This window comes from Arthrobacter sp. AL12 (genome assembly GCF_029960645.1).
Taxonomy (GTDB): Bacteria; Actinomycetota; Actinomycetes; order Actinomycetales; family Micrococcaceae; genus Arthrobacter.
Window position 1 is genome coordinate 1 of the sequence record NZ_JASBQY010000004.1, and the last position, 55,839, is coordinate 55,839.

At 67.0% G+C, this 55,839-nt stretch carries 54 protein-coding genes, 2 tRNA genes, 2 pseudogenes and 1 riboswitch (1 of these 59 only partly in view); of the genes and pseudogenes, 13 read left to right on the forward strand and 45 right to left on the reverse strand.

Going from position 1 to position 55,839, the window contains the following annotated elements; genetic code table 11:
- Nucleotides 1–366, forward strand: a pseudogene (locus tag QK291_RS05960) (hypothetical protein); the annotation flags it as partial.
- Between the two features lie 12 nt (nt 367–378).
- Here the strand turns inward: QK291_RS05960 and QK291_RS05965 are convergent.
- The 4 genes from QK291_RS05965 to QK291_RS05980 form a co-directional block, all read right to left on the reverse strand.
- Nucleotides 379–1,023: a DNA alkylation repair protein gene (locus tag QK291_RS05965; RefSeq protein WP_282380482.1), complete on the reverse strand. Its 645-nt coding sequence runs from the start codon at nt 1,021–1,023 to the stop codon at nt 379–381.
- A 152-nt stretch (nt 1,024–1,175) separates the two neighbouring features.
- Nucleotides 1,176–1,673, reverse strand: a complete 498-nt coding sequence (locus tag QK291_RS05970; RefSeq protein ID WP_282380018.1) for a GNAT family N-acetyltransferase — start codon at nt 1,671–1,673, stop codon at nt 1,176–1,178.
- A gap of 165 nt (nt 1,674–1,838) precedes the next feature.
- The gene (locus tag QK291_RS19050) at nt 1,839–2,063 is read right to left on the reverse strand and encodes a hypothetical protein (protein WP_348994560.1); all 225 of its coding nucleotides are present in this window, start codon (nt 2,061–2,063) and stop codon (nt 1,839–1,841) included.
- 171 nt (nt 2,064–2,234) lie between these two features.
- Nucleotides 2,235–3,425 (reverse strand): glutamate--cysteine ligase, encoded by a 1,191-nt coding sequence (locus QK291_RS05980; protein WP_282380022.1) that lies wholly within the window; start codon nt 3,423–3,425, stop codon nt 2,235–2,237.
- A 199-nt stretch (nt 3,426–3,624) separates the two neighbouring features.
- Here QK291_RS05980 and QK291_RS05985 point away from each other — a divergent pair, with 199 nt between their 5' ends.
- The 4 genes from QK291_RS05985 to QK291_RS06000 all read left to right on the forward strand — a co-directional run bounded on the left by QK291_RS05985 (nt 3,625) and on the right by QK291_RS06000 (nt 6,014).
- On the forward strand, nt 3,625–4,107 hold the full coding sequence (locus QK291_RS05985; protein ID WP_282380024.1) for an ATP-binding protein: 483 nt from the start codon (nt 3,625–3,627) through the stop codon (nt 4,105–4,107).
- A 60-nt stretch (nt 4,108–4,167) separates the two neighbouring features.
- On the forward strand, nt 4,168–4,605 hold the full coding sequence (locus QK291_RS05990) for a PhzF family phenazine biosynthesis protein (RefSeq protein WP_282380026.1): 438 nt from the start codon (nt 4,168–4,170) through the stop codon (nt 4,603–4,605).
- Nucleotides 4,602–4,868, forward strand: coding sequence for a PhzF family phenazine biosynthesis protein (locus tag QK291_RS05995; RefSeq protein WP_282380027.1), 267 nt, complete (start codon nt 4,602–4,604; stop codon nt 4,866–4,868). The genes QK291_RS05990 and QK291_RS05995 overlap by 4 nt, the downstream gene beginning before the upstream one ends.
- Before the next feature lie 279 nt (nt 4,869–5,147).
- Nucleotides 5,148–6,014, forward strand: coding sequence for an SDR family oxidoreductase (locus QK291_RS06000; RefSeq protein WP_282380029.1), 867 nt, complete (start codon nt 5,148–5,150; stop codon nt 6,012–6,014).
- Nucleotides 6,015–6,098: 84 nt separating this feature from the next.
- Here the strand turns inward: QK291_RS06000 and QK291_RS06005 are convergent, their stop codons facing one another.
- A complete protein-coding gene (locus QK291_RS06005; protein WP_282380483.1) occupies nt 6,099–6,356 on the reverse strand; it encodes a TspO/MBR family protein in 258 nt (85 codons plus the stop codon).
- Nucleotides 6,357–6,735: 379 nt separating this feature from the next.
- Here QK291_RS06005 and QK291_RS06010 point away from each other — a divergent pair, with 379 nt between their 5' ends.
- Nucleotides 6,736–7,761, forward strand: a complete 1,026-nt coding sequence (locus tag QK291_RS06010; RefSeq protein ID WP_282380031.1) for a DUF808 domain-containing protein — start codon at nt 6,736–6,738, stop codon at nt 7,759–7,761.
- 217 nt (nt 7,762–7,978) lie between these two features.
- On the opposite strand, the gene QK291_RS06015 is transcribed toward QK291_RS06010, so the two are convergent.
- On the reverse strand, nt 7,979–8,584 hold the full coding sequence (locus QK291_RS06015) for a cysteine hydrolase (RefSeq protein ID WP_282380033.1): 606 nt from the start codon (nt 8,582–8,584) through the stop codon (nt 7,979–7,981).
- A gap of 319 nt (nt 8,585–8,903) precedes the next feature.
- On the opposite strand from QK291_RS06015, the gene QK291_RS06020 reads away from it, so the two are divergent.
- Together QK291_RS06020 and QK291_RS06025 are read left to right on the forward strand one after the other, a co-directional pair.
- Nucleotides 8,904–9,782, forward strand: a complete 879-nt coding sequence (locus QK291_RS06020; protein ID WP_282380035.1) for a PhzF family phenazine biosynthesis isomerase — start codon at nt 8,904–8,906, stop codon at nt 9,780–9,782.
- A 10-nt stretch (nt 9,783–9,792) separates the two neighbouring features.
- Nucleotides 9,793–10,317, forward strand: a complete 525-nt coding sequence (locus tag QK291_RS06025) for a DUF2087 domain-containing protein (RefSeq protein ID WP_282380036.1) — start codon at nt 9,793–9,795, stop codon at nt 10,315–10,317.
- 65 nt (nt 10,318–10,382) lie between these two features.
- On the opposite strand, the gene QK291_RS06030 is transcribed toward QK291_RS06025, so the two are convergent.
- The 3 genes and pseudogenes from QK291_RS06030 to QK291_RS06040 form a co-directional block, all read right to left on the reverse strand.
- Complete coding sequence (locus QK291_RS06030; RefSeq protein WP_282380037.1) at nt 10,383–10,688, reverse strand: hypothetical protein; 306 nt, start codon at nt 10,686–10,688, stop codon at nt 10,383–10,385.
- A 195-nt stretch (nt 10,689–10,883) separates the two neighbouring features.
- A pseudogene (locus QK291_RS19055) lies at nt 10,884–11,675 on the reverse strand (GMC family oxidoreductase).
- Between the two features lie 615 nt (nt 11,676–12,290).
- On the reverse strand, nt 12,291–12,491 hold the full coding sequence (locus QK291_RS06040) for a DUF1326 domain-containing protein (RefSeq protein ID WP_282380040.1): 201 nt from the start codon (nt 12,489–12,491) through the stop codon (nt 12,291–12,293).
- 513 nt (nt 12,492–13,004) lie between these two features.
- On the opposite strand from QK291_RS06040, the gene QK291_RS06045 reads away from it, so the two are divergent.
- Nucleotides 13,005–14,081 (forward strand): hypothetical protein, encoded by a 1,077-nt coding sequence (locus QK291_RS06045; protein ID WP_282380042.1) that lies wholly within the window; start codon nt 13,005–13,007, stop codon nt 14,079–14,081.
- Nucleotides 14,082–14,310: 229 nt separating this feature from the next.
- On the opposite strand, the gene QK291_RS06050 is transcribed toward QK291_RS06045, so the two are convergent.
- The 10 genes from QK291_RS06050 to QK291_RS06095 all read right to left on the reverse strand — a co-directional run bounded on the left by QK291_RS06050 (nt 14,311) and on the right by QK291_RS06095 (nt 25,316).
- Nucleotides 14,311–14,982, reverse strand: a complete 672-nt coding sequence (locus QK291_RS06050; protein ID WP_282380044.1) for an endonuclease/exonuclease/phosphatase family protein — start codon at nt 14,980–14,982, stop codon at nt 14,311–14,313.
- A 356-nt stretch (nt 14,983–15,338) separates the two neighbouring features.
- On the reverse strand, nt 15,339–16,313 hold the full coding sequence (gene nrdF / locus QK291_RS06055) for a class 1b ribonucleoside-diphosphate reductase subunit beta (protein ID WP_282380046.1): 975 nt from the start codon (nt 16,311–16,313) through the stop codon (nt 15,339–15,341).
- Between the two features lie 126 nt (nt 16,314–16,439).
- Nucleotides 16,440–17,072, reverse strand: a complete 633-nt coding sequence (locus QK291_RS06060; RefSeq protein WP_282380048.1) for an NUMOD3 domain-containing DNA-binding protein — start codon at nt 17,070–17,072, stop codon at nt 16,440–16,442.
- Between the two features lie 35 nt (nt 17,073–17,107).
- Nucleotides 17,108–19,228, reverse strand: coding sequence for a class 1b ribonucleoside-diphosphate reductase subunit alpha (gene nrdE, locus QK291_RS06065; RefSeq protein WP_282380485.1), 2,121 nt, complete (start codon nt 19,226–19,228; stop codon nt 17,108–17,110).
- A gap of 38 nt (nt 19,229–19,266) precedes the next feature.
- Nucleotides 19,267–19,788 carry a class Ib ribonucleoside-diphosphate reductase assembly flavoprotein NrdI gene (nrdI, locus tag QK291_RS06070; RefSeq protein WP_282380050.1) on the reverse strand — a complete coding sequence of 174 codons (522 nt, stop codon included), beginning with the start codon at nt 19,786–19,788 and terminating at the stop codon, nt 19,267–19,269.
- 42 nt (nt 19,789–19,830) lie between these two features.
- Complete coding sequence (gene nrdH, locus QK291_RS06075; RefSeq protein WP_282380052.1) at nt 19,831–20,076, reverse strand: glutaredoxin-like protein NrdH; 246 nt, start codon at nt 20,074–20,076, stop codon at nt 19,831–19,833.
- Between the two features lie 521 nt (nt 20,077–20,597).
- Complete coding sequence (locus tag QK291_RS06080) at nt 20,598–21,836, reverse strand: cyclopropane-fatty-acyl-phospholipid synthase family protein (RefSeq protein WP_282380054.1); 1,239 nt, start codon at nt 21,834–21,836, stop codon at nt 20,598–20,600.
- Complete coding sequence (locus QK291_RS06085; RefSeq protein ID WP_282380056.1) at nt 21,833–23,206, reverse strand: class I SAM-dependent methyltransferase; 1,374 nt, start codon at nt 23,204–23,206, stop codon at nt 21,833–21,835. The genes QK291_RS06080 and QK291_RS06085 overlap by 4 nt, the downstream gene beginning before the upstream one ends.
- Nucleotides 23,203–23,934, reverse strand: a complete 732-nt coding sequence (locus tag QK291_RS06090) for a DUF1365 domain-containing protein (RefSeq protein WP_282380057.1) — start codon at nt 23,932–23,934, stop codon at nt 23,203–23,205. Before QK291_RS06090 ends, QK291_RS06085 begins: the two co-directional genes overlap by 4 nt.
- A complete protein-coding gene (locus tag QK291_RS06095) occupies nt 23,931–25,316 on the reverse strand; it encodes an FAD-dependent oxidoreductase (RefSeq protein WP_282380059.1) in 1,386 nt (461 codons plus the stop codon). The genes QK291_RS06090 and QK291_RS06095 overlap by 4 nt, the downstream gene beginning before the upstream one ends.
- 184 nt (nt 25,317–25,500) lie before the next feature.
- Here QK291_RS06095 and QK291_RS06100 point away from each other — a divergent pair, with 184 nt between their 5' ends.
- A complete protein-coding gene (locus QK291_RS06100; protein ID WP_282380061.1) occupies nt 25,501–26,433 on the forward strand; it encodes a LysR family transcriptional regulator in 933 nt (310 codons plus the stop codon).
- 21 nt (nt 26,434–26,454) lie between these two features.
- On the opposite strand, the gene QK291_RS06105 is transcribed toward QK291_RS06100, so the two are convergent.
- A complete protein-coding gene (locus tag QK291_RS06105; RefSeq protein WP_282380062.1) occupies nt 26,455–27,861 on the reverse strand; it encodes an aldehyde dehydrogenase family protein in 1,407 nt (468 codons plus the stop codon).
- Between the two features lie 98 nt (nt 27,862–27,959).
- Between QK291_RS06105 and QK291_RS06110 the strand changes: the two genes are divergently transcribed.
- The gene (locus tag QK291_RS06110; RefSeq protein ID WP_282380064.1) at nt 27,960–28,466 is read left to right on the forward strand and encodes a DUF2004 domain-containing protein; all 507 of its coding nucleotides are present in this window, start codon (nt 27,960–27,962) and stop codon (nt 28,464–28,466) included.
- A 163-nt stretch (nt 28,467–28,629) separates the two neighbouring features.
- Here the strand turns inward: QK291_RS06110 and metE are convergent, their stop codons facing one another.
- The 8 genes from metE to QK291_RS06150 form a co-directional block, all read right to left on the reverse strand.
- Nucleotides 28,630–30,993, reverse strand: coding sequence for a 5-methyltetrahydropteroyltriglutamate--homocysteine S-methyltransferase (gene metE, locus QK291_RS06115; RefSeq protein ID WP_282380066.1), 2,364 nt, complete (start codon nt 30,991–30,993; stop codon nt 28,630–28,632).
- Between the two features lie 30 nt (nt 30,994–31,023).
- Nucleotides 31,024–32,013: a methylenetetrahydrofolate reductase gene (locus tag QK291_RS06120; RefSeq protein WP_282380068.1), complete on the reverse strand. Its 990-nt coding sequence runs from the start codon at nt 32,011–32,013 to the stop codon at nt 31,024–31,026.
- Between the two features lie 340 nt (nt 32,014–32,353).
- On the reverse strand, nt 32,354–33,199 hold the full coding sequence (locus tag QK291_RS06125; RefSeq protein WP_282380071.1) for a hypothetical protein: 846 nt from the start codon (nt 33,197–33,199) through the stop codon (nt 32,354–32,356).
- A complete protein-coding gene (locus tag QK291_RS06130) occupies nt 33,196–34,299 on the reverse strand; it encodes a VWA domain-containing protein (protein WP_282380072.1) in 1,104 nt (367 codons plus the stop codon). The genes QK291_RS06125 and QK291_RS06130 overlap by 4 nt, the downstream gene beginning before the upstream one ends.
- Nucleotides 34,296–35,297, reverse strand: a complete 1,002-nt coding sequence (locus tag QK291_RS06135) for a VWA domain-containing protein (RefSeq protein WP_282380074.1) — start codon at nt 35,295–35,297, stop codon at nt 34,296–34,298. The genes QK291_RS06130 and QK291_RS06135 overlap by 4 nt, the downstream gene beginning before the upstream one ends.
- Complete coding sequence (locus tag QK291_RS06140; RefSeq protein ID WP_282380076.1) at nt 35,288–35,893, reverse strand: hypothetical protein; 606 nt, start codon at nt 35,891–35,893, stop codon at nt 35,288–35,290. The genes QK291_RS06135 and QK291_RS06140 overlap by 10 nt, the downstream gene beginning before the upstream one ends.
- 21 nt (nt 35,894–35,914) lie before the next feature.
- The gene (locus tag QK291_RS06145) at nt 35,915–36,832 is read right to left on the reverse strand and encodes a DUF58 domain-containing protein (protein ID WP_282380078.1); all 918 of its coding nucleotides are present in this window, start codon (nt 36,830–36,832) and stop codon (nt 35,915–35,917) included.
- A gap of 1 nt (nt 36,833) precedes the next feature.
- Nucleotides 36,834–37,829: an AAA family ATPase gene (locus QK291_RS06150; protein ID WP_282380487.1), complete on the reverse strand. Its 996-nt coding sequence runs from the start codon at nt 37,827–37,829 to the stop codon at nt 36,834–36,836.
- Between the two features lie 151 nt (nt 37,830–37,980).
- On the opposite strand from QK291_RS06150, the gene QK291_RS06155 reads away from it, so the two are divergent.
- A complete protein-coding gene (locus QK291_RS06155) occupies nt 37,981–38,178 on the forward strand; it encodes a hypothetical protein (RefSeq protein WP_282380080.1) in 198 nt (65 codons plus the stop codon).
- Between the two features lie 34 nt (nt 38,179–38,212).
- Here QK291_RS06155 and QK291_RS06160 read toward each other — a convergent pair whose 3' ends face one another.
- The 4 genes from QK291_RS06160 to QK291_RS06175 all read right to left on the reverse strand — a co-directional run bounded on the left by QK291_RS06160 (nt 38,213) and on the right by QK291_RS06175 (nt 41,919).
- On the reverse strand, nt 38,213–39,466 hold the full coding sequence (locus QK291_RS06160; protein ID WP_282380081.1) for an ROK family transcriptional regulator: 1,254 nt from the start codon (nt 39,464–39,466) through the stop codon (nt 38,213–38,215).
- Between the two features lie 83 nt (nt 39,467–39,549).
- A complete protein-coding gene (locus QK291_RS06165) occupies nt 39,550–40,716 on the reverse strand; it encodes a class I SAM-dependent methyltransferase (RefSeq protein WP_282380082.1) in 1,167 nt (388 codons plus the stop codon).
- A gap of 231 nt (nt 40,717–40,947) precedes the next feature.
- Nucleotides 40,948–41,235 (reverse strand): DUF3040 domain-containing protein, encoded by a 288-nt coding sequence (locus QK291_RS06170; RefSeq protein ID WP_282380083.1) that lies wholly within the window; start codon nt 41,233–41,235, stop codon nt 40,948–40,950.
- A 330-nt stretch (nt 41,236–41,565) separates the two neighbouring features.
- Nucleotides 41,566–41,919: a zinc ribbon domain-containing protein YjdM gene (locus QK291_RS06175; protein WP_282380084.1), complete on the reverse strand. Its 354-nt coding sequence runs from the start codon at nt 41,917–41,919 to the stop codon at nt 41,566–41,568.
- Nucleotides 41,920–42,006: 87 nt separating this feature from the next.
- On the opposite strand from QK291_RS06175, the gene QK291_RS06180 reads away from it, so the two are divergent.
- The gene (locus QK291_RS06180) at nt 42,007–42,510 is read left to right on the forward strand and encodes a hypothetical protein (RefSeq protein WP_282380085.1); all 504 of its coding nucleotides are present in this window, start codon (nt 42,007–42,009) and stop codon (nt 42,508–42,510) included.
- 132 nt (nt 42,511–42,642) lie between these two features.
- Here QK291_RS06180 and QK291_RS06185 read toward each other — a convergent pair.
- From QK291_RS06185 to QK291_RS06245, 13 genes are all read right to left on the reverse strand, one after another.
- Nucleotides 42,643–42,715, reverse strand: a tRNA-Ala gene (locus QK291_RS06185).
- 209 nt (nt 42,716–42,924) lie between these two features.
- Nucleotides 42,925–42,997 (reverse strand) — tRNA-Ala (locus tag QK291_RS06190).
- Nucleotides 42,998–43,137: 140 nt separating this feature from the next.
- The gene (gene rsfS, locus QK291_RS06195) at nt 43,138–43,539 is read right to left on the reverse strand and encodes a ribosome silencing factor (protein ID WP_282380087.1); all 402 of its coding nucleotides are present in this window, start codon (nt 43,537–43,539) and stop codon (nt 43,138–43,140) included.
- A 117-nt stretch (nt 43,540–43,656) separates the two neighbouring features.
- On the reverse strand, nt 43,657–45,189 hold the full coding sequence (locus tag QK291_RS06200) for a hypothetical protein (RefSeq protein WP_282380089.1): 1,533 nt from the start codon (nt 45,187–45,189) through the stop codon (nt 43,657–43,659).
- Between the two features lie 7 nt (nt 45,190–45,196).
- Entirely contained in the window at nt 45,197–45,883 is a 687-nt protein-coding gene (nadD, locus tag QK291_RS06205) for a nicotinate-nucleotide adenylyltransferase (RefSeq protein ID WP_282380091.1), read from the reverse strand.
- Nucleotides 45,884–45,896: 13 nt separating this feature from the next.
- The gene (locus QK291_RS06210) at nt 45,897–46,136 is read right to left on the reverse strand and encodes a hypothetical protein (RefSeq protein ID WP_282380093.1); all 240 of its coding nucleotides are present in this window, start codon (nt 46,134–46,136) and stop codon (nt 45,897–45,899) included.
- An 80-nt stretch (nt 46,137–46,216) separates the two neighbouring features.
- Nucleotides 46,217–47,572 (reverse strand): glutamate-5-semialdehyde dehydrogenase, encoded by a 1,356-nt coding sequence (locus QK291_RS06215; protein ID WP_282380096.1) that lies wholly within the window; start codon nt 47,570–47,572, stop codon nt 46,217–46,219.
- 26 nt (nt 47,573–47,598) lie between these two features.
- Nucleotides 47,599–48,747 carry a glutamate 5-kinase gene (proB, locus tag QK291_RS06220; protein WP_282380098.1) on the reverse strand — a complete coding sequence of 383 codons (1,149 nt, stop codon included), beginning with the start codon at nt 48,745–48,747 and terminating at the stop codon, nt 47,599–47,601.
- 10 nt (nt 48,748–48,757) lie between these two features.
- Nucleotides 48,758–50,344: a GTPase ObgE gene (gene obgE / locus QK291_RS06225; RefSeq protein ID WP_282380100.1), complete on the reverse strand. Its 1,587-nt coding sequence runs from the start codon at nt 50,342–50,344 to the stop codon at nt 48,758–48,760.
- A 116-nt stretch (nt 50,345–50,460) separates the two neighbouring features.
- Nucleotides 50,461–50,724 (reverse strand): 50S ribosomal protein L27, encoded by a 264-nt coding sequence (gene rpmA, locus QK291_RS06230; protein ID WP_120949928.1) that lies wholly within the window; start codon nt 50,722–50,724, stop codon nt 50,461–50,463.
- Between the two features lie 61 nt (nt 50,725–50,785).
- Nucleotides 50,786–51,094, reverse strand: a complete 309-nt coding sequence (gene rplU / locus QK291_RS06235) for a 50S ribosomal protein L21 (protein ID WP_282380108.1) — start codon at nt 51,092–51,094, stop codon at nt 50,786–50,788.
- Between the two features lie 354 nt (nt 51,095–51,448).
- Entirely contained in the window at nt 51,449–53,023 is a 1,575-nt protein-coding gene (locus tag QK291_RS06240) for a bifunctional hydroxymethylpyrimidine kinase/phosphomethylpyrimidine kinase (RefSeq protein ID WP_282380111.1), read from the reverse strand.
- Nucleotides 53,013–53,110, reverse strand: a riboswitch (TPP riboswitch). (Overlaps the previous gene by 11 nt.)
- 104 nt (nt 53,111–53,214) lie before the next feature.
- Nucleotides 53,215–55,839: the 3' portion of an Rne/Rng family ribonuclease gene (locus QK291_RS06245; RefSeq protein ID WP_282380113.1), read on the reverse strand. 666 nt of this gene lie beyond the right edge of the window; 2,625 of the gene's 3,291 nt are visible here — the last part of the coding sequence; its start codon lies off the right edge, out of view — the gene reads right to left on this strand; the stop codon is at nt 53,215–53,217.

Consider the following 55,839-nt stretch of genomic DNA (forward strand, 5'->3'; position numbering starts at 1 on the left):
TACCCCAGCGAACAGCAGGACTGGGAACCACCCGACTGGCCACCCCACCTCCCGGACCCAGCCCCGGACGAAAGCCCGCCCCCGGACGAAGGACCGGGCCAGGATCCCGAACTGGACCCGCCCCCGGACCCGGACTGGGACCTCGAATCGGGTCTGCCCCCGGACCCCGGCCTGGATCCCGACACGGACCTTACGGAGGATCCGTTCCCCGACTGGCAGGTATTCATGGAAGGGCACGAGTTCCCCTCGGCAGACACGGAACGTCCGCCCTGGCCACCGCACCTTGAGCACACAGTCAAAGCCGTGTCATTGGCTGAAGCATTAGTGGCCGCGTTCTTGGCTGCTCCTGATGATGTCCGGGCGTGAGCCTGAACGTTCCTACTTGGCGGACTGTCGGCGCACCATCTCGCTGATCCAAATGGGTGCGAACGGAGACGTGCAGCCTGGAGGTGTCGGGTAAGCCTTGAGTACCTCCAGGCGCTCTCCGATGTCGATTGCACGGGTGCGGTGCTCGGGGTGCTCAATCCCAATCTGGGCCAGGCAGTGGTTCATCTCCCACTGCAGGCGATCCGGGGAGTCTTTCATCTCCGCCTCGATGACATCGAGCAGTCCGGCGAGGTCGATGCCCGCGGGCTTTTTTGTCACGCGTTCGGAGGTCAGCGCCCAGCCTGCACTCGCGACAATGGGATCCGGATCGGCGGACCAGGCCATGCGCAGTTCTTCGCAGTGCGGGTTCTTCTTCACCACGTAGTTCACGAGCCAGTCGTGCACCTTGGGCACTCGCGACCCGCGCAACATGCGGTCCAACTCGTCAGGCTCGAACGCCTTCGGGCGGCAGATCAGGATCGCCAGTAGTCTCGCCGGGGTGTCATTTGTCTCCCATAACCGGCGCGCGAGTTCCTGTTGTGTCTTCAGCCGTTTAGCCAGAGCGCGCAGTTTGCTGAGATTCACACCGTGATCGTCACCGTGTTTTTCGTTCACCTCGCGTGCCCTCGGGTCTTCAAGCCGCGCCAACTCGGCCATCACCTCGGCCACCGCAGTCTCCGTCACTTCGGCCTCCTGTCGATTAGGTCCGAGATTCAGCCTACGACGGAAGCCGGTCTCCTGTTGTTCAGGCATGGCAGCAGCGTCCCCGCATCGCGCTGTCAACCTATCGCGAAGAGCCAGTGAATGTCCTATCTGACCATGCGGGCGTCGACAATCGCGGGAGCACCGGGGCCGGTCTGCTCCGCACCATCGAACTCGAAGCCTTTGCGGAGATAGAACGCCACCGCCCGCAGATTATCCCTCGCGACCCACAACATGGCGGGACCATCGCCCGCCGTGGCATCAAGCAAGGCCTGTCCCACTCGAGTGCCGTAGCGCTCGGACGTTACGCAGATGCTGAACAACTGACGATCGAGTGGGAGTTCCTTGCCTTTCGGTCCGAAGGCTGGGGCCGAAGAACGCGAAGCCGATGATCTGCCCCCTGCTCTCCGCGACCCTGTGATGCTCCATTCCTCGCGCGGATTCCCGAGGATGTGATGCCACATCTGGTGGCGGCTTTGGACGTGCTCTTGGGTGAAGAAGTCCTCAGGGAGCAGATGAGAGTACGTTTCCCGCCATGTGGCCACGTGCAGTTCAGCGATCTGGGGTGCGTCGAGGAGCGCGGGCTCGCGCAGCGTGAACGGCATCACCACATCCTGCCAGAATCCTCGCCGCTGATGCCGCTGCTGACGCCGTGCGTCTGCTAAGGGGCGACACCGGGTTCATAGGTTCCCGCACTCCACTCCTGCCCCTGTGGGTCCAGCACTCGTGCGCGACGGGCGCCCCACTCAGTGTTTTCGGGTTCGATCACGCTAGTTCCCCCCAGCGCCCACGGCCTTGCGGTAGACATCATCGACGTCGTCGACGAGCAGGTAGAGCCCCTGGCCAGTAGATCGGCCGACCAAACCAGGTCGCTGATACTCGGCATCATCGCTCACGACCATGAGCACAGCGCCGCCGAGGCGGACTTCTGCGTGGAGGACTTGACCAGATGCCCCATCCTGGCGGCGGACCACGTCGAAACCGACCCGCTCCATCCATTCCAGGGCAGCTGGGGCATCGGGTAACTGAGGTAGGCAAAGAGCTTTGCATCCGTGACGGGATCCTATTCCGGCACGCACCCCGTGAAAAGGAGGAGAAACTGGGGTGCGCGGGGTCCAGTTTCCATAGCAGGGTCCGTCCCCGGAACTGGCGCCTCGAGTAAGCGTTTAGCCGGAGACGTCGGCCAAATTGGACCTTGGGTCGGTAATTGCTGCATCCCTTGCGAGGAACGGTTCGCCCCGGGGCCAGTCACCGACGGGTCCCTGGTGCGTAAGGCCCGTCGCGTGGGCGACTACATCGGCGAGTCTGCCGCTGCGCTTCAAGGTTTGCCGCTGTTGGGTGGCCCCCGTTCCCTGAGTGAGGATCCTTTGCAGTGAGTCCGCGACGTAGGCGGCGTCCCCCGCCTCGTCCAGAGCGTCCCGGACATGGTCGTGGAGCGCGGCGAAGACATTTCGTGCGGCGGCTGGCCGGTGCAGTACCGGGTGAAGGAGCTCCCCGTCCATGCCCCAACGGCTGGCGCGCCAGGCTCCCTGACGCAGGATTGCGGCGGGAACCATGTCCGGCGGCTGTCCGGCCTCCCATTCCCGGGCAGCGGTCTCGACCAAGGCCCGGACCAAGGCGGCGATCAGGGCGGCGTCGCGGGCGTCAAGACAAACATCGGCCACCCGGATCTCGACGGTCGGGTGGCGGCTGGACAGGCGTGCGTCAAAGTCCGGGCTGGTGACCACCCCGGTGTTCGACAGGTTTTCCACCAGGGAGTGGTAGGCCTGCGCCGAGCCGAAGACCTCCGTTGGCCCGGCAGTGGACCACCGGTTCCACGCCTGGGTTCGGAAACTGGCGTAGCCGCTGTCCGTGCCATTCCAGAACGGGGAATTTGAGCTCAGTGCTATGAGCGGGGGCAGCCAGGACCTGATCCGGTCCAGGACCGCGACGCCTTCCTCATCGGAGCTCACGCAGACGTGGACATGGTATCCGGAGGTCAGCTGTTCGCGGGCGGTCAGCGCGTGCTTTTCCAGCAGCGCGTCATAGCGGTCGTTGCGGGTGGGGTGCGGTGTGACCGGCAGCGGGGATGTGGCGAGGGCAGCGATTCTCGCGCCCGCTTTTCGGGCGAGTGAGTCGGCATAGGCCCGACCCGCCTGAATCTCGGCCGCGAGTCCGCTCAGGCTCTCATGCGGGTGAGTAATAACTTCAAGCTGTTCCTGGTGCAGTTCGGCAGCCAGCATCTGGAGGTGTCCCGGGTTTTGCACCACCTGCGGTCCGGGATCGTGCAGGCGCAGAATCTCTCCGGCCAGGGGCAGGGGGTACCCGCTGTCGGGATTCACGATCAGGAATTCTTCCTCAACACCAAAAGTACGCACGTGCTAAGTGTGACCGACTTATGGGACAGGGATGACCACGAGTCCGTATACGCGCGCAGGCGCCTCGATAGTTGTCTTGATGTGTGGGACGCAGGAGCCCGTGGAGCAATCGATATGCACGCTATCGATTGAGTTGCCAGGTGTCCTAACTTCGGCGCGGCATCAGAACAACTCAACCACGCAAGCGCACAGTAAGAGCATGAAATCACTACTAAGCGACGACGTCGTCGCCGTACGTGGCGTCCTCACTGATACACACCCGGTCGACTTCCATGTTCTTGGGGTAGCGGGCGCAATTGACCGATTGACTATTCCCCTCCGCGAACGCGGGACGCTGGTGCACGTGGATGCACCACACCACGGGATGGACGTCGACCGGCAATCCGCGACACTTCTTTACCGGGCGGCGCAGGAGCTCCTCAGCAATGTCTACAAATTCGCTCAGGCATCAGCTGTGACGGTCAGGCTGGGCTGCGTCACCCAAGGCATGCGCCACGGCGTTCAGCTCAAAGTGACCGACGACGGCGGGGGTTTCGATGCGCCGAGCGCCATGATTGGTCGGCACTCCGGCATGGGACTGCGCCTCATGCGAGCGGCCGTAGGCCTTGCTGCCGGCGAGATGAACATTAATTCATCCGCCGCCGCAGGAACCTGTGTGACGATAAGACTGCCTCTGGACTAGCACCGGCCCAACGGCGGCAGCGAGTTACTTCCTGGCGTCGGGTATGCCGAAACGGCCGTTGTGACGGAGCAGGCCGTCGACGGCGACCCGAGCCGGAGCCGGGTTCGGTATTTCTCGCCGATCGCCGAGGTGCCATTCTGTGGCCATGCGACGATTGCGCTGGCCGTTGCGCTGAGCGCCCGCGACGGGGCCGGATCCTTCACCTTCGACACCCCGGTCGTGATCGAGACAGCAGGCGAAGGCGCCGACGTCACCGCATCGTTTACCGCCGTTGAGCCGCAGGTGGCCGAATTCGACGACGCCGTCCTGGCTGAACTCCTCGGTTTGCTCGGCCTCGGGCAGCGCGATCTCGATCCGGCCTATCCGCCGCGGATCACGTATTCAGGAAACTGGCATCCGGTGCTGGTCGTGGCCGACCGTACTCTTTTCGATTCCTTTGGCTTCGAACCGGAGGCAATGCGCCGCCTCGTGGACGTTAGGGCTGGGCTGCGACGGTGACGATCCTGCACCGCATTGCCGACGGCGAATTCGAAGCCCGGAATCTGTTCCCGGTGGGGGCCATCACGGAGGACCCTGCGACAGGGGCCGCCGCGGCTGCGGTCGGGGCCTACCTGCGCATCCTGGGCTTGGTCGAGCCTCCGGCGAGGGTCCTGATCCGCCAGGGACGGCTCGTCGGCCGGCCGGGCTTACTCACCGTGGACATACCCGCTGCCGGCGGAATAGTGGTCAGCGGCACGGCCGTCCGGATCCCCGTCCCTTAAGGCGCCCATGCGGGTGATCGAATCGAGGGTCGAGGTCTCGGGGTTGACTGGCCGTGACGTCACCGACTTCATGGCATACCTGTCCCTGGGCCTCACCCCGCGGGACTACCTCCTGCCCGGTTCCATAACCCGACTGAAAACTGACTGGCGAGAGTCGGCCGGTCCCCGCGTTGAGCGAGTACTACGAAAATTATCGACCGTTCTTGAACGCTACGCCTGCCAGTCAACTGAAGGTGGCCGCTGCTTCCGCGCTCATCCCCCGGCCTTAGGCTTGGCAGTATGACTGTCTTGGTGACCGGGGCAACGGGAAATGTCGGTTCTGCCGTGCTCAAACTTTTGCGGAAAGCGAATATTCCCGCTCGCGGCGCCGTCAGTCCGGAGCCGCCGACAAGTCTGGTACAGGTCGCGGAAACAAAGTCCGCGACCGTAGCATTCGACTTTCTCGATCCTTCGACATGGGATTTGGCCTTCGAGGGCATTGAGCTGGTGTTCCTCGTTCGCCCGCCGGCGTTATCGAATGTGCCGCGCGATATCGTTCCAGCTCTGGAAGCCGCCAGGCACGCCGGTGTTAAGCACATTGTGTTCCTATCGCTGCAGGGCGCCGAGTCCAATTCGGTCGTGCCCCACGCGAAGATCGAGAAATGGCTTCGCACGTCCGGGCTGAGCTGGACGTTTCTCCGGCCGTCATACTTTATGCAGAACCTGTCGACGACCCATGTGGCCGAGATCCGGGACCACTCGCAGATAGTCATTCCGGCCGGTAAGGGACGCACCGCGCTCGTGGACGTCAATGACATCGCGGCCGTCGCGGTCGAGGTGCTCGCTCATCCTGAGGCGCACCTCAACCGATCCTGGACCCTGACGGGCCCGAACGCCATGACATATGACGAGGTAGCGGAAATCCTCAGCGCCGAACTGGGCCGACCAATCCGGTACACCCGGCCCAGCGTCGGACATTACGCGAAGCATGCACGGCGTGACCTGGGAATGCCGTGGGAGATGGTCCTGGTGACCGCCGCTATCTACACTGTCGCCCGGCTTGGACGCGCAGCGGGGCTTACCAATGATGTGCGAGCGGTTACGGGCAGACCGCCGACGTCATTTGCCGAATTTGCCCATCGGGAGCGAGATGGCTGGATCCCGTGACCGTTCTGCTGGATACCCGCCCGCATGCCTACATGCACGGGTCATCGTCGCGGTTGCGAACGATGCCTAGACATCCTTTCCTGGTCACCACGGGATCCGTGCTGCGATGAAGGCGGCCCGATACCGTCGACGTGGATTCCACTGGAGGAAGCCGTCACGGTTGGTCAGCGCGGTGGCCACCGACACGTAGGAGGCGTAGCCCAGCCACGCCAACCGCGGAGCCATAGCCCAGGCGGCCTGACGGTTCATCCGGAAGGTGACGACGACACTGGCCGTGGTGGCAGCCAGGGACGCCACCGTGACCGCCGAACCCAAGACTGGGCTGCGTAGCCCGAAGTACAGCCCCGAGAAGGGGGGGGGGGAACAGCCAGCCCGGCGGTGAGTCCGGCGGGGTGTTCAGCTTGTCGAAGTAAGATTGGTCACCGCCGAAGCCAGCGGGCAGAGATCCGACCGCGTTGGCCGCGACCCCGACCGCGGCAGCGTGGTACCAGTGCCAGCGCGGAGTCGGCGAAGGGCTGTTCAAGATGGTGGCATTCATGTCGTGGAACCGTCGGTTGTGTTCTCGATGGGATCATCCCGTGCGTTCCGTGATGGCGCCCACTCGTAGGCCACTTCACGTCAACGGCTGCCCGCCACCGTATAATCTGTGCATGCCGATCACGCGCCTCGACCGAGGCCTCCATGCCCTGCAGTCCCCCCTCGAGCAGTGCGGGAGCGTTCTGTGAGCGGCGGTCTCGTCGCGCTGCTGGATGACGTCGCAGCCCTGGTCCGCATAGCCGCCGCCTCGGTTGACGACGTCGCTGCCGGGGCGGCGAAGGCGGGAGCCAAGGCCGCCGGTGTGGTGATCGACGACGCCGCCGTTACCCCGCAGTACGTGTCGGGGGCGGACCCGTCGCGCGAACTGCCTATGATCAAGCGGATCTTCTGGGGCTCGCTCCGGAACAAGCTACTGATCATCCTGCCGGCGCTGCTGCTCATCAGCGCCTTCATCCCGGGGGTTATTCCATTCATCCTCATGGCGGGCGGCACCTACCTCTGCTACGAAGGGGCCGAGAAGGTCTGGCACAAGTTCCGCGGCCACCACGAGGCCGACGAAGAGAAGCCGGCGGTCGAACGGGGTCCGGAGGCCGAGGCGAAGGTCACCAAGGGCGCCATCACCACCGACTTCATCCTGTCCTGCGAGATCATGGTCATCTCGATGAACGAGGTGGCCGACGAGTCCTTGTTGGCCCGGGCACTCATCCTGTTCGTCGTCGCGGTCCTGATCACGGTGCTCGTTTACGGAGCCGTCGCACTCATAGTCAAGATGGACGACATCGGCCTGCACCTGGCCTCAAAGGACTCCGCGGGCTCCCAGCGATTCGGCGAATTGCTCGTCAAGGGGATGCCCTCAGTGCTCGCCGCCATCACCCTCGTCGGGACAATCGCCATGCTTTGGGTCGGTGGCCACATCATGCTGCAGGGAGCATACGACCTCGGCTGGCACGCGCCCTATGACTTCGTCCATGTCCTCGAGGCCCCTTTCGCGGGGATCCCTGTGGCGGGCGGCTTCCTGGCCTGGCTCGTGAACACCCTGTGCTCGGCCGTCCTCGGCCTCGCCTGGGGCCTTGTCATCATGGCTATCGTGGGCCCGCTGCTGAAAGTGCTGCCGTTCGGCAATAAGAAGGGCGGGCACAAAGAGGGCGACTTGCGCGCCGACGTCGCCGGCTCTCGCCCGACGAAGAATCCCTCCGACCCCGCCTCCTAACTCAAACCTTCAGACGACCCACCCCCGTCCCGGTCCAGCCTAGGTAGGAGGGCGGATTCTCCTATCGCATGCTTTGCCCTTTTCCCTCTCAGAAGCTGGCTGACGGTGACTTATTCGACGCTGGCACCATGAACCCGCGGTTCAGTTCTTGGGGTTCAAAACAAGGGCCGCACCATGGCTTTGTGCCTGATAGTGCGGCCTTCGTTCTTCCGCCGAGCTAGGACAGCTGGCTGGAGAATTCCTCGGCAGTCATTGGGGTGGAGAACATCGGGTAGTCATACGCGATTGCGTTGTCGTGTTCCTCAACCGATGCTGCTGCGACACAGTCACTCAGCGTGACGACCTGGTATCCGTTCTCGTAGCCACTGCGCATGGTTGATTCGACACAGCAGTTGGTCAGGAACCCGCCCAGAACGATGGTGGTGATGCCTTTGCTGCGCAGGATGAAGTCCAAGTTTGTGCTAGCGAACGTGTCCAAACCCCGCTTGCCTTCGATGACGATGTCGCCCTCGACCGGCGCCAGTTCGTCGATGATGGCTGCACCCCAGGTTCCCTTGACGAACACGCCACCGTCCACGACCCCCTTGAGGATTCCGTACGGGTGCTTGCCGAGCTCGTTGTAGCCCTCGGCAAACGTGATTGGTGCGTGCATTACCGTGACCCCGGCTGCACGGGCCGCCTCTACAACGCGGGCCGTGTTGGCGAGCATGTCCGTCTTTTCCATGACCGGTCGGACAGCGTCGTGCAATCCGCCACCCTCGGACGTGAAGTCGTTCTGATATTCGATGAGTACAACGGCGGTGGTGATCGGATCAAACTTCAAGGCATCCTCCTGGTCGACCGTGAACCGTCCGCGGCAATGCCGACGGTCGAGGTCAGAGTAGCTGCGGCCACTCCATAGGACAAGGGTCCGTCCCCGCCAGCCGCTGAATCCCGTGCCGGCCCTTGTCCCGTGGCTGGGGCAGTGCAGCTTTCTATACCTGCAGCGTTACCCTAACGCCAGAAAGAACAGGTGGTTACCAGGGCTGCTGCGCGTGGCCGAACAGCCCCCTGGATACTGGTGCTCCGTCGCGGTCTCGGCGCGTGGTTTGCGGACAGGATCCACATGCCGTCCAGTGACGCGCCATGGGAGGATCGGGGGTATGGAAAACACCCCCGAGGTCCTCCGATATGCGGCCTTTTCCACAACGCCGGACGGCGGCAATCCTGCCGCCCTGGTCCTGGATGCCCGCCATCTGGATGAAGCCGGAATGCTGGCGGTGGCGGCCGCCGTCGGGTATGCCGAAACGGCCGTTGTGACGGAGCAGGCCGTCGACGGCGACCCGAGCCGGAGCCGGGTTCGGTATTTCTCGCCGATCGCCGAGGTGCCATTCTGTGGCCATGCGACGATTGCGCTGGCCGTTGCGCTGAGCGCCCGCGACGGGGCCGGATCCTTCACCTTCGACACCCCGGTCGTGATCGAGACAGCAGGCGAAGGCGCCGACGTCACCGCATCGTTTACCGCCGTTGAGCCGCAGGTGGCCGAATTCGACGACGCCGTCCTGGCTGAACTCCTCGGTTTGCTCGGCCTCGGGCAGCGCGATCTCGATCCGGCCTATCCGCCGCGGATCGCGTATTCGGGAAACTGGCATCCGGTGCTGGTCGTCGCCGACCGTACGCTTTTCGATTCCTTCGGCTTCGAACCGGAGGCGGTGCGCCGCCTCATGGACGTTCAGGGCTGGGCTGCGACGGTGACAACCTTGCACCGTATTGCAGAGGGTGAATTCGAGGCCCGGAATCTGTTCCCGGTGGGTGCCATCACGGAGGACCCAGCAACAGGGGCCGCCGCGGCTGCGGTCGGGGCCTACCTGCTCATCCTGGGCTTGGTCGAGCCTCCGGCGAGGGTCCTGATCCGCCAGGGACGGCACGTTGGCCGGCCGGGCTTACTCACCGTGGACACCCCCGCTGCCGGCGGAACAGTGGTCAGCGGCACGGCCGCCCGGATCCCGAGCACTACACTGGCGAGTTCAGACGGAGGGTGAGGAAAACGCTGTGACCGGAGGGACGAGGCTGGGCGGACCGCACTGGCGGCGAGTGGTGGCAGCCCTGGCCAACAAGGACGCGCGGACCGCCTACGCGCAAATCGTGCTGGGCACCAAGCTCTCCGACGTGCTTGCGGGGCTGAATGCCCGACGGCGGGACAGGGCCATCGCCGCCCTGGTTGAGTCCGGACTCGCCGAACGGAATGCTGCCAACGAACTGGAGGCGTCTGAGACGATCTTCAGCGACCTGCTCACCCAGCAACCCCGACGGCAGGCGCAGACCGGGTTGGCTCGCTTCATGCGACTGGGCAGGATTGAGCGGTATCCAGCGAACATGGCGGAACGGCGGGAGCTTCTCGCCTGGATTGTCCGTGAAGCCATCGAGCCCGGTGAACACTTAACGGAGAAGCAAGTAAATGAACGGCTCCTCAGTTATACCGATGACGTCGTTATGCTGCGCCGTTACTTGATTGACTTCGAACTCTTGGAACGGACGCCCTCCGGCTCGTCCTACTCACTGCACGGCGAAGCATAGGCTTGGACGTGAGAAAACGGTTCGGTCCGTCGGCCTCACACACAGGGCCCCGGGATTCCGAGCTGTCAGTCGGCGCCCTGGCCCTCGCGGGCCACTTCCTCCAGAATCCTGGCTGTCGGCGGAGCCGTCATCAGCTGCCCTATCACCTCCGGTTTGTCCCACACCTGGCTGCGCAGCCGCTCCAGAAAGATGGTCGCGGCGTCCTTGGTGTCGAAGTCAAGGAGCACGGCCACGCTGTTTTGGTCCTCCGTATCCCGGAACACCCTGACAGACCGCGCGCCCGAGGCTGCGCGGCCTGCGGGATCGCTGTCGAAGACTTTCTTCCATGCCTCGTAGTCCCGGACCGGATAGCTAATCTGCAGGGTGAACATCGTCGTACCTTTCCTTAGGGGGTGTGTCAGGACCACGGTAGGCCGTCCGGCGGCATCCCGGTAGGGCCGGCGAGTTCCGGGCCGCCGGTGGCGCAGCGCGCGAATTCAACACCACTGAAATCTTGGCAACCCGCGTCCGACCTCGAAACATCACTTGAACGTGCAGATCGAGGCGCTGCGCGTATTCTGTCGGCTTCAGAGTCCCGCCCCGTCCCCGCGGCGCCGGGCGGCGACGTGTTCGGCGACCATGATGATGGGGATGTTGGTGTTCGCCGAAAGCGGCCCGGGAAGAATTGAGGCGTCGATGACCTAGAGACCCGGTACTCCGTAAACCCCACCGGAGGTGTCGACCACGGCGCCGGCGCGGGGGTCCGTTCCCATCGCACCCGTGCCGACGGGGTGGTGATTCGTCGCGGCGGTGGCCCTGATCCAGCCGCGGACGTCGTGATCGTCGACCACTTCCTGGCCGGTCTCGAGCCGGGGACCGCGGGTGAGCCCGGCAAGGTCAGGGTGAGCCACGGCAGCTTTCGCGGTCTGCAGGCCCTCTGCAAGTCGGTCGATGTCTACCGAGTCACGGAAGTATCCGAGATCGATGGCGGGTGCTGATACCGGATCGAGTGTGAGCAGCCGCAGCAGTCCCCGTGAGGCCGGCTTCAGCAGCGCCGCGGCGAGCATGCGTCGGTAGCCGTCCTCAATCCGGTATGGTCCGCACACCATGAACTGGAGATCCGGCGGATCGGCTGCGGAACACCGGCCGCGCCCGCCACCCACCAAGACCTCGGCAACCGGTGAGTCCGCGCGGATCGTCAGATTGGGCCGGGAGCGGACGGGATCCAGATAGGCCTGCGTGGTGCTGACGCGGAGACCCCGCACACAGTTGACCGGCAACCCTGACACACCGACGGCCCCCGGGCGTTGTGGTCCGGAATGCATGGGATCCCCACGCTCGCTATCGCGCACTCCATCGCGAGCGTGAGCTCGGAGCATTCATTGCCCCGATATCGGCGGATCGGAACCGGTCCGACCGTCCCGTGATACGGGGAGGAACCGAAATCCAGGTCATCTTCGAGGCGGAGGAAAGACGGCAGCACGTCCTTAAACCTCCATCCGGGCAGTGCCCAGCAGTCGTAGTCGGCAGGATGCCCGCCCAGGGCGAAGGTGGCATTGACGGCAGACGACCCCCCTGTCACCCGCCCCTGCGGCAGGGCGAGCCGGGGCCCGCCGGCGGCACCCGTCCCGTGAAGCCCCCAGTTGTGTGAGGCCGTGCTGGTGCCGTGGATGCCGTCAGCGAGATCGGGCGGAAGCGTGCCCGGCGGGTAGTCGGGTCCGGGTTCGAACAGCACGACCTTACGGGCTGAATCCTCGCTCAGCCGCGAAGCCAGCACGCAGCCTGCACTGCCCACACCAACGATGGCAACGTCATACCCGTTCTTTATCTCTTGGCCTCCCTCCGCTACATCCCGGGCCGCCGGCCCGGTGCCGAGAAGGTGTTCCCTACTGCGTTGTCCCATGCCATTCAAAGAGCAGATGGATCTTTGCTCCTGACTCCGGGGAAGCCGCGGCATCCCATCAGGACACCGTCTTTCCACACGTCCTCGCTCGTCACCGCAGGCGTATCGGCACTACGAAGTCGTTCAGGCCGCCGACGTCGATGCCCTTGATTTCGCCCCGGCGGACGTGGAATGCCAGCGCGGCGTTGCAACGGTCCTTGTCCGCAGGCAAGGTCGGGGCTGAGGCCGAACACGGGCAGACCATATCGCAATTGCAGTTTTCGAGGTACGTCCCGTCGATTTTCCACCGCATCCGAGGCTCCCTCCACACGGAATCCCCCACAATCACAGTTTCCCGCCCGGCCACAGTCGGCGTCGACAAAAAGGGGGCCGCTGTGCTGCACTGAGAAACCCCTCAACTCGGCATTCTTGCTGAGCCGTCAAGGGCCTGACGCAGTCAGAGGACGGCAAGTCGGTGACGCTCCGGCTGCCCAAGCCGCAGCTCCACTTAGCCCGGGGTATCCACGCGATCATGCTGAAAGCCAGCAACCGGTGAAGCGAGCAGGCGACTGGATCGCAAAGGCTCGATCGTGCCGGCGCGGTGGTGGGCCGTCCTCGGCTAGGGCGGCCACGAGGACGCACACACCCGATTGCCAAGTTTGTTTGTTGGCTCACCAGCGTTTGGAAGAATGTGGACGTCTCCCGCCGAGCTGGCTCTCTGGCGGTTGGACCCCGAGGGGTCCAAGCTTTAACTTACCGGCCTGCAGCCGTCGCGGGGCGGTACCGGAGCGCCGGAGGCGGCTTGCGGAGTGCGAGGAGAACGACGATGGTTGACACGGCAGTTCCGGCTCTCAGGGCCGGCATCGGGCGGGATCTGGTAACAGAGCTGTTGGGCGTCTGGCTGCTCCTGGCGGTCTTCCTGGACGGCTGGGCACACCTGCACGTTCCCGGGCTGGAAACTTTCTTCACCCCTTGGCACGCCGCCCTGTATTCCGGCCTACTTGCTATGGCCGCGTGGACGGCCTCAGTGATCTGGAGAAACCGCCAGCCCGGTCAGCCGCTCGCCCGTGCGATACCGGCCGGCTACGGGGGCACCATTGTCGGAGTCGTCCTCTTCGCCGTTGCCGGCGTCCTGGATCTGGCGTGGCACGAGATCCTGGGCATCGAGGTCTCGCTCGACGCGCTGGTGAGCCCTACCCACCTGCTGCTCGGGTTCAGCCTCTTTCTCATTCTTGGCACCGGCGTCCGCAGTGCGCGGGCGCGGGGCCGATCGGCCGCCTTCGCTTGGACGCCGCCGACTCTGCTGGCTATCGCCCTGATGACCGGCTTGGGCGCCTTCTTCCTCATCTACTGCTCGGCCCTTGTCCGGACGGCCCCGGCCGTCCCCTATGTCCCGACGCCGATCGGCAGTCCCGGGCACACGCAGGCGGAGATGCCGGCGGTGATCGGAATGACCAGCTACCTGGTGACCACGGCTCTGATTATCACCCCCTTCATCTACGCCTGTTCCGGAGCCCTGTCCGGAACCCGACGGCCACCCCGGGGAATCGCCATCATGCTGGTTGCCGTCGTCGCGTGGCTGCCCCTGGCCATGTCCGGATTCCGTCCTGCCGCGGTCGCCGGAGCGGCGGGAGCCACCGTGGCCGCGGCGGTGGTGGATATAGCACTTGCCCGAAGCACCGGGAAAATGACGGGCCGCCGTCTGCCCGCGGCCTGCGCCGGACTGGCAGCGATTATCTGGACGGGCCAGTTGGTCGGCATTGCCTTGGTATCGGGGATCGCCTGGCCCGTCTCGATGTGGCTTGGAGCCATCATGCTCAGTTCGGGTGTGGCTGCGGGCCTCGCCTACATAGGGGTCTGGAACTCCGGAAGCGTACACGCCCTGGAAACTTCGCACACGTAGCGGGCTCACAATGATGAGGATGGCGGGTCCGGGGAATCGTCGCGGGAGAAGCGACGCGCAGCCACTGTCGCGGCCGTGTTCGCCGTCGCGCCGGCGATGCCAGCTCGAAGGAATGACCGGAGGTCGGTCCAAGTAGGGCGAACGGAGAGTCTCCACTTGCCGCCCGCAATTCACTGCCGCGCGAACGAAGACTGCCGAGCAGGCTTCGGCGCCATAAACCCGCACGCATCTAGACGATGTCCAAGATCAGCGGCATATGGTCGCTATGCACCAACCAGTCTTCGGATCCCCCTATTCGGAGATCGGCCGGGAGTCCGTCGCTCAGGAATGCGAAGTCAATGTGATGCCCGAAACGGAGGTTCCGGGTGTGAAAGTAAGTTTTCGTTGGCTCCGCCCCTTGGTCGTTCACCGCGTCGCGGTGGTAGACGCTGCTGAGTCCAAGCCCGCCAAGCTTTTCGACCAGCATGCTGTGGTTCCTCCCCGGGTGATGCCTATCCCAGACCGTGTTGCTGTTGAAGTCCCCCATGAGCAAGGCGTTGCCGCCGGCAAGGAAGCCAGCGTGGCGGTCGACTATCCCATGAGTCACGCGAACATACCTTAGTTCTCGATTCAACTGATGCGCCCAAAGGGCAATGACATTGAGGCCGTCGATCGAAAAGGGAAGATGCCAAGGCAAATTGGGATCCGCATGTTCTGAAACTTTGTAGCGAGCGTCGGCGAAACCAATAACGCCGAGACCTTTGTTCAGATTGCTGCCGGTCCATGCCGCGAACGGTCGCTCGGCCGCGGAAATGTCTTTCTTGGCAACCTCTTGGAGAATGACGACGTCGGGCTGCAGCGCCTCGATCAGGTGCCGTTTCTTGTTGTACGCCATAGAGCAGTTCCACGAGACGATTCGCACTGGGTCCCTTTGCTCGGCGAAGATGCTGATGGCACCTTATCGACGCCATTCATCGCTGGTTGTTGTCACCTAATGCCGGTCGGGGTCCGAGAGTTCCTGCCCCTACGAGGAACCGCTCATTGGCGTCCAGGCCACGGAGTTTTTCGGTCCTATTAGGAGCCGCTACAAGGTGGGTTTACTTCGTGTCGACGGAAATGCGTCCTAACTGCTGAGTCAATCTGACGCCGCAGTGCTCCAAGGCACTCCGGCGCGAAACGGCCCCGCACGCGTTTGCGCACGGGGCCGTTCAAGTCAATCGAAGTCCGGGCCCCGCCAAACCCAAGCCGAGACAGAAGGGCAGCAGAAGGCGAAGGAGGCTAGAAGTCCCAGTCGTCGTCCTCAGTATTGACAGCCTTGCCAATGACGTAGCTCGAACCCGACCCGGAGAAGAAGTCGTGGTTCTCGTCAGCGTTCGGCGAAAGTGCCGACAGGATCGCCGGGTTCACGTCGGTGACGGAGGCCGGGAACATGGCCTCGTAGCCTAGGTTCATCAGGGCCTTGTTGGCGTTGTAGTGCAGGAACTTCTTGACGTCCTCGGCCAGGCCGACGGAGTCGTAGAGATCGTGCGTGTACTGGACTTCGTTCTCGTACAGCTCGAAGAGCAGTTCGAACGTGTAGTCCTTGATCTCCTGCTTGCGCTCCTCGGACAGGCCTTCCAGGCCCTTCTGGAACTTGTAGCCGATGTAGTAGCCGTGCACGGCCTCGTCGCGGATGATCAGGCGGATCAGGTCGGCCGTGTTCGTCAGCTTGGCCCGCGAGGACCAGTACATCGGCAGGTAGAAGCCCGAGTAGAACAGGAAGCTCTCCAGCAGCGTCGAGGCCACCTTGCGCTTCAGGGGATCGTCGCCCTGGTAGTAGTCCATGACGATCTGGGCCTTCTTCTGCAGGTTCACGTTCTCGGTGGACCAGCGGAATGCCTCGTCGATCTCCTTGGTGGAGGCCAGCGTGGAGAAGATGGAGGAGTAGCTCTTGGCGTGCACGGACTCCATGAACGCTATGTTCGTGTAGACAGCCTCTTCATGCGGGGTGATCGCATCCGGAATCAGCGAGACGGCGCCGACGGTGCCCTGGATGGTGTCCAGCAGCGTCAGCCCGGTGAACACGCGCATGGTGAGCTGCTGCTCGGCCGGGGTCAGCGTCGCCCACGACTGCACGTCGTTGGACAGCGGGATCTTCTCCGGCAGCCAGAAGTTGTTGACCAGGCGGTTCCAGACGTCAACGTCTTTCTCGTCCTGGATGCGGTTCCAGTTGATCGCGTCAACATGGGTGAGAAGCTTTACTTTTGCTGTCATGACTCCGACTCGCTTTCTGAAGAGAGACTGGGTTTGGCTGAGTCCTCGATGCAGTAGCTGCACTCGGCTTTCTCGATGCCTTTGTTGGTGTGGTGTCTGGTGTGGGCGCTGCGCTGGCTGGCGGGCTTAGGCTTGCCCTTTTGAGCGGCCGATAACTTCGCACGGGTTTCTTCCCGCGCCCTTCTTGGCTTCGGAAAGAGCCTTGCGGGATTCCTCGCTCATCGTATGGCCAAAGCTCGGGTGGTCTGCGCCGAACTTGCCGAAGTTCGGGTTGTCCGCACCGGAATTCGTGCCTTTACGATCCGTTTCCCACTTCCTCCGCTGTTCGGCACTGTGTTTTCCTCCGAAGAACGGATTAGCAGCGCCAGGACGGCTCAGTCCCTTCCGTCCAGTATTGCGGATGCGTGCGGCTCCCCGCATCTCCTCCGTCCACACCACCCCCGAGGGACCAAGACCACCCTCAGAGAGGTTTAGGAGGCGGTCCCCCTCGCGTCGCAGGTAACTGATCCACTCGATCTCGGCCTGCCCCAGTTCGGGCAACCCCTCAATCCAGTCCAACTCATCTGCGATGACGTCCGCCGGGTCATACTTCCGAAGCCAATCGTAGAAGGGTGTTTTGCGCCCCTCTGCAGCGACTCGGAGGTGCTGATGGAAACGACGACTGGCCGTCTTGGTGGTGATACCGACGTAGCGGTACTCGAACTCCCGCCGAAGCCGGATGCCGTAGACCAAGCCGCCCACCGCCGTCGTCGTTCCCATCTTTTCATCCCCTAATGAAAATCAACCGATATCGGTTACAACATACACGAGACGCAATTTTCCACCTCAGTCCCTTCCAGCGCGAGCTGGCGGAGACGGATGTAGTAGATGGTCTTGATGCCCTTCTTCCAGGCGTAGATCTGGGCCTTGTTGATGTCGCGCGTGGTGGCGGTGTCCTTGAAGAACAGCGTCAGGGACAGGCCCTGGTCAACGTGCTGCGTGGCGGCGGCGTAGGTGTCGATGACCTTTTCGTAGCCGATCTCGTACGCGTCCTGGTAGTACTCCAGGTTGTCGTTCGTCAGGTACGGCGCCGGGTAGTACACGCGGCCCAGCTTGCCTTCCTTGCGGATCTCAATCTTGGACGCCACCGGGTGGATCGAGGAAGTGGAGTTGTTGATGTAGGAGATCGAGCCCGTCGGCGGGACGGCCTGCAGGTTCTGGTTGTAGATGCCGTGCTCCATGACGGAGGCCTTCAGCTCGCGCCAGTCATCCTGGGTGGGGATGTGGATGTTCTGGAACAGCTCGGCGACCTTGGCGGTCTGCGGGACCCACTCCCGGTCCGTGTACTTGTCGAAGAACTCGCCCGAGGCGTACTTGGACTTCTCGAAACCGCCGAAGGTCTGGCCGGTCTGGATGGCCAGCCGGTTGGAGGCGCGGACCGCGTGGAACACCACCGAGTAGAAGTAGATGTTGGTGAAGTCCAGGCCCTCTTCGGAGCCGTAGTGGACCCGCTCGCGGGCCAGGTAGCCGTGCAGGTTCATCTGGCCGAGGCCGATCGCGTGGCTCTGGTCGTTGCCGCGGGCGATCGAGGGCACCGAGGTGATGTTGGACATGTCCGAGACGGCCGAGAGCGACCGGATTGCCGTCTCGATGGTCAGGCCGAAGTCCGGCGAGTCCATGGTCTTGGCGATGTTCAGCGAGCCCAGGTTGCAAGAGATGTCCTTGCCGGTCTGGTCGTAGGACAGGTCGTCGTGGTACGTCGTGGGCTGGGAGACCTGGAGGATCTCGGAGCACAGGTTGGACATGATGATCTTGCCGTCAATCGGGTTTTCCCGGTTCACGGTGTCCTCGAACATGATGTACGGGTAGCCGGATTCGAACTGGATCTCGGCGAGGGTCTGGAAGAACTCGCGCGCCTTGATCTTGGTCTTCTTGATCCGGGAATCGTCCACCATCTCGTAGTACTTCTCGGTGACCGAGACGTCGGAGAACGGCATGCCGTAGACCTTTTCGACGTCGTACGGCGAGAACAGGTACATGTCCTCGTCCTTCTTGGCCAGCTCGAAGGTGATGTCCGGGATGACGACGCCGAGCGAGAGGGTCTTGATCCGGATCTTCTCGTCCGCGTTCTCGCGCTTGGTGTCCAGGAAGCGGTAGATGTCCGGGTGGTGCGCGTGCAGGTACACAGCTCCCGCACCCTGGCGGGCCCCGAGCTGGTTGGCGTAGGAGAAGCTGTCCTCGAGGAGCTTCATCACGGGGATGACGCCGGAGGACTGGTTCTCGATCTGCTTGATCGGCGCGCCGACCTCGCGGATGTTGGTCAGCGCGAACGCCACGCCGCCGCCGCGCTTGGACAGCTGCAGCGCGGAGTTGATGGAACGGCCGATCGACTCCATGTTGTCTTCGATGCGGAGCAGGAAGCAGGAGACCAGCTCGCCGCGCTGGCGTTTGCCGGCGTTGAGGAAGGTGGGGGTGGCCGGCTGGAAGCGGCCCTCGATGATCTCATCGACCATCTGCAGCGCGAGCTGCTCGTCGCCGCGGGCCAGGTGCAGGGCCACCATGCAGACGCGGTCCTCATAGCGCTCGAGGAACCGCTTTCCGTCGAACGTCTTCAGCGTGTAGGAGGTGTAGAACTTGAAGGCGCCGAGGAAGGTCTCGAAGCGGAACTTCTTCTTGTAAGCGCGGTTGTAGAGCTCGCGGATGAAGTTCATCGTGTACTGGTCGAGGGTCTCGCGCTCGTAGTACTCGTTCTTCACGAGGTAGTCGAGCTTTTCCTCAAGGTCGTGGAAGAACACGGTGTTGTTGTTCACGTGCTGCAGGAAGTACTGGTGCGCCGCCTCGCGGTCGGCCTCGAACTGGATCTCCCCGTTCGGGCCGTAGAGGTTCAGCATGGCGTTGAGCTCGTGGTAGCCCAGGCCCTGGTAGGCAGCCGGCATGGCCTGCTTCTCACCGGGGACGGTGTGCTTCTCCACGGCTACTTCTGTTCTTGCGACAGTCGTGTCCAAAATTCTTCCAATCCTTGTTGTACTCGGCTGACGTCTTCCGGCGTCCCCATGAGTTCGAATCGATATAGGTGCGGGACCTGGCATTTTGCGGCGATGATGTCGCCGGCCATGCAGTAGTTGTCCCCAAAGTTCGTGTTGCCCGCCCCAATCACGCCCCGGAGCTGCCGCCGGTTGCGCGGATCGTTCAGGAAGCGGATGACCTGCTTCGGAACGGATCCCTCTCCCCCGGTGCCGCCGTAGGTGGGAAGCACCAGCACATAGGGTTCGGTGGCCACGAGCGCGGGTTCCCGCGAATGGAGCGGGATCCGGGCCGCGTCGGTGCCGAGCTTCCTGACGAAGCGTGCGGTGTTCTCCGAGGAGGAGGAGAAGTAGATGAGGTGGCTGGCGGTGGTCCGGACTGCGGTTGAGTTCGGAGCGTCTGAGGTCCGGGCGTCTGCCGTCACCGGCCCGGCGCCGGCTGCCGGCGTCGTGGCGGCTGTTGCCAGTGCCATGGAGTCAGTCACCTCATCCGACGTGTTTTCGTTCGACGCGGTTCAGGCTACGGCGACGGTGTAGGCCTGCGCCAGTTCTTCGATCTTGTCGGGGCGGAACCCGGACCAGTGGTCCTGGTCGGTGACGACAACCGGGGCCTGCATGTAGCCGAGAGCCTTCAGGCGCTCGAGGGCATCCGCATCCTGCGAGATGTCGACGCTCTGGTAGGTGATGCCCTTCTTATCCAGCGCGCGGTATGTCGCGTTGCACTGAACACAGGCCGGCTTCGTGTAAACCGTTACGGTCATGGTCCCTGTCCCCTTTGTTGAAGTCTTTGGTACTGCGAAATGTGTACTGCTCTGGAGCTGCGGCTGTTGAGCTGAGTCTCTGGTGCCAGTAGTCCGGGCGGGCCGCTCCGGGACAGGAATCCTGATCCGATACTGGCTTGCCTGGCGAGCACTGCTGCTCCGCTGGAACTGTAATTCGATACTACATGTAGTGCAAGAGCCCGACGTGGACCCCAAGATGATGTATTACAAGTATGTCATTTTATGCACCGCCAGTCCACAGGCGGGGTACCTCAAAATGTCCGTATTTCCGCCGATTTGCCGGACGAAATCCACAGGCTGTGGAGTACCTTTGCACAATTAACTCCCCTGCGTGTCGCGCGGAAGACGGCGTGTCGCCGTAGTGGCCCCCGGGGGCCTGGAGTGCGGTTGAGCACTAGATGTGGTGTCCGGAAACACGAGAAGGCGGACACCCAGGGGTGCCCGCCTTCTTCGAGAGTGAGGCGCCTAACAGCTGCCGGTTTGGAGGCAGCAGTCGTTGCCTACCCGCCGGCCTCCGGCCGGCTGCAGAGGATCTGCTCCACGCCCATCCGGCGCTCGGCGAAGCTGCGCAGCGCGCCCACGAGGTAGAGCCGCCAGACCCGGGCGATCTCCTCGCCCATCATCGCGACGGCGGCCTCGTGGTTCTCCTCGAACTTCGCGTACCAGGCCTCGAGGGTCCGGACGTAGTCCCGGCGCATGCCCTGCACGCCCTCGATCTCCAGGCCCGCGTCCTCCAGGAAGCCCAGTGTCTCCCCCACCGGGCGCATGTGCATGTCCGGGGCGATGAAGGACCCAATGAACGGCCCGCCGCCGGGGTGCTTGCCGTGGCGTGACATCTGCTGGACCAGCACCCGGCCGCCGGGTGTGGCGTTGTTGAACAGCGCGGCGGCGTAGACGGGGTAGTTCCGCTGGCCGACGTGTTCGCCCATCTCCAGGGAGGCGACGGCGTCGAACGGCCCGTCCGGGATCTCACGGTAGTCCTGGATCCGGATCTCCACATGCCCTTCGAGGCCGCGTTCGCGGATGCGGGCGTCGATGAACGCCTTCTGCTCTCCGGACAGGGTCACGCCGACCACCTCGGCGCCGTAATGCTGTGCGGCGTGCAGGCTCAGCGATCCCCAGCCGCAGCCGACATCCAGCAGCCGCATTCCCGGTTTGAGTCCGATCTTGCGGCAGACCAGGTCCAGTTTGTCCCGCTGCGCATCCTCCAGCCCGTAATTCGCTGAGGAGTTTGTCCAGTACGCGCTGGAGTAGGCCATCTGCGGGTCAAGGATGAGCGCGTAGAAGTCGTTGCTGAGATCGTAGTGGTGGCTGATCGCGGCGCGGTCGCGGATCAGGCTGTGCAGCCTGCCCTTGACCCTGGCCTGGCTCTGCGGCGGCGGGGGCGGCGCCCCGAGCGCCCCGGCGGCGCGGGCAATCCGTGCGGCCCCGGCCAGCACCGCGGGGGTGGGCCGGACGCCGGAGAGGCCCCGGTCCCGGACCACTTTCCAGAGGTGCTCGAGGACGGAGTTCAGATCGCCGTCGACGTCCAGCTCCCCGGTGACGTAGGCCTGGGCGGCGCCGAGTTCCCCGGGCGCCCAGAGCAGCCGCCGGATAGCATCGGGCGAATTCAGCCGGACCACGGGGGCGCCGGCCGGGCCGGCCTCGCTGCCGTCCCAGACAACCAGCCGGACCGGGAGGTCCCCGCCGGCCAGCGGCCGCAGGATCTCCTCGATCAAGGCCGCCAGCGGCGCCGTCATGCGGCGGCTCCGCCGGTGGCCTCGCCTGCTGTCCGCCGGTCCAGCACGATCTGCTGGACGTCAAGGTAGCCGGTCTCGAAGCCCGCGCGGGAGTAGCAGAGGTAGAACAGCCACATGCGCTGGAAGATCTCGTCGAAGCCCAGTGCCTGGACGTCGGCGGATCGGGCCATGAAGCGCTCCTCCCAGAGCCTCAGCGTCTGGGCGTAGTGCTCCCCCATCGCGAGGCGTTCGCGGACGCGCAGTCCGGTCTGCTTCTCGGTGATGTCTTCGATGGCCCGCACGGAGGGAATGACACCGCCCGGGAAGATGTACTTGTGCACCCAGGTGTAGCTGGAGCGCGTGGCCAGCAGCCTGTCGTGCGCGATGGTGATGGCCTGGATGGCGACCTTGCCGCCGGGGGCCAGGACCCGTTCGATCGTCTGGAAGTACGTGGCCCAGTACTCGAAGCCCACGGCCTCGATCATCTCCACGGACACGACGGCGTCGTACTCGCCCTCGACCGCGCGGTAGTCCTTGAGCTCGATCGTGACGGCGTCGGTGTACCCGGCGTCGGCGACGCGTTTGCGGGCCAGCTCCTGCTGCTCGCTGGAGAGGGTGACGGAGTAGACGGTGGCGCCGCGCTGGGCGGCCCGGAGCGCGAGTTCGCCCCAGCCGGTGCCGATTTCCAGCACCCGGGTGCCCTGCCCGACGCCGGCCTTGTCCAGCAGGCGGTCGATCTTGGCCTGCTGCGCGGCGGCCAGGCCGTTCCAGGCGACGGACTTCAGCGCCTCGCCGGATTCCGGGAAGATCGCGCTGGAGTAGGTCATGGTGTCGTCCAGGAACGTGGCGAAGAGCTCGTTGGAGAGGTCGTAGTGCCGGGAGATATTCGAGCGGGTGTTCTGCTCGGTGTTGCGTTCCTTCCGCGGCTGGCGGGGCAGGTAGAGGGCGCGGAGTTTCTGCAGCGGCTCGGGCACCAGCGTCCCGACGCGGGCGGCAAAGACCTCCATAACGGCGGTGAGGTCGTCGGCGTCCCAGTCGCCGGCCATAAACGACTCCCCCAGGCCGATCAGTCCGCCGTCGCCGAGCCGGGCCGCGAACGCCTCGGGACGGTTCAGGGTCATGACAGGGTACGTCTGCCCGGGGGTGGCCGGCTTGCCCAGGAAGGTGCCGTCCGGGTAGCGGACCTCCAGCGGCAGGCGGCGGACCGCGGCCTTGAAGATGGCCTCGGCGACCCGGCCGGCGACGGCGACCTTCAGGCCGGTGGGTACGGCGGCGATGCTGGGCCAGATGCCGGCGTCGATCACTGCGGGCGGCTGCGGGACGGTGTAGGGGGCGGCGGCCTCGTCGGCCCGGCGCGCAGCGCCGGACCCGGTCGCTTCGGTCATAGTCACTGAACTGCCTCCTGTGAAGGGTGGTGTGGTCGTTTGATGACGGGCAGCCGGCGTGCCCAAAGCTTGATTCCCTGCCAGCGGATTTGCGTCGAGACGCGCAGGGGTGCCAGCGGGACGGCGAGCGCCGTGGCGAGGATGTTCCCCACGCTGGCGTCGTGGCGTTCGCCGTCCACACTGGCGATGAAGGGCTGCTGCCCCTCGCGCTCGAGAACAATCGAAACGGCGAGCCGTTCGCCGGGTTCCGGGAGCTTCATCCGGTACTGGCCCGCGACGTCGTTGAAAGGTGAGACGTAGAACGCCTTCGGGACGCTGGCCCGGCCGGCGTTGTCCGTCTCCAGAAGGTAGCAGTGCCGTTCGCCGTAGGTGTTGTGGACCTCGGCGAGGACGCAGCGCAGTTCCCCGGCGGCGTCGTGGCACCAGAACAGGCTGATCGGATTGAACACGTGGCCGAAGACCCGGGCGCTGGCGAGCATCGTGATCCGGCCGCCGTCGAGGTCTATCCCCCGGGTGGCCAGGAACGCCTCGACATTGCCTCGGAGCGTGCCGTCCGGGTCGCCCAGATGGTCCGCGACGGCGAAGCCGGCGAGGGGCCGCAGCAGTCGGGGCAGCACCGGCAGCCGGTCAACGTCGACATACCAGCTGTAACTGCGGTAGGTGAACGCGTTCTTCAGCGGGGTGCGCCGCACATGCGCGATGGAGGTGCGGTAGATGGCAGCTGTGGCGCTCATGATCCCTCCGCGGGGACGGTCTGCAGGTCCGGGTCCAGGGAAACCGTATCAAGTGCGACGCCGGCGTCGTCCCACTCGCGTCCGAGCCGCGCCGCCGCCCGGACCCCGGAGAGGGCGCCGTCCTCGTGGAAACCCCAGCCATGGTACGCGCCGGCGAAGGCCAGCCGGTCATCGCCCAGGGCGAGGATCCGCTGCTGGGCTAGGAGGGATACGGGAGTGTACTGCGGGTGCTCGTACACCATCCGCTCGATCACGGTGTTGTCCGCAATCAGCTCGGATTCGCCCAGGCTGACGATGTAGCGCCCGCCGTCCACAGGGGCCAGCCGCTGGAGCCGGGTCATGTCGTAGCTGACCAGGACCTTGTCCGGCCGGGCGTCGCAGGAAGGCAGCCGGTAGTTCCAGGACGCCTTGGCGTTGTCGCTGGAGGGCAGCACGGCGTCGTCGCGGTGGAAGACCGTGTGGTTGATCGAGTACAGCATCCCGCCGAGCGCGGCCCGCTCGGCCGGCGAGGCGTCGGTGAGCATGCCCAGCGCCTGGGCCGGGTGGGTGGCGATTACGACAGCGTCGAACATCTCGGTGGTCAGTGTTCCCGAACCGGTGCTGGAGGTCAGCTCCACCCCGTCCGCGTGGCGGCGCACTCCGGTGACCGGGCTGGAGAGGCGGATCTCCGGCAGCGTGGCGGCAACCTTCTCCACGTAGCTGCGCGAACCGCCGGTCACCGTGCGCCACTGGGGTGAGCCCGAGACGCCGAGCAGGCCGTGGTGGGCCAGGAAAGTGAAGAGGTAGCGGGCCGGGTAGGCCAGGGCGGTGGTGGGGTCACAGGACCAGACGGCGCTGACAATCGGGGTCATGAAGTGCGAGATGAAGTAGCTGCTGAACTTCTCCCGTGCCAGGAACTCACCCAGGGTCAGCTCCGGCACGCTCGAACTGTTCTCCTCGGCGAGCAGGGCGCGGGCCCTGCGGTAGAAGCGCATCACCTCGAGCAGCATCAGCAGGTAGCGTCCGCGCAGCAGCGTGGCGGGCCGGGGAAGGAGACCGCGGCCCTTGGCCCGGGCGCCGGCGTATTCCAGGCCGCAGCCGTCGCAGCGGACGGACATGCTCATTTCCGAATCCTGGGTTTCAATGCCCAGTTCGGCGAATAGCCGCAGCAGCGTGGGGTAGGTCCGTTCGTTGTGGACGATGAAGCCGGTGTCGATCCCGAGCACAGGCCCGCCGGCCTGCGGTACGTCGTGGGTGTGGGCATGCCCGCCGAGCCTGGAGTCGGCTTCGAACAGGGTCACGGAGTCCTGCCGGTTGAGCACGTAAGCGGCGGTCAGCCCCGCCACACCGCTGCCGATCACGGCGACGCGCCGGCCCTCGGGAATCCCTGCTGCATCTGACACTGATCTGCTCCTGTTGGCTGGTACATCGATTGCCTGGATCGTCCGGGTGAATCGTCTTATGGACAATTCGTCGCCGTAGGGCCGACGGATGTGTCCGACTTTCCACCTTTTCGCTTCGAACCAATGTGCCAGAATGAAGCGGGATTGCGGTCCCGCCTCACCGGAACCTGCGAAGGGCAGCCCTTTGATTAACCCCGTCCATCTGCGGACCCTCGTCGAAGTGACCCGGCTGGGCTCCTTCGCGGCGGCCGCCACCCGGCTCGGCTACACGGCGTCGGCCGTTTCCCAGCAGATGTCCGCCCTGGAACGCGACACCGGCGTCGAACTGTTCCAGCGTTCGGCCCGAAGCATCCAGCCCACCGAAGCGGCCCTGGTCATGACCCGGCACGCGGCCAAGGTCCTCACCGACATCGACACGCTCATGGCGGCGGCCTCTCGCACCGGGGACACCGCCCGGCAAGAGCTCCGGCTGGGCATTTTCCCGAGCCTGGCAACCTATGTGCTGCCGCGGATCCTGGCGAACCCGGCCTGGAAGAAACTCGGCATCGACCTGCGCGTCTCCGTGGCCGAGCCCGCCCAGACCATCCAGGGCCTGCGCACCGGCGGTGAACTCGACGTCGCCCTGGTATACCAGGTGGGGCAGTCGGGCCTCGCGTGGCCGCACACCGTGAAGCGGCAGTGGATCGGCGACGACGACTTCCGGGTGGTGCTGCCGGCGGCCTGGGGCATCGGCACGGGGTCAAAGGTCGCAGCCGACCACCTCTCCGACATGCCTTGGATTGTGCACCACCCCGGCACGTCCGACGCCACGGTGATCGAGCGGCTCTTCGCCAGCTGCAACCTGCACCCCCGGGTGGTGGCGTACAGCGATGACTTCCACGCCAGCCTTGAGATGGCCGCGGCCGGGCTGGGCGCGGCCCTGGTTCCCGAGCTGGCCCTGCTGCACCGCCCGGCCGGGGTGGTGGTGCTGGACGTTCCCGAGATCCGGCTGGCCCGCAACGTCTTTGCCCTGCTGATCAACGAGAAGCAGACCGCCCAGGTCCAGCTCTTCGTCGAACTGCTGGCGGACACCTTCAACTCCCCGGCCCTGAAGCCGCCGGTCCCGCGCCAGGGCTGAGTAACAGAGCCAGCCCCGGGTTCAGCGCGGGCGGAGCCGCTTCCGGAACCCGGCGCCCATCCCGGCGAGGGCGCTGATGATCCGGTGTTTGGTCTTGGTATAGGGCGGGTAGATCAGCTCCAGGGTCTCCGGCCGGAACGTCTTGGCGAGGGTGGACCGCTCGTGCGAGAACGTCCGGAGCGAATGCTCACCGTGATAGGCGCCCATGCCGCTGCCGCCCACACCGCCGAAGGGCAGCCCCGGAACCATCAGGTGCGCCGCCGGGACGTCAAAGCACAGCGCCCCCGAGGAGGTGCGTTCGGCGAAGGCCCGGCGGGTGCCGGCGTCGTTGCTGAACACGTACAGCGCCAGGGGCTTGGCGCCGTCGTTGATCATCCGGATGGCCTCATCCCGCCCGGCGACCGGGACCAGTGGCAGCAGCGGACCGAAGATCTCCTCCCCCATGACGGTGTCCCCGGGGGCCGGGCGCAGCAGGGTCGGGGCGAAGTGTCGGCTGGCGGCGTCCCGTTCGCCGCCGTGGACTACGGTGCTGCCGTCGGCGAGGGCGGCGATGCGCGCGAAGTGCCGGTCGTTGACGATCCGGCCATAGGACTCGCTGCGGGAGGAATCGGTGCCGAACAGCGCTCCGATCGCGGTGACCAGCTCGCGTTCCAGCGGAACCAGCACGTCCTCGGCGGCCAGGATGTAGTCCGGCGCCACGCAGGTCTGCCCGGCGTTCATGAACCGGCCCCATGCGAGCCGCTTAGCCGCCTTCGCCAGGTCGGTGGTGGAGTCCACGTAGGCCGGGGACTTGCCGCCCAGTTCCAGGGTTACCGGGGTCAGGTGCTCCGCCGCGGCGCGCAGCACCACCTTGGCGGCGGCTTGCCCTCCGGTGAAGAAGATGTGGTCGAAGCGCAGCGCCAGCAGGGCGGTGGTTTCCGGGATGCCGCCCTGGACCACCTCCGCCGCGCCGGGCAGGTACTCCGGGATCCAGCGGGCCATGGCCGCCGACGTGGCGGGGGCGTGTTCGCTCGGTTTAAGCACCACAGTGTTGCCGGCGGCGAGGGCGCCGGCCAGCGGGGCGAGCAGCAGCTGCAGCGGGTAGTTCCACGGGCCTATCACCAGCACCACCCCCAGCGGGGTCAGTTCGGTCCAGGCTTTGGCGGGCTGGACGGCGAGCGGCACCGCGACGGGCCGGGGCCGCAGCCAGGCCTCGAGGTTCTTCTCCAGGTGCGCCGCTTCGGCGGAGACAAAGCCGATTTCGGTCAGCAGGGATTCGGTGGCGTGCTTGCCCAGATCGCTGGCCAGCGCGTCGGCAAATTCCGTGCGGTGCTCGGCCAGCATCCGGCGCAGGCTGCCGAGTTGCTCCAGCCGCCAGGCCAGCGGGCGGGTGGCGCCGCTGTCGTAGAGTTCACGGGCGCGGGCGACGGCGGGGGCAACAGTCTGCATCCGCCCAATGTACCGGCCCCGGGAGTCCGGCGGGTGCGGTACCGGATAAAACCTTGGGAATGCTGGAACGGAGCGGTTTTCAGGGCTATGTTGAAGGTATGAACAAGGTAGCGAGCAAGCACTTCGGAGAGGTTGAGCTCAACCACGGAAGGGACCACAGTTTCACCGCCAAGCATGAACTGGCGGGCCAGACCGTGGAGCTTGACCTGAATGTCAATGCGCATGACCACTTCGACGAAGCGGCAATGCACAAAGTTGACTACCGGCTGCGCTTCCTGCCCGAAGTCGTGGACCAGGTCCGGGAAATGATCGCCGAGGAACTGGAGCAGGACGGCACCAGCCCGCAGGAGTACCGGCACTTCCACTGCAACGCGATCAAGGATGAGCACCTGAGGAAGGTCTTCGGCGTCGAGGACAAGAGCCAGCTCACCGACGCGGTGTTCCTCAAGGCACTCAAGCTCGGGCATGTGGGCATCTTCCCCGGCCAGCCGGAACGCTACTTCGTCCTGGATTTCACCCTCGGCCAGCACTTCACCGACGAGGTGCTGGTCGCGTCGGCGGACGAAGACGGCGTCGTGGACGACGAGATCCTCTGGGAATCCTGAATCGACTGCTCCGCAACGGCCCTTCTGGACCCTCAAAAGGGCGGTTGCTCAGCAATCGATGAGTAGAACGTACGACGGCGGCCGGTCACCCTTGGAGGGTGGCCGGCCGCCGTCTTTGCGTCAACTTATTGCCTCAGCCAACCGGGTGGGCCGGGCTGCCGGGCTACTTGGCGGCTTCGAGCAGTTCTGCGCGGACCGTCTTCGTGGCGTGGACCAGGTTGCGCAGGGACTCCTCGGTCTCGGCGTAGCCGCGGGTCTTCAGGCCGCAGTCCGGGTTGACCCAGAGCTGGCGGGATGGGACGTGCTTCACGGCGGTGCTGAGCAGTTCTGTGACTTCCTGCTCGCCCGGGACGCGCGGGGAGTGGATGTCGTAGACGCCTGGGCCCACGCCGCGGCCGAAGCCGTGGGACTCCAGGTCGTGGATCACCTCCATGCGGGAGCGGGCGGCCTCGATCGAGGTGACGTCGGCGTCGAGGCCGTCGATCGCGTCGATGATGGCGCCGAACTCGGAGTAGCACAGGTGCGTGTGGACCTGGGTGGCGTCCCCGGCGCCGGCGGTGGCGAGGCGGAAGGACTTCACCGACCAGTCCAGGTACGCGGCCTGGTCGGCCTTGCGCAGCGGCAGGAGTTCGCGGAGGGCGGGCTCGTCCACCTGGATGACCTTGATGCCGGCGTCTTCGAGGTCGGCGATCTCGTCGCGGAGGGCCAGGGCCACCTGGTTGGCGGTCTCGCCGAGCGGCTGGTCATCGCGGACGAAGGACCAGGCGAGGATCGTGACCGGGCCGGTGAGCATGCCCTTCATCGGCTTGTTGGTCAGGGACTGCGCGTACCGGGCCCATTCCACCGTGATGGGGGCGCTGCGGGTGACATCGCCCCACAGGATCGAGGGGCGGGTGCAGCGCGAGCCATAGGACTGGACCCAGCCGTGCACCGTGACGTCGAAGCCCTCGAGGTTCTCGGCGAAGTACTGGACCATGTCGTTGCGCTCGGGCTCGCCGTGGACCAGGACGTCGAAGCCGAGATCCTCCTGCAGCTCCACAACGCGCTTGATCTCTTCCTTCATCAGCTGCCCGTACTGCTCGGTGCTGAGCTCGCCCTTGTTGGCGCGGGCCCGGGCGGTGCGGATTTCGCCGGTCTGCGGGAAGGACCCGATGGTCGTGGTGGGCAGCGGCGGCAGGTGCAGGGCTTTGGTCTGCGCCGCTTCGCGGACGCCGTAGTCGGAGCGGCTGAAGTCGGCGGCGGTGAGGGCGGCGGTGCGGTTCCGGACCTCGGTGCGGCGGACGCCGTCGGCGGCGGCGCGGTCGGCGATGATGCGCGTGGCCTCGTCGATGGCCGGCTGGATATCCCTTGACGGATCACCCGTGGCCGGGTCGGTCAGCAGGCCGGCGAGGGTGACGACCTCGGCGGCCTTCTGGTCGGCGAAGGCCAGCCAGCTGCGCAGCTGCGCGGACAGCTGGGTCTCCTCGTCGACGTCGTGCGGGACGTGTTGGGTGGAGGTGGAGGTGCTGACCGCCAGCTTCGCGACCGACTTCTTCAGCTCGGCGATCTTCCCCGCGGAGGCGGCAAGATCGTTGCGCCAGATGTTGTGGCCGTCCACGACGCCGGCGACGAGGGTCGTGGTGCCCAGGGCGGCCAGTGCCGCGGCGGAGGGAACCTCGCCCTTGAAAACGTCCAGGTGCAGGGCGTCGACGCCGGTCGCGGCGAGGGTGCCGAGCTGGCCTTCCAGCGCACCGTACGGGGTGGAGACGAACAGCTGCGGGCGGTTGGCGGCGGCGGAGAGCACCTCGTAGGAGCGGGCGGCGGCGGCCTGGATCGCGGCGGCGGGGGTGTCCTGGTCCACCACGAGGGCGGGCTCATCGAGCTGGACCCAGCCGGCGCCGGCGGCGGCCAGCTTCTCCAGCAGGGCGGTGTAGACCGGCAGCACGTCCTCGAGGCGGGACAGCGGGCTGAAGCCGGCCGGGGCGTCGTCGGAGGCCTTGCTCAGCAGCAGGAAGGTGACCGGGCCGACGATGTACGGGCGGGTCTGGACCCCGTTGGCGAGGGCGTATTCGAACTCCTCGACGATGCGGTTGGAGGTCAGCGAGAAACTGGTCTCCGGGCCGATTTCAGGGACGAGGTAGTGGTAGTTGGTGTCGAACCACTTGGTCATTTCCAGCGGCTGCTGGTCCTTGGTGCCACGGGCCAGGGTGAAGTAGCCGTCGATGTCGAGCTGGCCCTCGCCGTTCAGGAGGTCGCCGAAGCGGGCGGGCACGGCGCCGAGGTGGGCGGCGGCGTCGAGCACCTGGTCGTAGTAGGAGAACGTGCCGGGAACGGCGGCGGCTTCGGTCAGGCCCAGGCCCTGGAGGCGCCGGGCGGTGCCGAGCTGGATCTCCTTGGCGGCGGCGTCGAGGGCGGCGGCGTCGATCTTGCCGGACCAGTAGGCCTCGACGGCCTTCTTGAGTTCGCGGCGGCGGCCGATGCGCGGGTAGCCGAGGATCGAGGCGGACGGGAAGGGGGTGTTGCTGGCGGCGGTGTGCTGTGCAGTCATGGGAAAGTCCTAAGCGTTTGGTGGAGGTGGTTAGCTGGCGAGCTGGCGGCGGCCGGCCGTGCGCTGCTGGCGACTGTGTTGGTTGCCGCTGTGCCGGTTGCCGCGTTGCGGTCGGGGCAGGGCGAGTTTGTCCAGCACGTCGAGGGCGGCGGTGTGTTCGTTGAAGGTGTAGAGGTGCAGGCCGGGCGCGCCGGCGTCCAGGGCCGCGTTGGCCAGGTCCACGGTGGCGCTGACCCCGATCCGGGTGCGGTCGGCGTCGGTCTCGGCGGCGGCGAGCCGTCCGATCAGGACCGGGTCCGCTTCGACGCCGGTCAGCTCGCTGAGCCGGGAGAGCCGGCGGAGGCTGGTGAGCGGCATAACGCCCGGGATGATCGGGATGGTGACGCCGGCCCGGCGTGCCCGGGTCAGCAGGTCCGCGTACTGCTCGGTGTGGAAGAAGACCTGGGTGATGGCGAAGTCGGCGCCGGAGCGCTGCTTGGCCAGCAGCACCTCGACGTCGTGCGCCTCACTCGGGGATTCCGGGTGCCGGGTGGGGTAGGCGGCGACGCCGACGGCGACCTTGCCCGCGCAGAGCAGCGCGGACCGGCGCTGTTCGACGCGGCGGATGAGCTCGATCAGGTCCTGGGCGTAGCGCAGCGATCCCTCGGGAGGGGCCACGCCGTCCCTGGGCTGGTCGCCGCGCAGGGCAAGAATGCCGCGCACGCCGACGTCGAGCAGTTCGCCGATGATCTCGGCGAGCTCCTGCGGGGAGTTCCCCACACAGGTCAGGTGCGCCAGCGGCCGCAGGGTGGTCTCCTGGACGAGGCGGTTGATAAGCTCGACGGCGGTGTTCCGGTTGGAGCCGCTGGCGCCGTAGGTCACGGACACGTAGTCCGGGTCCGTGGCCTCCAGTTCGCCGATGGTGGTCCAGAGCGATTCGGCGGCCTCGGGCGACCGAGGCGGGAACAGCTCATAGGACAGCGCGACAGGGGCCGTGCCGGCAAGATTTGGATGGGTGTCAATAAGGCTTGGCGGAGACATTTGCGTCCTTGGCTGTGAACACTGACAGCTGTGCCCGAAACGGGGGCCGTCGGTGAATTGAGTTTGGGGAACACGGAGGAAACTCCAGCAGGGCGCAGCCGCGACTGTTACGCCTGATACGAAGTTGTCCGTGAGCAAATGTCAGGCCCACATGGGGGCACCCACACCCTCCTGGGCCGCCGTGGGGCTGGCCGTGAACGGAGGATCGCTGACACGTTACTGAGGTAACTTGGTTAGAACTCTACGGCCGGGCCGGGCGGCTGTTCAAGTCGGCCCCCGAATTAAGACGCAGCTTTACGGCATATTTCATCCCAGGACAGAATATTCTTCGTCAAGATGGTCACCAGGGCCTGTCCGTGAGCGGTCCGGCGCCGGTGCCGTTCAGATAGTCTTCCCGCTGCAGGCCGCGGTTGCGCTCCAGCTGGGCGGACTGCCCGGAGTTCTGGAGCCGCTCCAGCTGCGCGTCGAGAGGCTCCACCGGTGCGCCGCCCTCCCCTTCCGGTGCGGATTCCGCGCCGGGGTCCTGGGTGCCGGGGGCTTCGCCGGGTCCGGGTAGGCCGCGCAGCCTCCCGATTTTTTCCTCCAGCCGCTGCCCGGCGGTCTGCAGCCTCTGCTCCGCCTCGCTGTCGGCCCGGTCGGCGCTCTCTGCGCTGTCTGGGTCGAAGCAGCCCGCTGGCGCAGCCCTGACCACGGCGAGGGCCTCCTCCAGCAGTCGGAGGCCCTCGCCGGCGCTGGCTGTGCCGCCGGAACCGTGGGTGCCGCCGTTGCCGGCAGCGCCATCTGTGCCGTGGGTGCCGTCTGCGCCGCCGCCGCCGGTGCCGGCGTCGGCCTCGGCGTCGCCCAGCCGTTCGATGCTGAGCGCCAGGTTGGCCCGCACCCGGCACTCGTCGGCCGACGGGGCCGCGGCCAGGGCCGCCTCGAACGCGGTGCGCGCACCGGCGTAGTCGCCGCGGAGCGCGCGGGCGTCCCCGGCCGCAAAGGGTGCCTTGTGCGGTTCGAGGAAGTTAGCCACGCCCAGGACCGCGGCGGCCGACTCCACCGCCGGGGCGTCACCCCGGGCAAAGGCGCCGCCGGCCTGGCCGGCGAACCAGGCTGCGCTGAGCAGCTTCGCGGCGAGCAGCAGCGCCAGCAGCACGGGCAGCGCGGACCAGAGCAGCAGCCGGCGGCGGCGGCGTCGGACGCTCATGCGCCCGGCTCCGGGCCGTCGGACGGTGCCGGTCCCTCGGGCGCAGGCCGGACGGGCTGGGCGGCCCGGAGCTCCCGGAGCTCCCGGAGCTGGCCGGACACCAGCAGCGTTTCGCGCAGCGCCAGCAGGAACGCGGCGAAGGCCGGCGCCCAGTAGAGTTCGGTCCTGCCGTCGAGTGCAACACCTGTGCGCACCAGGGTGCCGGGCGTGGCCTGCTGGAGCATCGGCGCCGCCGCATCCCCTGCCGCCCGGTGCAGATAGGGCACCGCGAGCTGGCGTGCGAGGTCCCGCAGCCGGTCCTCATCCAGCCGGGAAACAGCAGCAGCGCCGGTGGCCGGGTCCTGGATGTATGTCGCCGCCGGCCGGGTGGGATCCCCGCTGTTTTCTTTCATCCGGCCGCCGTCCCGCGTGCCGTAGCCGAGGACGGCGCCGCCGCTCACGAGCGAGCCGTCAATCCCCAGGGCCTGGGGTGCTGCGGCGCTGGTCTGCTCGCCGTCACCGAAGTAGAACACCAGCCGGGGCCGGTCCGGGTCGCTCTCCCGGGCGGCGGCGAGCCGTTCGGCGAGCACCGCCCAGGCCGCGGTGACGCTGCTGCCCTGCGAGTAGTCGGTCACCTCGGGCCCCAGCACGGCCACCGCGGTTTCCAGGGCGGACGTGTCGGTGGTCAGCGGCATCCGCACGGCGGCGCTGGAATCGAAGCTGATGAGCGAATAGCGGGCGCCGCCAAGTTCCCGGGCGATGGCCCGGATGTCCTCCCGGACGCCGCCGAGCCGTGGCACACCGGCTGCCTGGGCGCCGGCTGCCGGTCCCCCGGCGGGGACGTGGTCCTCCGCGGCGATGCTGCTGCTGGTATCCACCACGAAAAACACGTTCAGGTCCGTGGCGGCGGCCTCGACGGTGCCGCCGGGAAAGCCGGGCCGGCAGGCGGCGAGGAGCAGGAGCAGCACGAGGCCGCCCCGGAAGAGCCAGCCGCGGAACCCTCCATCCCCGGACGGGCCGCCCTGCTGCCGGGAACGGAACAGGACCCAGCCAAGGCCCAGGAGGATGGCGGCGGCCAGAGGGCCCATGACCCACCAGGACAGTATGGGGTTCAGTGTCATCGCCGGGGCCTCCACGATGCGCCGGCGAGGACCAGCCCGGCGAGCAGGGCCACGCCCAGCGGAACCTCCGCGCGGTCGGACACCACAGACCGGGGTGCGCCCCGGACCGCCGCGGCCTGGGTGGCCTCGATCCCGGTGACAATGCCGGGCACAGCGTCCGGGCTGTCGAGGGCGTAGTAGGCGCCGCCGCTGCCCTCCGCCACGCCGCGCAGCCGGGCGCCGGGCTGTTCCGCGCCGGCGTCCGGGCCGAAGTCGTAGTCGCCAGGGTTCAGGGCGAAGATCCGCACGTCCCGGTCCTTCCCCAGGGCGCCGGCTTCCGCGAGGGTGACGAGCGGTGTGCCGGACAGGAAGTTGTCCGTGGCCAGAATGACCGATCGGGCGCGGCGTCCGGGTTCCTCCCCCTCGGGCGCCGCCGGGAAGCTCTGGAGGCAGGACGCCAGGCCGTCGCCGATCAGCGACGAACCCTCGCCGTTCCATGTCCCGTCGAGGAAGCTGCCGCTCCCGGCGCCGTCGAAGGCGGTCTTCGCCTGCTGGAGCTGGTCCTGGACGTAGTCGTAGTCATCGGTCAGGGGAAACACCTGCACGGCGCTGCTGTCGAAGATGGTCAGGCCGATGCGTTCGCCGTCGAACTGCCGGGCGAGCGAGCCGAAGACGTCCACCACGGCGGCGTCGGCACTGTTCATGGAGCCGGAGGCGTCCAGGCACAGGATGATGTCGCGCTTATGCTGCTCGGGCCGGACGGTGCTGCGTTCGGCCGGGCGGGCGGCGGCCACGACGGCGGCCACCATCAGCAGGGTCCCGGCGGCGGCGAGGAGCCGCAGCCGGTTCCGGTGTTTCCGCAGGGCCGCCTGGTACTCCGGCAGCGCGGTGAGGCGGTCGCTGTGGGCCACCGGGCGGCGCCTGGCAGCGCGGGCCCGGTGGCGCCGCCGGCCGAGGAACCAGGCCGCGGGGACCGCCCCGGCGGCGGCCGGCAGGATCCACCAGAAGATCAGTTCCATGCGCGGACCACTTCCCGCGCGGTCCGCGCCGCATCTGCGGCGCCCGACGCCGGTCCGGCAGCGAACGCCCCCGGGTACAGCGCCGCGATGGCGTCGGCCGCGGCCTGGACGCCGTGCGCCGCCGGGCCCGTCGCGGCTCTCGCGGCTACCGGACCCACTGCGGCTTCCGCGCCAGCCTGGCCCACCGCGGCCACCGCGCCCGCCGGACCCACCGTGGCTACCGCACCAGCCGCGCTTACCGCCCGGAGCTCGGCCAGGGTCATCCGCGTCGCGTCCACCCCTGAGGCGTCGCGGACGAAACTGCGGAGCAGCAGGCTCAGCTCCTGGTGCGCGGAACGGCCGGAACGGGTGCCGGCGGCGGCCTCACGGTCCACGGAGTCGATCCGCTCCAGGTAGGTCCGCCGGAGCCGGGCCAGATCCGGTGCGGCGACGGCGGCCGGAGGCGCCGGGGCTTCCGCGGCCTGCTGCCCGGCGGGCCGGCGCCGGGTGCTCCGGACGAGGTAGGCATACCAGACCGCGACCAGGACCAGCAGTCCCAGGGCCGCCCACGGGAACCAGGCGCTGTACCCCAGCGGCCCGAAGAAGTCACTTTCCATGGGAGTCACCGCCCATCGGAGTCACCGGCCCCGCCGGCGCCGGGCCAGGAGCGTGAAGACGGCCGGAATCACCTCGAGGCTGCTGCCGGCGTCGGCTTCGGCAATGCCCAGCCGCCGCAGCATCGACTGCCGCGCCGAGTCCCGGTCGGCCTGGCCGCGCGCGTACGCCCCGGCGATGGCGGCGGACTCGGCCAGCCCGCCCGGCAGCAGCCCGGCGCGCCGTCCCGCATGACCGCGGGTCCGCTGTCCCGCCGTCGTACTGGCGACGTCGTAGGAGTCCGCGCCGGCGCCGAGCAGTTCGGCGTCCCGGACCGTCAGCCACAGGATCTCGTGCTGGGCGCGCAGCCGGCGGAGCAGCCGTTCCGTCTCCGCATCCGGCAGGAGTTCATCGGCCACCACCAGGAGCAGCATCCGCTGGGAAAAGTTCCGGACCACATAGTCCAGCTGGGTTTCGAGCCGGCTCGGCGCGGAGTCAAGCGAGGTGGTGTCATGGACTGCGCGGAGCAGCCGTTCCAGGTGCGCCTCGCCGGCCTTGCCCGGCAGCGCACGCGTTCCGCCGGAGTCCCCGCACACCAGCCCGACGGCGTCGCCGTGGCGGTGCGCGAGGTAGCCCACCACGCCGAGGGCGAGCACAGCGATGTCCCCCTTAGGTTCGCCGTCCCGGGACTCGGCGGCCATGTTGCGGCCGGTGTCGGTGACCAGCAGCAGGGTCTGACGCCGTGCCGCGACGTAGCGCCGGACCAGCGGGGAACCGTGCCGGGCGGTTGCCTTCCAGTCGATGTCGCGGACCTCGTCGCCGGGCACGTAGGCCCGGAGGTCATCGAAGTCCAGGCTGCGGCCATGGGAGACGGAACCGTACTGGCCCTCGAGCAGGCCGCGGGCCTTGCGGTGCGCGTGGATCGAGAGCTTGGACTTCACCCGCTGGAGGAGGCTCGCCACCTCAGGGGGTCTGGACGGCGGCGACGATGGCGTCGATCACGGTCTCCACCGGCACCTCCTCGGCGACGGCCTCGAAGCCGAGGATGAGCCGGTGGCGCAGCACGCGGTGGGCGAGCGATTTCACGTCCTCGGGGAGCACGTGGTCCCGGCCGTCCAGCAGCGCCACCGCCCGGGCCGCCTGGCTGAAGGCGATGCTGGCGCGGGGGCTGGCACCGAACTCGATGAAGCCGGCGAGCCGCGCGTCGATGTGCTCGGCGGCGTGGCGGGTGACGAAGGCCAGGCCCACAATGTAGCGGATGATCGCGGGGTCGATGTAGACCCGCCGGACGATGCACTGAAGGTCGCTGACGTCCTCGAGCGAGGCAGCCGCGGCAGGTTTCTGCTCCGGGGCGAACACTCCGGCGTCGATCCGGCGGATGATCTCCGCCTCTTCGGCCGGGGTGGGGTAATCCAGCACGTCCTTGAGCATAAAGCGGTCCATCTGGGCCTCGGGCAGCAGGTAGGTGCCCTCCTGCTCGATCGGGTTCTGCGTGGCCAGCACCAGGAAGGGGGCGGGCAGCGGGTGCACCACTCCCCCGATGGAGGTCTGTCGTTCCTGCATGGCCTCGAGCATGGCGCTCTGGGTTTTCGCGCTGGAGCGGTTGATTTCGTCCAGGAGGACGATGTTGGCGTGGACCGGGCCGAGCTGGGTCACGAAGGTGCCCTTGGCGGCGTCGTACAGCTGGGTGCCGACGATGTCGCTCGGGAGCAGGTCGGGGGTGCACTGGATCCGGCGGAAGTCCGCGCTGATGGCCTCAGCCACGGTCTGCGCGGCGGTGGTTTTTGCGAGCCCTGGGACGCTTTCGAGCAGGATGTGGCCGCCGGTCATGAGCCCGACGAAGAGGGATTCGCGGAGCCTGGCCTGGCCCACCACCTTGGCGTCGAAGCTGCGGGAGATGGCCGCCAGGGTCTGCTGCGCCCGTGCCAGTTCCGCCGGTTCGATCCGTGCGGCGGCCATTGTCTGAAGCACTCGAAATCCCCCTGGTCGCTGGCCTGTCGCGGCGGCCTGCCTCGGCGCCGGCCAACGGCCATCCTATCCGGGCCTGCGCCGGGAAAGCCCGCAATGGGGACCTCTCCCCATCGCGCCCCCGCAGGACTATCCTTTTGACATGATCCAGCTTCCAGCCAGCTACCAGGAGTATCTCGCCGGCAAAAGCGAGAGTTTCATCAACACCGTCCGGCCGATCCTGATGCAGTCCGCAGCGGACAAACTGCATGGTGTCCGGGTTGTGGTGCACCCTCATGACCACCAGGCGCACCTGGACGAATCAGTCCCGTTCGGCTCCGTCGTCGAGGACATCGACTGACGCAAGGGCCCGGGGACCGGTCCGCCGGCCGGTTCTAGCCCTCCAGCAGGAGGCGCTGCGAGCGGGGTGCGAGCGTGTGCTCGAGCACGAGGCAGGCGGCGCCGATCGCACCGACATCCTCACCCACACCGGTGCCGACCACCTCGATCTCATGGATCTTCCGGGTGGCGCTGCCCTCCCGGACCAGCTCCGGGATCCGTTCGAGATACCACTGCGACAGGCAGGTCCAGAACGGTCCGCCGAACACCACACGGTCCACGTCCAGGGCATTGGTGACGGTCGAGACGGCGCGGGCCACCAGAACGGCGGAGTGGTCGATGATCTGCTCCGCCCGCGCGTCGCCGTCGGCCGCGGCCGCACACAGCGCGGTGAAGTTCTCCTGGATGGCAGGACCTGTCACGGCTTCCAAGGGACCGTCCAGGACCCCGGCTTCGACGGCCCGGGCCACCAGCACCTGCGGAATGCAGGTGGACTTGACGCAGCCGCGCATGCCGCAGTCGCAGGGGGCGCCGTCGGGATCAACGATGATGTGCCCGACCTCCCCGGCGTTGCCGGAGGTGCCGCGGATCACCTCGTCATTGAGCACGATGCCGCAGCCGATTCCGGTGCCCATGTACATAAAGACGAAGCTGCCGGCGCCGCTGGGGCCGCCCGCCCAGGTCTCGGCCACGGCGGCGCTGGTCACGTCCTTGTCCACGATGGTGGACAGTCCGGTGGCCTCGGCGAGGGCGTCGCGGAGCGGCACGCGGTCCCAGCCGAGCAGCAGCGGGGGGTCCACGACGGTGCCCTCCTCGAGGTCGATCGGCCCGGGCGAGGCGATCCCCAGTCCGGCGATCCGGGCCGGGTCCACGCCGGACTCCATGATTAGCTGCTTGATTTCGGCGGCGATGGTGTCGATGACGGCCCCGGGGTCACTGCCGGCCGGGGTCTTGATCCGGGAATGCTTCACCACGGCTCCGACCAGGTCCAGGACCACGAACGTGGTCACGGCGGGATCAAGGTGGACGCCGACCGCGTACATGCCGGAGGACTTCAGCCGGAGCATGGTCCGCGGCTTGCCCGGTCCAGTGCCTTCCTTGCCAGCCTCGTAGATCAGATCCTGGTCCAGCAGCCGGCGGGAGATATTGGAGATCGTCTGCGGGGACAGCCCGACGATCTGGGCCAGCTCCACCCGGCTGAGGCCGGCCGGGGAACGCCGGATGGCGTCGAGGATGACCGTGAGGTTGAAGTCCCCCATCCGGGGCAAATTGGTTCCGCGCCTCGGCGAGGGCTGGCGGATCTCAGTCACTGATACCCCTAAACGTCTTTGGCTATGCACTGCTTATCTCAGAATCGTACGTTACGCCCCTGTGACCGCCCACACGGCCCGCTTCACACGCCGGAGGTTTTCCGGATGCTGGCGGTCACCGTGAATTTCGGGTTCCGGCCGACCTCGCGGGTGGGGCCGACCAGCCGCTGTAGCGCGGGCCGGTACTGCAGGTGGCTGTTGAACACCGTCCAGAGCTCCCCGCCCGGCGCGAGGACCCGCGCGGCCGCCGCGATCAGTTTCAGGCCGGCCCCGGCATGCACCGCGGCCCCGACGTGGAAGGGCGGGTTGAGCAGGATCAGATCGGCGCTGGCAGCCGGCAGCGAGGCCATGGCGTCGTCCTGGAGGACTGTGACCTGGGCGGCGAGTCCGTTGGCTTCCACCGTCGCCCTCGCGGAGTCGACGGCGGCGGCGGACTGGTCGGTGGCCGTGACCCGGGAACCGGGGTTGGCGCGGGCATACACGGCGGCGAGGATTCCGGTGCCGCAGCCGAGGTCGATCGCGTGCCGTGCCGGTGGCATCTGGGGCAGGAATTCGAGCAGGAACCGGGTGCCGATGTCCAGCCCGGTGCCGGCAAACACGGCGCCCCGGGCGCAGACGGTCAGGCCCAGTTCGGTGTTGACCTCGGTGACCGGGAACGGCGGGGCGCCGGTGGCGGGCCGGGGGCCGCGGGCGAGCAGGATCCGGGATTTTTGCCGGGCACGCTGGGGCTGGACCTCGCTGAAATGGCGCTCGAGCGCCGCGTTCATGCCCAGGCTCATGTGCTTGACCCGGCCGCCGGCCAGCAGCACGACGTCCGGCGCTGCGTGGCGGGCGATGGCGTCGGCAATCTCCTCCAGCTCCGCCAGGGACTTGGGCAGTTGAAGGAGCACCACGCCGGCCCCGGACAGGAGCCCGGCATCAAGCGGCAGCTGTTCGAAGCCACCGGAAACCCCGAGCTTCCCGGCATTCTGGCGGAGGGCATGCTCACCGGTGATGAGGTCCTGGTGCACCCGGACCGGCCCGGCCCAGCCAGCGGTGTCGAGGGCCAGGGCCCCAAGGGTCAGCGCCCCGTAGCGGTCCCCGACGACGGCCAGACGGCTGCCGGGCTGCAGGATACCGGCAGCCAGCAGGTCCCCGGCGGTGTCCAGGAGGAGCCTGTCGGTGGCGTCCCAGGCCTGCAGGTTGGCCGCCTCCACGTCAGGGAACCTGCCCAGCCGGGAGAAGAGGGAGTCAATATTGTTGTCCGCCACGCGCGAGCTGCCGCCTTTTGTGAGTCAGGTTGTTCGGACCCCGAAAATGTGGGCCCCCGCAAACTTATCCTGAAAGCTTCACAGTCAAGGATGGAATCCAGCTGCAAAGTACCGCTGAACGTGTCGCCACGGCGGCGGCCGGGGGGGTCCATACGACTGGGGGGGGTCAAGCCGCCGGGGGTCCATACGACTGGGGGGTCAAGCGGCCGGGGGGTCCATACGACTGGGGGGTCAATACGGGTAGCCGGATCCATCGCGTGGCCGGAGGCCTCCGAGGAACCAGTTTGCCCCCGCGCACATCAGCAGGAAGCCGGTGACGCCGATGATTGTGATCTGCGTGATGACCCCTGTGATGACCAGCGCGAACCCGGCCACCGTGACCAGAATGCCCCAGACCGAGCGGGCAGCCATACTTCGGGGTTGTCCCGTCTGCAGTTCGAGGTTCAGCTCCGGATCGGTCGCAGCCAGGTCCTGTTCGAGCTTCTCCAGGCGCCGGCGCTCTTCATCCGACAGCGGCATGGGTACCTTCCTCCCCCAGAACTGAGGCGAGGAACCCGGCGCCGGGAAGGGCGCCGATTACCCCGCCATCGGCACCGGCCGGCACTGGACGGTGCTTGCGTTCATTATCTGCCTGTTCCCCGGCACTATCCATAGGGCCCTCCGGCGGCCGTGTGCGGGGGGATCAGCGGACTTTCCGCCGCAGCGTTTTCGGACCGCGACGGATGGCAGGTGCTGGTAGTGGACCACGCGGAGGGACCGCGCCCGGCCCTCGAGGACGGGCAGGAACATGAGGCGGATCAGCTCAGCTGTTGTCGCCAAACCCGGAGCCGCACTCTGATCAGATCCCGGTCAGATCTTCTTGACCACGCTCGATTTGAGCTGCATGGGACCAACGCCGTCCACCTTGCAGTCGATGTCGTGGTCGCCGACGCCGTTCACGAGCCGGATTCCGCGGACCTTGGTGCCGACCTTGATCACGGTGGAACTGCCCTTGATCCTGAGGTCCTTGATGACCGTGACGGAGTCCCCGTCGGCGAGGATGTTGCCGACGGCGTCCTTGACCGGCTTGGCGTCCTGCTCGTCCGACTCCTCCTCCGTGGCCGGTGACCACTCGTGCGAGCATTCGGGGCAGACCAGGAGCGCCCCCATCTCATACGTGTGTTCGCTGGAGCATTCCGGGCACGGCGGCAGGGTCTCGTTCACGTGCCCAACTTTAGTCGAGCGCTCGGACAAAGGGCCGGTCAGGTCCGATTGCTAAGCTGATTTCCCCAAGAGTGAAGGCGGCGCCCGATGGCCGACAGCCCAGTTCAGTCCCCCGGTCCGGTTTCATCCCACCATCCGGCGCCGCGCCGCGCTGCGGGTTCCGGGCTGCGCCCGAGGGTGCGCACCGCCGGCCGGCTGCTGCTGGGCGGTTTCCTGGTCCTGGCCGGTGTCAGCCACCTGGGTTGGAGCCGTGAGGCGTTCCACGCCCAGGTGCCGCCCTGGCTGCCGCTGGATGTGGACTTCGTCGTGGTCGCTTCCGGGCTGGTGGAAATCGGCCTGGGACTGGGCCTGTTGCTGCTCAGGCGTGGGCGCGTGGCCCTCGGCTGGACCGTGGCGGCCTTCTTTGTCCTGGTCTTCCCGGGAAACATCTCCCAGTTCGCCACGGGCACCGATTCGTTTGGACTCAATACGGACCTGAGCCGCGGAATCCGCCTGCTGTTCCAGCCGCTCCTGGTGCTGTGGGCCCTGTGGTCCACGGGCGCTTGGCGCGCCTGGCGGGAAAACCGCAAATCCGGCGAGCGAGCCCGCTGAGAGCGCGGCCGGTCCCGGGATCGCGGCCAATATGTGTGTACGTCCTGGTCGCCACCCCCCCGGACCTGCCGACCACGGCTTAATCACCCGAAAAACAAAGGAGGCCCTGCTCAGTGAGCAGGGCCTCCTCGGTGGAGCTGAGGGGACTCGAACCCCTGACCCCCTGCATGCCATGCAGGTGCGCTACCAGCTGCGCCACAGCCCCGAATTTGCCGGGAAGATCGTTCCTGAAAAGGACCATCTTCCCTGAAGCAACCTGTTTATCTTAAACCACAATTCGTGTTCACGCGAATCGACACGCCGCCCGTGCCGGCCGCCGGCGAAACTAGCAACGGGCCGCCGTATGGCGCGGCGGCGGTTACATCGGGGAACAAAAAATCCGCCGGAATCTTTCGATTCCGGCGGATTATCCGGTGGAGCTGAGGGGACTCGAACCCCTGACCCCCTGCATGCCATGCAGGTGCGCTACCAGCTGCGCCACAGCCCCGAATTTTCGTTGCTCCGACCCCGTCAGCAAACGCTTTCGGTTCCGGCTTCTTGGTCCGGATCTCTCCGAAGCAACTCAAATATCTTAGAACAGCCGTTCGGAAAATTCCAAATCGGGCATATTCCGTTGCGCTTTCGCTGCTACTCCCCTTCGGAGGCTGCAGCGGCCTTGGCGGAAGCGTCATCCCCGAGCTGCAGGTCCACGACAGGGCAGTCCTTCCAGAGGCGCTCCAGGGCGTAGAACACGCGGTCTTCCTCGTGCTGGACGTGGATGACGATGTCGCCGTAGTCCAGCAGGACCCAGCGGCCGCCGGAGCGTCCTTCACGGCGGATCGGCTTGAGCTCGAACTTGGAGAGTTCGTCTTCAATGCCGTCCACGATGGCGTTGACCTGGCGCTCGGACGGTGCGGAGGCAATCAGGAAGATGTCGGCCAGGGCCAGCCGTTCGCTGACGTCCATCGCCATGATGTCCTCGGCGAGTTTCTCCGCGGCAGCTCGGGCTGCGTGGCGGGCTGTAGCGATGGCTGATTCTGTTGCAGTCACGGGACTCCTTGTTGGGGAAAAGCTTGTTGTGAAAAAGCTTGTTGGGTGAAAAAGCTGGTTGAGCGGAAATTCATGGATGGCCGCCAGCCACGACGGCGGGGCCAGGAACGAGGGTGCCTAGCCGGACAGGCCGGTGATTATCAGCACGATGCCGGCGACCAGCGCAATCACGCCCAGGGCCAGGACGGCGAGCTGGACAAGCCGCAGCCGCCGCGCCCTGCCGAGGCCGGCAGTGTCAGCGTCGAGGGGATCAAGCCCGTAGGCGGTACTCGCGGCGATGGGTGACCGGCCGGCGAACTCCTCCTCGGACGGGGTTGCGGCGGGGATCCCGACCGTGGGGCTGACTGGTGCCGGAGCTGCTTTGGCAACCCTGGCGGCGGCCTCGGCGCGGGCCAGCACGCCGGAGCGGCCGGTGGTGGTGCCCGCACCCCGCTGGCGCGAAGGACCCGGACGGCGGTTGCCGGACTTCCGGGGCTGCTCAACCCGGGGGCCCGGGTTGGTGACGACTGGCACGTGGGACGTGGCAGGGCGCTTCAAGACGGGCCGTTCCATGCCGGGCACATGGACGAACTCCAGGGGGGTGACCATGGCCAGGTTGTTGGCCGTAGTCGGGTCATTCCGCACCGGGTCGGGCTTCCTGTTCTGCTCGGCCAGTTTCTGTTTGGCGGCGGCCCGGCGGTTCAGCACGGCGGCCCGCTCGGCCTGGGCGATCTGTTCCGCCAGCATGTCAGGGTCGACGGCTTCCGGGTCGGTGGCGTTGATGTGTTCCACTTTGGCCAGCTGGTTTTGGGCCTGCTGGGCCAGCAGTTCCCGCGCCGCGAGGGCCTGCTCCACGGTCATGCCCTCGGGTCCCGCGCCGCCCCGGCCGGCAGTGCCGCCGTCGGGCTTCTGCCCGGGGGCTTGGGTGCTGTCAGCGGGAGCGCCGTCCACAGCGGGCTGCGCGCCCGCTGCGTCCGCCACCTCAGGGGTCGATGCCGCACCGGCGGCCGACTGTGCATCAGCGGCTGCGCCGGGCTGGCGCACGGCCGGGGTGGCACGGGTCCGCGGGGAGGCGGGGACAATCAGGTTGGCGGAGGTTGCCGGGGCCGTCTCTGCAGCCAGCTGCAGCAGCCGGAGCTGGCGCCGGGTGGGCGGTCCGCCGCCGGAGAGAATGCCTTCCTTTTCGGCTAGTTCCTTGATGGTGCGCAAGGTGGCGCGGTCCCGGGCGCGGACCTGCGAGGACCGCTCGGAGCCGGAGGAGGGGCGGACTGCGTCAACTGGGCCCGGATTCCGACGGCGGCCGGTCACCTCCGCCTCCGTGGGCTCGCCCGGGTCGACAACGCCGGGCGCAGCACCGCCGGGGGCAGCACCGCCGGGGGTAGCACCGCCGGGGGCAGCAACACTGCCAGGCCGCGGAGGCGCAGTGGCGTTCGAGGCAGCGGCGTTCGGGGCAGCGGCGTTCGAGGCAGTGGCGTTCGAGGCAGTGGCGTTCGAGGCAGTGGCGTCCGAGGCAGCGGCGTTCGGGGCAGTGTTGTCAGGCGCAGTGTTGTCCAAGGCAAGGGGAACCGCGCCGGGACCTGGAGTACCGGGCTCCTGGTTCGCTTCCAGGCGTTCATCTCTCGCCAGCCGCAGTTGGCGGCGGCTGCGGATCGGTGGCTGTTCCTGACTCATTGCAAACTCATTCGGTGCTGGCGGGTTGGGCTAACTCGGTGGTTCGGTCATAGCGGGCGGCGCCGTTGCCGGCGGAGGTGTCCCCGGAGTCCGGATCGCCGTCGTACAGTCCGTATTTGGCGATGTACTGCACCACGCCGTCGGGGACCAGGTACCACACGGGGTTCCCTGCCGCGACCCTGGTGCGGCAGTCCGTCGAGGAGATCGCCATGGCGGGGACCTCGAGCAGGCTGACGTCCTTGCGGCCCATGCCGTCCAGGACGTGGCCGGGCCGGGTGACCCCGACAAAGTGCGCGAGGGACCAGAGTTCGTCGATGTCCTTCCAGGACAGAATCTGGGCCAGGGCGTCGGCGCCGGTGATGAAGAACAGGTCCGCGTCCGGACGCAGGGTGTGCAGGTCCCGGAGCGTGTCGATCGTGTAGGTGGGTCCGGGCCGGTCCACGTCCACCCGGCTGACGGTGAAGCGCGGGTTCGACGCCGTGGCGATAACGGTCATGAGGTAGCGGTGCTCGGCCTCGCTGACCTTCTTGCTCATCTTCTGCCAGGGCTGGCCCGTGGGCACGAAGACCACTTCGTCCAAGTCGAACTTGGCCGCGACCTCACTGGCCGCGACAAGGTGCCCGTGGTGGATGGGATCGAACGTGCCGCCCATCACACCCAGACGCAGGCGGCGCTGGGCGCCGCGCTGCTTCACGATGGCGGAAATATTAGTGCCCTTGGCCGTGATCGTGCTTGTTCGGGTGCTGGCGGTGCGGATCCGAGTGCTCCTCGACGGCCTCGTGGCGCTTGCCGAGGTTGGAGTAGGACAGCGTGACGAACAGCATGACCATGAGCAAAGCGAACATCACACCGCCAACGACGAGCGGCGGAGCGATGAGCGGCGCGAGTTCCTCGTGGCCTGATTCGCCAGCGGCGGTGACGATTGTGGCGATCTGCTGCAACAGCATGTTCTCCCCTAATGATTTCAAAATTTGACGACGGCGGGTATCCCCGCCGAGAAGGACTTCTGTTCCATGTTACAGCGTTGCTAGGCCCTGATCTGGCCCTCGCCCTGGACGATCCACTTGGTGGTTGTCAGTTCCGTCAGACCCATCGGTCCGCGGGCATGGAGCTTCTGGGTGGAAATCCCGACCTCGGCGCCCAGGCCCAATTCGCCGCCGTCGGTGAACCGCGTCGAGGCGTTCACGATCACGGCCGCCGAATCCACCTCCGCGATGAAGCGTTCGGCATTGCCGAGATCGTTGGTCAGGATGGCCTCGGTGTGGCCCGTGGACCAGGTGCGGATGTGCTTGACGGCGGCGTCGAGGCTGTCCACCATCGCCACCGCGAGGTCAAGGTCCATATACTCGGTGGCCCAGTCCTCCTCGGTGGCGGGGACGGAGTCGATCGAGGCCGGTAGCGCGGCCCGGATCCGTTCGTCAGCGTGGAGGGTGACACCGGCGGCGCGCAGGGCCGCGGCGACGGCGGGCAGCACGGTCGACGCAGAATGCACCAACAGGGTTTCCACGGTATTGCAGACGCTGGGCCGCTGGGTCTTGGCGTTCAGCAGGATCTCCACGGCCATGTCCTCGTTTGCGGAGGCGTCCAGGAAGATGTGGACGTTGCCTTCGCCGGTCTCGATCACGGGGACCTTGGCGTGGGTCACGACGGACTGGATCAGTTCCCGGCCGCCGCGGGGAATCAGGACGTCGACGCGGCCGCGGGCGCGCATCAGGGCGTTGGCGCCCTCGCGGCCGTACTGGTCGACGCTCTGCACCGCGTCGGCGGGCAGCCCCACCGAGTCGAGGGCGTCGCGGAGCACGGTGACGAGGGCGGCGTTGGTGGCGGCGGCGGCGGTCCCGCCGCGCAGGATGACGGCGTTGCCGCTCTTCAGGCCCAGCCCGGCGATGTCCACGGTGACGTTGGGGCGCGCCTCGTAGATGGCGGCGACGACGCCCATGGGCACGTTGATCTGGCGCAGCCGGAGCCCGTTGGGGAGGGTCTGCCCGCGGACCACGTTGCCGACCGGATCGGGCAGGTTGGCGAGGTTCTCCAGAGCGTCGGCGAGGCCCTGAATGCGGGCCTCCGTGAGGGTGAGCCGGTCCAGCAGGGCCGCGGACGTGCCGTTGGCTTTGCCGGCGGCGACATCCTTGGTGTTGGCGGCGAGTATCTGGGCCTTGCGTTCCAGCAGCGCGGCCGCGATGGCGCGGAGCCCGCGGTCCTTCCAGGCCCGGTTGGCGCGGGCCATACTGCGGGCTGCCTGGCGGGAGCGGTCGGCGATGGCGTGGACGGCTGCCTCGACGTCGGCCAAGGAGGGACGCGCCGTCTCTGCTTCGGGCATCAGGGTTGCCTGGCTGGCATCATGGGATCGCTCAGCGGCTTGGGGAATCAGTGCCTCAGTCATCCTTCAAGTCTAGGCGGGACGGCTTGCTAAACCAGAACCAGATCGTCAACGTGAACAACCTCGCGGTCGAATCCACGTCCCAGCGACTCACCGAGCTCCACCGTGGAACGGCCCAGCATCTGCGGCAACTCGGCAGCGGAATAGTTGACCAGACCGCGCGCAATGACGGTTCCGTCGGCAGCGATCATCTCCACGGCGTCCCCCGCTTCGAAATGACCTTCAACCGCCGAGATCCCGGCGGGAAGCAGCGAGGTATGGCGGTCGCGCACGGCCTTGACCGCGCCGTCGTCGAGGACCAGGCGGCCCTGCACATGCGCTAGGTGGGCGAGCCACATCATCCGCACGGGCTTGCGTGCCCCGTTCACGGTGAACCATGTTCCGACGTCCTCGCCGGCCAGGGCTGCCGAGATGTTAGCGGTCGACGTGACCATAGCGGGGATGCCGGAGTCGGCCGCCATGATGGCCGCCTCGACCTTGGTCTGCATTCCGCCGGTTCCGACTCCGGCCTTGCCAGGCGCCCCGATGGTCACACCCTCGAGGTCCTCAGGACTGTCCACCCGGGGAATGCGCTTGGCGCCCTTCGCCGGAGGCCCGTCATAAAGCGAATCAACATCGGAGAGCAGCACGAGGGCATCGGCACGGACCAGATGGGCCACGAGCGCCGACAAGCGGTCGTTGTCGCCGAAGCGGATCTTGTGCGTGGCGACAGTGTCGTTTTCGTTGACCACAGGCACCACACCAAGGTTCAGCAGCCTGTTCAGGGCGCGGAAGGCGTTGGTATGGTGGCTGCGCCGCATGAGGTCATCGGCGGTGAGCAACACCTGGCTGACAGTCACGCCGTGGGCACCGAACGCCTGCGTATAGCGCGCCATCAAGAGTCCCTGCCCCACACTGGCCGCGGCCTGCTGCGTAGCCAGGTCCCGGGGACGCTTGGCCAGCCCCAGCGGCGCGAGGCCGGCAGCGATGGCCCCGGAGGAGACCAGGATGATTTCCATGCCGGCATTGCTCTTGACTGCCAGGGCATCCGAGAGCGAGATGAGCGCTTCTTCGGAAATGCCGCCCTTGATGCTGGTGAGCGACGAAGAACCGACCTTGACCACGATGCGGCGCGCCCTGGCGAGCACACTCCTGTCATCGCAGGGCTCCTCGATGAGTACTGCGGAACTAACACTCACGTTTGCGGGTTCACTCCCCATCTTCTTCGCCCAGTCCACTCTCCTTGAGCGGCTTGTCACGGCGTCCGCTGACGGACTCGGTCCAGATTCCGGCCTTGCGCTCGGCTTCGAGTTCGGCGCGGGCGGCAGCCTTGGCCTCGCGGCGTTCGACCTGCTCGTCGCGCTTCTGCCCGCGGGTGGGGCGGTCGCCGATGTCGGCGAAGCGCACGTCGGTGCCGCGCGGGGCCGCCAGCAGTTCGGCGCCGGCCATCATGGTCGGCTCCCAGTCGAAGACGACACCGTCGTCCTCGCCGATGACGACCGTGTCGCCGGGCTTGGCGCCCTGCTTGAACAGTTCGTTTTCGACGCCAAGCTTGGCCAGGCGGTCGGCGAGGTAGCCGATGGCTTCCTCGTTGGTGAAGTCGGTCTGCTTGACCCAGCGCACGGGCTTGTCGCCCAGGACGCGGAACAGCGGTTCGAGGTTCTTCTCTTCGCGGCGGATCTTGAAGCCGGATTCGTTGACTGCACGCGGCTTGAGGATGGGCGCGTGCACCTTCGGCGGGGCGGCGGCGAGGGCGTCGCGGGCCGCCTGGACGATTTCGCCCATGGCAAAGCCGAGCTGGCGGAGGCCCTCGTGGCTGGTTGCCGAGATTTCGAAGACCTTGTAGCCGCGGGATTCCAGTTCCGGACGGACGAACTCCGCCATGTCCCTGCCGTCGGGCAGGTCCACCTTGTTGAGGGCGACCAGGCGGGGGCGGTGGTTCAGCGGGACAACCTCGCCGTCGGCTCCGCTGTAGCTCATGTCGACCGCGTACTTCTCAAGCTCGGCTTCGATGATGGCGAGGTCGGAGAGCGGGTCGCGGTCCGATTCGAGCGTGCCGCAGTCAAGGACGTGCACCAGGGCGGCGCAGCGCTCGACGTGGCGCAGGAAGTAGTGGCCGAGGCCCTTGCCCTCGCTGGCGCCTTCGATCAGGCCCGGGACGTCGGCAATGGTGAAGCGCACGTCGCCGGCCTGGACCACGCCGAGGTTCGGGATCAGGGTGGTGAACGGGTAGTCGGCGATCTTGGGCCGCGCAGCCGACATGGCCGCGATCAGGCTGGACTTGCCGGCGGAGGGGAAGCCGACCAGGGCGATGTCGGCGATGGACTTCAGTTCCAGGACGACGTCACTGGATTCGCCCTCGATGCCGAGCAGCGCGAAGCCGGGGGCGCGTCGTTTTTGGGAGGAGAGCGAGGCGTTGCCGAGGCCGCCGATGCCGCCGGCAGCCGCGATGTATTCGGCGCCTTCGCTCACCAGGTCCGCGAGGACCTCGCCGTCCTTGGACTTGACCACGGTGCCGATGGGGACCGGGAGGATCAGGGTTTCGCCGTGTTTGCCGGCGCGCCAGTCGCCCATGCCGGGGCCGCCGTTGGTGGCGTGGCGGTGCGGGGCGTGGTGGTAGTCCAGCAGGGTGGTGGTCTGGGGGTCTACGCGCAGGATGACGTCGCCGCCGTTGCCGCCGTTGCCGCCGTCGGGGCCGCCGAGCGGCTTGAACTTCTCGCGGTGAACGGAGACACAACCGTGGCCGCCGGTACCGCCGGATACGTGCAGTACTACCCGGTCTACAAAGCTAGCCACGTGGATCTCCTCAGTGCTGTTCCCCGGGTGTCCAAGACTCCCAAGATGATTGTAATGCGGTTAAAACACCGGTGGAGCGGACCTAATGGCCCGCCCCACCGACTAAAGACTTGTTGTTACTCTGCAGCTGCTGCAGTCACAATGTTCACAACGCGACGACCGCGGCGGGTGCCGAACTCGACAGCGCCGGGGGTCAGTGCGAACAGGGTGTCGTCGCCGCCACGGCCAACGCCGGCGCCCGGGTGGAAGTGGGTGCCACGCTGGCGGACGATGATTTCGCCTGCGGAAACTACCTGGCCGCCGAAGCGCTTGACGCCGAGGTACTGGGCGTTCGAGTCACGACCGTTGCGAGTGGAACTCGCGCCTTTTTTATGTGCCATTTGGAAATGCCTGCCTTAAAATTCTGGGGAATCTGCTGAAAACCTGAACAGTAACGAGTAGTTACTTGATACCGGTGATCTTGACCTTGGTCAATTCCTGACGGTGACCCTGGCGCTTCTTGTAACCGGTCTTGTTCTTGAACTTCTGGATAACGATCTTGGGACCGCGAAGGTCCTCAAGGATCTCAGCCGTAACCTTTACCTTGGCCAGGTCCGTAGCTGCAGACGTGACCTTGTCACCGTCCACCAGGAGCAGTGCGGGCAACTCAAAGGTGCTGCCGGCTCCACCGGGGACGCGGTTCAGGGTAACGAAGTCTCCAACGGAGACCTTCTCTTGCCGGCCGCCTGCGCGGACAATCGCGTACACCACTGGGGAACTCACTTCTCTCGACGTTTATTACTAGATTTGCGTGCGGAACCTGGGTCCCAAGTTTCTGGTCCGGCTCACGCTGTGCCTCTACGCCGGTGGGTTCCCCGGGGGGACCCATGAGCTATCCCGTGGACAATCACACTCGAAATCGAGTGGAGCGTCCTCAAGGTCATAACCCAAGTGTTGGCGTAAGCACCGAAGATCTAGACTACGCTAATTTTGCCTTCGGCCGCAAATGAGGCTGGTTCCGAAGGGAGGTACGTGGTAGGCGCCACCCTGTATGGACAAGGTGTTGCCGCGACGACTTCCGGAACCGTGCCCACCTATCGTACAGGCTCCGCCCGGCTCCCCGGGTCAGGCGTGCAGCCGCGGCGCGTCGAAGAAGTCGACCTCGTACCGGGCCGACTGCCGGAAGGCCACGGTCATGGCCTGCCGTTCGCTCGCCGAGGCCGCCCGTCCCGCTGCGTCGGCATAGCCGACCGCCTGCCGGGCGGCGGCGGCGAACTCCTCATCCGCATAGGTGCGCAGCCACACCGCATACGGGTGCCCGTCCGGTGAGCCGGCGGCGAGGAACTGCCCGTGCAGGGTCTCCCCGACCTCGGCGTAGAGCCAGAAGCACGGCAGCACCGCGGCCACCAGCACCCCGTAGCTGCCGGAGACGGATGCGGCCAGCAGGTGGTCCACGTAGGACTTGGTGACCGGCCCCAGCGTCACGTCGGCGGTGCGGGTGCTCAGCCAGGTCCGGTGCAGCTCCGACTCGACTTCGAGGCAGTTCTGGGCGGAACGGGCCCAGAAGAGCTGCTCGGCCTCCGTGGGCGCGATCGCGGCGGCCCGCGCCAGGACCCGGGAGTAGCCGTTCAGATACAGGGCGTCCTGGGCGAGGTAGTAGGCGAACTCCTTCTCCGGCAGCGACCCGTCGGCCAGGGTCCTGATGAAGTCCAGGCCGTAAATCGCGTCGAGGTCGGCGGTTGCCGCGTCCCGAAGCGCGGCGGCGAAGGCACCCTGGGCCGGGACGCTGCCGGTCCTGCCGTGGTTCTGGGTGTGCTGCTGGACGTGGTGGAAATGATGCACCGGGCCGTTGCCGGCGCCGACGTCGAGGTCCGCCGAGGCGCGCAGGGCCTCCTGCAGCCAGGGCTTGACCTGGCGGAGCGCGGCCTCCCAGTCCCCCGGACCGTGGTAGCCCATGATTCTGGCCTGCACGGCCGCCATCGCCGAAGACAGCGAGCATCCGGTCCCGTGGCTGTTGCGGGTGGGCACCCGCTCCCCCGGCACCACAACGACGTCCCGGGCCAGCAGTCCGCCCGTGTTGACCAGCGCGTCCGGGCAGCCGGCGGATCCGCCGTCGAGGTGGCCGCCCTTCACCAGGACCGTCGCCCCCGTCTGGGCGGCGAGCCGCTTGCCCTGCTGCAGGGCCTCGGCCCAGTTCCCGGCGGCGGGCTCGCGGAGCAGGATGGCGAGTTCGGCGAGGTTCGGGGTGATCAGGTCGGCGCAGGGCAGCAGCGCCTGCAGGGCCGCCTCGGCGGGCTCCTGGAGCAGCCGGTCGCCGCTCGTCGCGACCATCACGGGATCCAGGACCACGACGGCGGGCCGGGCCTTCTCCAGCCAGCTGCGGACGGCGTCGATCACCGCGGTGTCCCCCAGCATGCCGATCTTGACGGCGTCGATGCCGATGTCCGCGCTAATGGCGTCCAGCTGTGCCGTGAGGAACGCCGCCGGCGGGACATGCACGGCGCTGACGCCGCGGGTGTTTTGCGCGGTCAGGGCGGTGATGGCCGCCATGCCGTAGCCGCCGTGCGCGGCAATGCTTTTGAGGTCGGCCTGGATCCCGGCGCCGCCGGAGGGATCGGAGCCGGCGATCGCGAGCACCCGCGGGATCCGGGGTGCCGACGGGGCGGGGACACATGGAAGGAACGATGAGGTGATGGTCAAGAGACATCCCTTCGCCGGTGCTAACCGGACAGGTTCAACGGGTCTGGATCTCAGCCGGCTCGATGCGCGGCACCCCGTGTCAGGGACCCAGCCTAGCCGGATCCTTAACGAAGCCGCGGGCACGGCCCGAACCTGGCCGTACTGCTACGCCGTCCGGACCGCACCCGCGGCCTTGCTGAACTGTTCCGGTGTTAGAGCTCCGAAGCCGGAACCCCGACGCCGAGGATGATCGGCTCGCTGGAGGCAGTCTTGGCCGCCGGCGTGGTGGCTGCCGGGACCTTGGCCTCATGCACCGAAACTGCGGCGGCCTGCCGCGTTTCCTGGCGCTGTTCCACCGTGGTCTCGTTGGCTGCGCCCTGGGCGCGGCTGGCGCTGCGGTTGCGGCGTCCGCGGCGGGCCCGGGAGGTGCCGGGCTCGGCTTCGGCCTCGGTCTGGGAACCCGGAGCCTGGGCGCGTCCCGGTCCGGTGCCGCCCGTGCGCGCCGGAGCGGCCGTTGCGGTCCGGGCTGCCGGAGCCTTTATTGCCGGCGCATTCAGCGACGGGGCTGCCGGTTCCTGCAGAGCCGGTTCCTGCACGGCCGGTTCCTGCACGGCCGGAGCCGTGGCTGCCTCGGCCTCACCCAGGTGGGCGAAGGCCTCGGTCAGGAGGTCCAGGGTCAGCGCGGGCGCACTCGTGTCGTCGGCGTGTTCCACGAACGGCAGGGCCACCTGCTCACCGCCGAACGTCAGCACGGCGGCGGGACGTCCCGCAGCTTCCTCCGTCGCGGCCAGCTCGACGGCTGCCTCGAGGGCGGCCTGGCGGGTCCCGGCGTCGGCGGCGGTGGCTGCCTCCCCGTCGTGCAGGTGGGCGGCGTGCGCCGCCGCGGCGATGTTTGCCAGCGCGGCACGGGTGGCCTCGGCCTTGGCGTGGCGCTCGGCATCGGTGGGCTCGGCGTGGACGGCCGCCGGGGCGGACTGGTCGTCGGTGCCCTGGCCGCCCCTGCCGCGGCGTCGGCTCTTGCGTTCGGTCCGGGCGGCGGGCTGGTGCTCGGTCCGCGGGACGTGGTGCTCGGCGGCCACGACGTTGGCGCGGCGGTGCTCCACCGGCTCGTCGTGGGTGACGATGCCGCGGCCGTCGCAGGTTTCGCACTGCTCGCCAAAGACCTCCAGCAGCCCGGTGCCCATCCGCTTGCGGGTCATCTGCACGAGGCCCAGCGAGGTCACCTCGGCGACCTGGTGCTTGGTCCGGTCCCGGCCCAGGCACTCCACCATGCGGCGAAGGACGAGGTCGCGGTTGGATTCGAGCACCATGTCGATGAAATCGATCACGATGATGCCGCCGATGTCGCGGAGCCGGAGCTGCCGGACGACTTCCTCGGCTGCTTCGAGGTTGTTCTTGGTGACCGTTTCCTCCAGGTTGCCGCCGCTGCCGGTGAATTTGCCGGTGTTGACGTCCACCACGGTCATGGCTTCGGTGCGGTCGATTACGAGGGAGCCGCCGGAGGGCAGGAAGACCTTCCGGTCCAGGGCCTTGTGGATCTGCTCGTCGATGCGCCACGCGGCGAAGATGTCCGTGTCCTTGGTCCACTTCTCCAGCCGGCCCACGAGGTCCGGCGCCACGTAGGTGACGTAGGCCTCGATGGTGTCCCAGGCTTCCTCGCCGGAAACAATCAGCTTGGAGAAGTCCTCGTTGAAGACGTCACGGACCACCTTGATGGTCAGATCGGGTTCGCCGTAGAGCAGCTCGGGGGCGAGGATCTTGGTCGAGGAAGACTGTCCCTCGATGCCTTCCCACTGGGCGCGGAGGCGGTTGATGTCGTGCGTGAGCTCTTCCTCGGACGCACCCTCGGCGGCGGTGCGGACGATGACGCCGGCATCTTCCGGCAGGCGGTCCTTGAGGATCCGCTTCAGGCGGTTGCGTTCGACGTCGGGCAGCTTGCGGGAGATTCCGGTCATGGAACCGCCGGGAACGTACACGAGGTAACGCCCGGGCAGCGAGATCTGGCTCGTGAGGCGGGCGCCCTTGTGCCCGACCGGGTCCTTGGTGACCTGGACCAGCACGGAGTCGCCGGACTTCAGCGCGTTTTCGATCCGCCGCTGCTTGCCCTCGAGGTTGACCGATTCCCAGTTGACTTCACCGGCGTAGAGCACGGCGTTGCGGCCGCGTCCGATATCGACGAAGGCAGCTTCCATGGACGGCAGCACATTCTGGACCTTGCCCAGGTAGACGTTGCCGATCAGGGAATCCTGCTGGGTCTTCGAGACGAAGTGCTCGGCCAGGACGCCGTCCTCGAGGACCCCGATCTGGATTCTGTCGTCGCGCTGGCGGACGATCATCTGGCGGTCGACCGATTCGCGCCGGGCCAGGAATTCGGCCTCAGTGATGACGGTGCGGCGGCGGCCGGTGTCGCGGGATTCGCGGCGGCGCTGCTTCTTCGCCTCCAGCCGGGTGGAGCCCTTCAGGGACGTGACGCGGTTGTTGACGGGCGCCTCGGTGGCTGCGCGGGGCGCACGGACCCGGGTCACCGTGTTGGGCGGGTCGTTGTCGTCCCCGCCGGTCAGTTCCAGGTCCTGGTCGCCACGGCGGCGGCGGCGGCGGCGGCGCGAGGTCACGCCGTCTTCGAGCTGCTCCTCGGAGTCCTCGTCTGCTTCTTCTCCGGCGTCTTCGGATTCGTTCTCGGCGCCGGGCTCACTGTCGGATCCGCGGCTGCTGCGTCCACGGCGTCCGCGGCTGCGGCGCCGACGGCGGCTTCCGGCGTCCTCGCCGTCACCTTCCTCACCCTCTTCTTCATCGGCTTCAGCCACGGCGGCGGCTGCCGGGGCCGTGGCCGGTCGCAC

Excerpts from the sequence above, each read along its gene's own strand:
- QK291_RS05965 (WP_282380482.1), bottom strand. The coding sequence starts at position 1,023 with ATGGCCGAGTTGGCGCGGCTTGAAGACCCGAGGGCACGCGAGGTGAAC.
- QK291_RS05970 (WP_282380018.1), bottom strand. The coding sequence starts at position 1,673 with ATGCCGTTCACGCTGCGCGAGCCCGCGCTCCTCGACGCACCCCAGATC.
- QK291_RS19050 (WP_348994560.1), bottom strand. The coding sequence starts at position 2,063 with ATGGAGCGGGTCGGTTTCGACGTGGTCCGCCGCCAGGATGGGGCATCT.
- QK291_RS05985 (WP_282380024.1), top strand. The coding sequence starts at position 3,625 with ATGAAATCACTACTAAGCGACGACGTCGTCGCCGTACGTGGCGTCCTC.
- QK291_RS06000 (WP_282380029.1), top strand. The coding sequence starts at position 5,148 with ATGACTGTCTTGGTGACCGGGGCAACGGGAAATGTCGGTTCTGCCGTG.
- QK291_RS06020 (WP_282380035.1), top strand. The coding sequence starts at position 8,904 with ATGGAAAACACCCCCGAGGTCCTCCGATATGCGGCCTTTTCCACAACG.
- QK291_RS06030 (WP_282380037.1), bottom strand. The coding sequence starts at position 10,688 with ATGTTCACCCTGCAGATTAGCTATCCGGTCCGGGACTACGAGGCATGG.
- QK291_RS06040 (WP_282380040.1), bottom strand. The coding sequence starts at position 12,491 with ATGCGGTGGAAAATCGACGGGACGTACCTCGAAAACTGCAATTGCGAT.
- QK291_RS06045 (WP_282380042.1), top strand. The coding sequence starts at position 13,005 with ATGGTTGACACGGCAGTTCCGGCTCTCAGGGCCGGCATCGGGCGGGAT.
- nrdF (WP_282380046.1), bottom strand. The coding sequence starts at position 16,313 with ATGACAGCAAAAGTAAAGCTTCTCACCCATGTTGACGCGATCAACTGG.
- QK291_RS06060 (WP_282380048.1), bottom strand. The coding sequence starts at position 17,072 with ATGGGAACGACGACGGCGGTGGGCGGCTTGGTCTACGGCATCCGGCTT.
- nrdE (WP_282380485.1), bottom strand. The coding sequence starts at position 19,228 with ATGCCGGCTGCCTACCAGGGCCTGGGCTACCACGAGCTCAACGCCATG.
- nrdI (WP_282380050.1), bottom strand. The coding sequence starts at position 19,788 with ATGGCACTGGCAACAGCCGCCACGACGCCGGCAGCCGGCGCCGGGCCG.
- nrdH (WP_282380052.1), bottom strand. The coding sequence starts at position 20,076 with ATGACCGTAACGGTTTACACGAAGCCGGCCTGTGTTCAGTGCAACGCG.
- QK291_RS06080 (WP_282380054.1), bottom strand. The coding sequence starts at position 21,836 with ATGACGGCGCCGCTGGCGGCCTTGATCGAGGAGATCCTGCGGCCGCTG.
- QK291_RS06090 (WP_282380057.1), bottom strand. The coding sequence starts at position 23,934 with ATGAGCGCCACAGCTGCCATCTACCGCACCTCCATCGCGCATGTGCGG.
- QK291_RS06105 (WP_282380062.1), bottom strand. The coding sequence starts at position 27,861 with ATGCAGACTGTTGCCCCCGCCGTCGCCCGCGCCCGTGAACTCTACGAC.
- QK291_RS06110 (WP_282380064.1), top strand. The coding sequence starts at position 27,960 with ATGAACAAGGTAGCGAGCAAGCACTTCGGAGAGGTTGAGCTCAACCAC.
- metE (WP_282380066.1), bottom strand. The coding sequence starts at position 30,993 with ATGACTGCACAGCACACCGCCGCCAGCAACACCCCCTTCCCGTCCGCC.
- QK291_RS06120 (WP_282380068.1), bottom strand. The coding sequence starts at position 32,013 with ATGTCTCCGCCAAGCCTTATTGACACCCATCCAAATCTTGCCGGCACG.
- QK291_RS06125 (WP_282380071.1), bottom strand. The coding sequence starts at position 33,199 with ATGAGCGTCCGACGCCGCCGCCGCCGGCTGCTGCTCTGGTCCGCGCTG.
- QK291_RS06130 (WP_282380072.1), bottom strand. The coding sequence starts at position 34,299 with ATGACACTGAACCCCATACTGTCCTGGTGGGTCATGGGCCCTCTGGCC.
- QK291_RS06135 (WP_282380074.1), bottom strand. The coding sequence starts at position 35,297 with ATGGAACTGATCTTCTGGTGGATCCTGCCGGCCGCCGCCGGGGCGGTC.
- QK291_RS06140 (WP_282380076.1), bottom strand. The coding sequence starts at position 35,893 with ATGGAAAGTGACTTCTTCGGGCCGCTGGGGTACAGCGCCTGGTTCCCG.
- QK291_RS06150 (WP_282380487.1), bottom strand. The coding sequence starts at position 37,829 with ATGGCCGCCGCACGGATCGAACCGGCGGAACTGGCACGGGCGCAGCAG.
- QK291_RS06155 (WP_282380080.1), top strand. The coding sequence starts at position 37,981 with ATGATCCAGCTTCCAGCCAGCTACCAGGAGTATCTCGCCGGCAAAAGC.
- QK291_RS06170 (WP_282380083.1), bottom strand. The coding sequence starts at position 41,235 with ATGCCGCTGTCGGATGAAGAGCGCCGGCGCCTGGAGAAGCTCGAACAG.
- QK291_RS06180 (WP_282380085.1), top strand. The coding sequence starts at position 42,007 with ATGGCCGACAGCCCAGTTCAGTCCCCCGGTCCGGTTTCATCCCACCAT.
- QK291_RS06200 (WP_282380089.1), bottom strand. The coding sequence starts at position 45,189 with ATGAGTCAGGAACAGCCACCGATCCGCAGCCGCCGCCAACTGCGGCTG.
- QK291_RS06210 (WP_282380093.1), bottom strand. The coding sequence starts at position 46,136 with ATGCTGTTGCAGCAGATCGCCACAATCGTCACCGCCGCTGGCGAATCA.
- QK291_RS06215 (WP_282380096.1), bottom strand. The coding sequence starts at position 47,572 with ATGACTGAGGCACTGATTCCCCAAGCCGCTGAGCGATCCCATGATGCC.
- rpmA (WP_120949928.1), bottom strand. The coding sequence starts at position 50,724 with ATGGCACATAAAAAAGGCGCGAGTTCCACTCGCAACGGTCGTGACTCG.